The organism is Bacillus sp. FJAT-25509 (genome assembly GCF_001420605.1).
Lineage (GTDB): Bacteria > Bacillota > Bacilli > Bacillales > Bacillaceae_G > Gottfriedia.
Genome location: NZ_LJIZ01000018.1, coordinates 57672 through 115342, shown reverse-complemented (window position 1 = coordinate 115342; position 57671 = coordinate 57672). Strand labels below are relative to the sequence as shown.

Below are 57671 nucleotides of genomic sequence, written 5' to 3'. Positions count from 1 at the left end.
GAATATTTGTTTAATCATCTAAATTTGTGGTAGTGTAAAATTTAGTAAAGGTTTATTTGGAGGCAGAAATTAAATGTTATTTTTACTAATTTTAGTCATATTAGTTATCGTTATTTTAACGTTTTTAAATACATATCCTCATTTTGGGAAGAAATATTCAAAGGATCAAATGGAGTCATTTTATGCTTTAGAGCATTATAAAAATGGTAAGTTTATAAACCAAGTCCCTACTAGTATGAGTATGGATTTTAAAACAAACATTTCTATGATTAGAGACTTTGTTAAGAAAAATCCGAATCGTGTTCCTAGAGATGGGATTCCAATGGAGAAAATTGATGTTTCCAGGTTTCATTCAGAAAGTAAAGATTCGAAAATTACTTGGTTTGGACATTCAGCACTATTAATTGAAATAGAAGGCAAAAACATTTTAGTTGATCCAATGTTTGGGAACGCACCAACCCCGTTTCCGCAATTTGGTGGTAAAAGATATAGCGGAGGTTTGCCAATTGAGATCAGTGAATTACCAAAAATAGATGCTGTCATACTATCGCATGATCATTATGACCATTTAGATTACGGTACAATAAAAAAAATCAAACAGAAAGTAGATCGATTTATTGTTCCGCTTGGTGTAGGAAGTCACTTAGTGAGTTGGGGGGTACCGAAAGAGAGTATTTCTGAGCATAACTGGTGGGATGAATTTAAATTTGATCAATTAACATTAGCTTGTACGCCAGCAAGACATTTTTCGGGAAGAAGTTTAACTGATCGTAACAGTACTTTGTGGTGCTCGTGGGTCATCATTGGTGGGAAAACGAAAATTTATTTTAGTGGAGATAGCGGATATGCACCTCATTTTAAGGAAATAGGGGAAAAATATGGACCGTTTAATCTAGCGTTAATGGAATGTGGTCAATATGATAAACGATGGTCTGCAATTCATATGCTGCCAGAAGAAACTGTTAAAGCTTTTATTGATGTAAAAGGTGAAGTTCTTGTACCAATTCACTTTGGTGCCTTTACATTAGCATTTCATGACTGGAATGACCCAATTGAACGTGCCGTGAAGGCTGCTAAAGAAAATGAAGTAAAGTATTCTACACCTAAAATTGGTGAAACAATTAATATAAGTACAGGTGAATATCCTAATTCAATTTGGTGGAAGTAGTTTATTTATTTGAAAAAAAGCAGGATTGTACCTTTTAGTATGGAATAATTTAAAAATCAATTTTTTAGGGAAGTGATGTTTGTGGAAGCATTAAAAGAAAGTGCACAAATCGTACAAGATTTAATTTTTGAGTTAGGTTATTCAAATAAAGTGATTGAATTACCAAATAGTGCAAGAACTGCTAAGGAAGCAGCGGAAGCATTAAGTTGTGAAGTGGCTCAAATTGCAAAGTCTATTATATTCAAATTAGAAAGCTCAAATAGCGCTGTACTAGTAGTCGCAAGTGGAATAAACCGTGTAAATGAGAAACAAATTGAGAAAATACTAAATGAAAAACTAGGTAAAGCAGATGCTGACTTTGTACGTGAACAAACAGGATTCGTAATTGGAGGAGTTTCACCAATTGGTCATAAAAACCAAGTAATTACATTTATTGATGAGGATCTATTACAGTATAGAGAAGTATGGGCTGCTGCTGGCCATCCGAAAGCAATTTTTCAATTAACACCAAATGAATTGGTTGAAATGACAAAAGGTAAAGTTGTGAAAATTAAATAATAGAATGCACTGACTATCATTTATTTAGGCACATTCAAGTGTAATAAATCAGTTTTTGATTTACTATACTTAAATGTGTCTGTTTTTATTGGAAATTTTTACCTTTTAATAAAGTACCATTTGTCAGATTAATTTCAAAGGAAAGTGAGATGTATGAGCAAATGTTCAACTTTATTTGTACGACATGTGGCGTTCAATATAACAAGTCTATCGATCCTCCTAAGTACTGCACAATTTGTTCTGAAGAAAGACAATACATCAACCCGCATGGCCAAGGATGGACAACATTACAATCAATGAAAGACCAGAACTATCAAAATATTATCCGTTTTGAAGAAGACAATTTGAATAGTATCGTTACTAGTCCTAAGTTTGGAATTGGTCAAACTGCCTATCTTATTAAGAATGAAGGGTTTAATGTATTATGGGATTGTGTCTCTTATTTAGATGAGAAGACAATTGAAGAAATTAAGCAGCTAGGAGGAATCAATGCGATTGCTCTATCACATCCACACTATTACTCTAGTCAAATTGAATGGGCTAAAAAATTTGATGTACCTGTATACATACATGAAGATGATCAAGAGTGGGTTATGAGAAAAAGTGATAAGATTATTTTTTGGTCCGGCGAAATGTTAGAGCTTAACAAAGGAATTAAAATTCATCGATTAGGCGGGCACTTTAAAGGTGGGGCAGTATTAGAATGGAAAGCTGGAAATGAGCATAAGGGAATACTGTTAACGGGGGATATTATTCAAGTAGTTGCAGATCCGGAATGGGTAAGTTTTATGTATAGTTATCCTAATTTAATTCCATTACCAGCAAAAAAAGTAAAAGAGATATCGTTAGCTGTTGAGAAGTTAACATTTGATAGAATTTATAATGCATTTCATGGGATTGTAAAAGGGAATGCAAAACAAGTAGTTTATAAATCTGCTAAAAGATATATTGAAGCACTGGATGGAAAGTTGTTTGATACTTAATTGACAATTGATATATGAAAAAAGAATCAACGTAGCTTGGTTCTTTTTTTGTTTTAGAGACCTTACTTGGGAATATTCTATCTTTTTAACTTTGTATCTAACATATATAGAAATCTAAATAACGATTAATATTTTAATTAAAAAGTTTTAATAGGTTAATTAAATGATAAAATGAATCCCTAAAATTGTTAAAAATCATGTTAATTTTATTGAGAAAAATGTAGAGTTTTGTCGCATTTTTTAATTAATGGAATAAATACTGATAAATCAAGGCCTGCAATAACCCATTTGATTAAAAACAGAATATTCACGATAATTTAATTAAGATAAATGAACGAAAATTGTTCATTTTAAATGATTAATTACAATGGATTTTGTCAGAATAAGATATTTTTTGTAATTATTTGGATTAGCTAAATTGTTGAAAACGAACTGGAGGAAGAAAGATGGGGGAAAAGAGAGAGAAGGGGAAAGTTCTTAAAGGTTTTACAGTAGTAGCTTTAACATCTAGTTTTATTTTAGGTTCTCTTGGACAAGCATCAAATGTATCAAATGCAGAAAGTCCAAGTAAAGCAGAAGACATTCTTGCTAACCTAACTGCACAGCAAAGAGCGGCTCTTAAAGAGCTTTCAACGAATGAAGAATCAGGGCTTCAAATTTCTTCTGATATTAATTTGGACTCTTCGGAGCAAACAAGTGTCATTGTTGAATTTGTAAATCAACCTGTTAAAGTAGCACAAATTGAAGCGAGTGTAGAAGGTAAAAGCTTAACAAAATCAGATGCTGAAGCGCTAATCAATCAAGACCATGATACTTTTACTCAGGATGTTGGCCAAGTTTTAACAAGTGGTAAAAGTAAAAAGGTAGATTATAAAATTAATCGTTCTTATAAACATGCATTTAATGGTGTTTCCATGACACTACCAGCAAATCAAATTATGAATCTATTAAAATCAAAAGCTGTTAGTAAGATTTGGAGTGACCAAACGTTTTCAATTGATCCACCAAAAGAAAATGATCAACTAAAAGCAGACGAAGCAAATGTTGGAAACTATACACCTTATGATGCTTTAGATCGTTTACATAATGAAGGATTTACAGGTAAAGGAATTAAAGTCGGAATCTTAGATACGGGGATGGATTATAACCATCCAGATTTAAAGGATGCTTATAAAGGTGGATATGATTTCGTTGACAACGATAATGATCCAATGGAAACAACTTACGCAGATTGGAAAAAGTCTGGTAAACCTGAAGTTAGTAATTCAGAAGCATATTACACTGAACATGGTACACATGTTGCAGGTATTATTGGTGGTCGTGGCAATGCAAATAGTGAGTATAAAACAGTAGGAGCAGCACCAGAGTCGGACCTATATGCTTACCGTGTACTTGGACCATATGGAAGTGGAACAGCGGATGACATTCTTGCAGGAATCGATCGTGCAGTTCAAGACGGTATGGACGTCATTAATATGTCACTTGGAGCAACAATTAATGATCCAATGTATGTTACTTCAATCGCAGTTAACAATGCAGTTTTAAGTGGTGTGACAACAGTAGTTGCAGCTGGGAATACTGGTAATCAAATGTATACGCTTGGTTCACCTGGAGCTGCAGCATTAGCATTAACAGTAGGTGCCTCATCTATTGCTTTAGATGTTTACCAATACGCAGGGGTAAATAATGGCAAGAATTATTCAGTAAGACAATTAGCACAAAATTACTCAGACGATATGACATCTTTAAAAGGAAAAACATATCAGTTAGTTGATGTTGGTTTAGGAAATCCTGCAGATTTTACTGGTAAAGATGTAAAAGGAAAAATCGCATTTATTAAACGTGGAACGATTGCATTAATAGATAAAATTAAAAATGCAAAAGCAAACGGTGCAATTGGCGTGTTAATGTATAACGATGAAGCAAATAAAGCTGAAGGTGCAATCCAATCATATCTTGGTGAATCAATGGATGCAGTTCCGGCATTCTCTGTTTCAAATGAAGATGGTTTAGCTATTTCAGCAGCAATCAAAGCTGGAGCTTCTGATTTCACATTTGGAGATTTTAGTAAAGTTCAAACTGATTCAGATGAATTAGCGACATTTAGTTCAAGAGGTCCATCTCGCAGGAATTATGATATTAAACCAGAAGTAACTGCTCCAGGTGTTTCGATTCTTTCAACTGTACCATTTTATGAAAATAATAAAACAGCTGATGGATCAAAACCTGAAGATTATAAATATGCTTACTCACGTCTTTCTGGAACTTCAATGGCAACACCTTATGTAGCGGGGGTATCAGCATTATTACTTCAATCAAATAAAGATTTACAACCAGAGGATATTAAATCAATCTTAATGAATACGGCTGATCCACTATCAAAAGCGTATAGCGTTTTTGAAGTAGGTAGTGGGCGAGTAGATGCATATGAAGCAATTCATTCGAATGTAGAGTTAGAAGTGGTTGATCAAACATCTACAATTATTGGTGGAAAAGAAAATTCAATTAAAGAACTAACTGGTGGCATTAGTTTTGGATCCTATGGATTCGATGATCAAGATGTTACTGATTCTCGTAAGATTACATTAAAAAATCGTAGTGAAAAAGTGAAAACATTTAAGGTAGATGTAAATTTCCAAACAGGAGTAAGAGGATCTAAAGATGCAACTAAAAATAATGTAACATTAACGGGTCCGACTTCTGTAAAATTAGATGGAATTAGCAAAGAAAATATTAAGTTTAACTTAAACATTCCAAAAACTGCAGAAAAAGGAACATACGAAGGGTATATTACATTTACAAATGCAGAAGACCCAACGGAAACGTATCAAATTCCATTTGGTGGACGTTTTGTTGATGAAGGAATTGATACTTTTAAGATCAACAATCCAATGTTTGGCAATAATATAGATTGGCCTGAAAATGCATATCCTTATATAAGTTATAGTTACTCATTAAAGTCATATATGAAAACATTAGATATTGTGTTACAGGATGCAGAAACTGGTGAGGATTTAGGTTTAGTAGGTTCATATTTACCAATCACATTGAACGAAAATCAAAATTATACGAATTCAAGAGGATTTAATTCGCTCTACTTTCCATTTACTGGAGATGCGAAAAATCCGATAAGTAGCGAAGCGATTAATGCAAAATCAGGAAAATATCGATTAAAAATAATTGGAACAAATGAAAAAGGTAAAGTATTTACGAAAACAGCTGATTTCTTTTTTGACTCTGGCACACCAAATATGACAACTACCTTTGACAATTTAGATCAAAAAGTAATTGAATATAAAGATAGTCAATTTGATTCGAATGGCCAATTTTTATATGACTTTAACATTAATTTAAACGATCCTGAAACGGATGAAGCAAATCGCTTAGGTATACCGGTTGATCAAACAAGCAATGCGGTTGTATCGTTTTACGATAGTCCATTCCCAGCAAAGCCAAAGTATACAGATAAAGATGGAAACTATACAGATCAGATTAAAGTTAAAAAACGTTCTACACCATTGCAGGTTGCATTTTATGGATTTGATGCAGCACGAAACTTTACTGGAAATGCATCAAATGATTTAAGAATCATATTTGTCGATGAACATTTTCCATACTATTACTTAAAATCAAGTAAACAAACTGTCACAACAGGTGATACTGTTAATTACAGTGTTCGTTCAAATAATGTGAAAAACTTAAAAACAACAAAAATCAATTTAAAAGTTGATCCAAATCTTGCAACAATTCAAAATGTCGTTGTAAGTGATGAAGTAAAACAATATGGAGATGCGCAAGTTTCAGTGTCATCAGTACCTACTACAACTGGTACACTTCTTTATATATTTACCTTTACTTACAATGGAACGAAAGCTTTACCAGAAGATTTAAAATTATTTAATTTCGACATAAAAACAGCTGAGAAATGGACTAAAGGTATGCCATTTGATTGGTATACAATGACGTCATCAACGATTGATCAATCAAATGTAGAAACAAGTAACGTCTATACTTATATGGAAACTTATAAAATTAAGGAAGCTCAATCAAGGGTAGATGGAGCCATATTATCTGAAGGATCAATTGATCCGTCTACAGGTCAAACGAATTATGCAATTGATCAAAGTAAAATTGCTGCAAAAGTAACAGTTACTTCTTATGATGGAAATACGACTGTAGAAGCACCAATTTCTAACAAAAATGGTCAATACATTGCTGAAGGCATAAAAGCTGATAATAAACCTTATACTGTCAAAGTCGATATCCCTGGTCATTTTACAATGTATCGAAAAATGAATTTATCAGATAACGTACGTGGTGAATTAGTAGGAAAGAGAATTAATTGGAATTTAACAAGGGCAGCAGCTGGTGATGTGAATAAAGATAACGTTATTGACATTTTAGATGCAATAGCTGTCGAAACATATTGGGGTACAGATAATAATACAGCGGACTTTAATTTTGATAAAGTAGTAGATGGGAAGGATATGGCCTTTATCATGAAAAATTTTGGATTACAAAATTCGACAGTTGATAATGCGCCAAAACCAAAAACTACTAATAAAGGAAAGACTTTAGAAGACATCTTAAAAAATTTAGGATTAGATCAATAATAAGAAAGGGGAAACCGATTAGTCCGGTTTCCTTTTTTATGTTATTTCATAGCTACTGCTTGGTTTACTACTTCTTTTTTCGGCTTAAAGGCAGATAAAGATAAGGCAAGTAGAGAAATTATACCAATCCATAAAATAATACTCATTGGATGACTCATTGATAATCCATTATCGAAATAGAAGATTTCTCTTAATCCGTCAGCACCAAATCGCATTGGAACCCAAGAGTAAATCCAGTCTTTTGAAAAAGCTGGTAAAAGCTCTTTTGGCATTCCAATTAAAGAACCTGAGAAGAAAAAGATTAGGGCAAAGATCCCAACTCCACCAAAACCAACCCATGACATAACAGCAGAAATAAGGATATGGAAACAGAAATAAGCAATTGTTAAATATAACGCAACATCTAAGAAGTTAGGAAGAGTGAATCCAATCCATTTTGCCATTAATGTTATGCCAAAACCGATTATGAATGATAGGATAACTCCTAGAATTAATTGTTCAAAAATAACTTTTAATTTACTTGTTGAATTTGATGTTTGTGTTTTCTTTTTCGCTAAAAAGACGATAACTGCTCCTATTAAGCTAGACATCCAAAGTGGTGTAATTAGGATGACAGGAGCATTTCCATTTGCTGTATGTGTCCCAATTGCATTTACATTTTCAATATTTGCCACAATCGGATTTGATAAAACTTCAGCTTGTTTTACTGAAATTGAGCTCACGTTTTTCTTTAATTCGTTAAAAATTTGAGTATGAGTAGTTAGGTTAAGATTTTCTACAATATGAGTTAGCATTTGACTAGCCATCGTTGAGCCAGTTGTATTTTTACCTTGGTTTACTAAAATTTTAATCGCTATCGGTGAAGGATTTGCTGTTTTTAGTGAAGCTTGATTTTTACTTAAATCACTTGGAAGAATAAGAGCACCGTAATATTTTTGATCATCTAGACCTTTACGTACTTTTTCCTCACTTGATACTTGTATCCACTTAATCGCTGGTTTTTCACCATTATTCGTTTTAGATAGTTTGTTTATTTTTGAAACCATCATATCACCTATATTAACATTCCCTTTTGAAGGAACTTGGATTCCTTGATCTCCGTTTACAATCGCAATTGGAAGATTTTTAGGTGTAGGGTTAACGGATGATGCCAATGTTAGACTGAAAATAATCGCAACAACTAAAACTAGTAGAGGAGCTAAAATAGCTTGTTTTTGTTTAAATAAGTTCATTTCAATAACCTCCTAATTCCTTTATATAAAATTACTGAACAACGTGTTGACTATTGTTATGTGAAGATATTACAATGAGTTTTAATAAATCACAATAAGCAAATCATACAAATGTGTTCATTGCTAAACACATTTATGAAATTTGTTTAGTAAGAACTTATATTTCAAAAGGATGATCTAAAATGAGTCAATCATTGAGAGAAATAAAAGTTGCAAAAACGAAGAAATTAATAAAAGAGACGTTGTTAGATTTAATAGAGGAAAAAGGATTCGAAGCTATTTCAGTTAGAGATATTACATTAAAAGCAGGTTTAAATCGCGGTACATTTTATCTACATTACAGAGATAAATATGATTTAATGGAAAAAAGTCAAAATGAAATCTTAGAAGGATTACAGGATCGACTAATATTTATAAGACCAAAAGAAATGAATGAGTTTTATTCAAATGATATGGTCTATCCACCTATTCTAAATGTATATCATTATTTAAAAGAAAATCAACGATTTATAAAAATTTTGATCAGTACAAAAGGGGACCCAGCTTTTCCGAAGAAAATGAAGGAACATATTAAAGAAACGATTTATGAAAAACTAGTGGATTTATTAGAAGAAGTGTACATGATTGATATTCCACATGAATACACAACTGCATTCATTTCATCGGCCTTCTTTGGACTGTTGGAGCAATGGCTAGAAAAAGAAGAACCAATTACCCCTGAAGAAATGGCAATCATGCATATGAAGCTATTGAAACTTATGAAGACATTTGTTAGTCAAATCGCTAAATAAATGTAGGTTAGAGTAAAGCCTTCTCAATACCACTAAAAAAGATGTCTCAAGATTTTTATTTGAGACATCTTTTTTCCTAATAGTATTAAGATCTTGTTTCTGATATTGCAGTTCTTACCTTTTCGAATGATGTTTTAGCTTTATGAGAGTTTAAGATCATTAAGTTTACGTATAATGCATCAATAATACTTAATTGTGCAATTCTAGATGCCAGTGCTTCTGGTCGATATTCTGTTTCCTCGGAAGAGGTGTAAAGCGAGACATCAACATTTTGACTTAAAGTAGATTTTGGGAAACCTGTAATTCCAATCGTTTTGGTACCGTTTTCATTTAATACTTGCAAAATACGAAGGATGTCTTTATTTGAGCCCGAATGCGAGATGACGATTGCTACATCTTCCTTGGTTAGTTGAGAAGCTGACATCAATTGAAAGTGTGAGTCAGTGTATGAATTTGCTTTTATTCCTGTGCGAATAAATTTGTGAAAGGCATCCATCGCAATAACAGATGAGCCACCTACACCATATAATTCAACTTTATTAGCTTTTAATATAAGATTTACTGCTTTTTTAAACGATGCACTATCTAAGATTTGGGCAGTATTTTCAAGTGTTCGAATATTAGATTGAAATATTTTATTCGCAATCGTTATCTCATCGTCTTTTTCATTAATTTCTTCATGGATTTGCTGGATTGGTGTCATAATTTCAGATGCTAATGCAATTTTGAGCGCTTGGTAACCTTTAAATCCAATCCGTTTACAAAATCTAAAAACAGTTGCATCAGCAACGTTTAAGTCTTCAGCTACTTCTGTAATTGTACTGTGAATTATATGCTTTGGGTTTTGTAATATATAATCAGCAATCTTTTTTTCTTTATCACTTAATCGCGCATAGTAAGAACGAATTTTACCTAAGCTGTTCGTTTGTTCCATATTGTTTACACCTTTCGAGTAAATTGAGTTTTAGTTATAAATAAATTTTTAATATAGTATTAAATTGAAAAAATGTATTTTAAAAATTTAGAAAAGAAATATAATTTGCTTAATTATTATTATATAGGAAAAAAGTGTTTTTTTTAATAATAATATGAAAACCCTTTCATGTGAAAATTATTTCGTATATATTCATTTTTGTCAAAAAAATTTTTTTCACACATGTTTAGTATAGCAAATTTTCAAAATAAGTGGGTTAAGAGGAATTTTTTTCTTTGGTTTAATGACGAAAGTTGAAAATTAACATAGTTTCTGGGTAGGTCTTTAGAAATAAATAAAAAAAATAAATTAGTCTTTAAGATAGGATTTCATTTTCGAATCCTATCTTTTATTTAGTAATAATGTATTGGGTTTGGATTGAAATTTACTAGTACTAGGTATAAATCATTAATTGTTTTTTCCTTAAAAGGATATTAAAATTTAGTAAAGAATAATTAGTTAAATATGGTTATAGAGATAGAGGAGGGTGCATATGATTGAGGGGGAAATCATAAAGTTTTATCGTGAAAAAATGGGATTAACTCAAGCGATGCTTGGAGAAGGTATATGTACAACTACTCATGTTAGTAAAATAGAAAGAGGAAAGACGGCGTACTCACCTGATATTATCGCTTTATTTTCAGATCGTTTAGGAATCAATATTAATCATGAAGTCCAATCGTTTTATAATTTAGAGAAAAAATTACATCTTTGGCACGACGCATTAGTCATGAAAAAAGAAACTCAAATTGTAGAAATTAAAGCAGAACTTGAACAAATGCCCTTTATTGATTATTCACAATATGCAGCCCATTATAATTTACTAAGAGCAAGATATTATTTTCATTATCAAAATTTAGATATGGTTAAGCAAATACTTACATATGTGAAAAAAGAATTTGATGATTTATCACCTTTCGAGAAAAATTTATTCTATCATCTTCAAGGTATGTACTATATATCGAACTATACTAGCCTAAGTAATGAAGACCATCAAAAGGCAATAAAAGTATTAAAGATGATTAATATTGATGAGTATCGAAATGAAGAATACTATCACCATTTAGCAATTGCCTATCATTTCGGAAGCTCAAAAATCTTAGCGTATAAATATGCCGAAATGGCACTTAAGTTTTTTCAAAGAACGAATAATTATTTATTCGCAATTAGTTCTGAATCACTTATGTTATTGCAGTACGGTAGTGAATTAGAAATGAATTTTAGTGAAGTTGTAGAACGCTATAAAGATTTAATTCATAACTGTGAAGTATTAGGCGATCGAGAACGCAAGGCTATTTTATTGAATAATCTTGGAGTGAAATACTTTAAGCGAGAAGAATATGAAAATGCATTGTATTATTTTGAGGAAAGTATTAATGAAACCGAAAATAAAAAATCAATAAATTACTTAAGAAGATTATGCAATTATTTAGAGACATGTACTGAAGGGACACTATTAGAAAAAGAGATACTTCTTAGTGTGATGAAAAGAGCACTAGCATTAGCAAAAATGTTAAAAAGCCCAGTACATATTACATTGATTAAACTATTTAAGCTTAAAGCTGAGGGAGCCCGTGAAAAATTTTATCAATATCTATCGGATGAGGCACTCCCATTCTTTTATTCTACTAATAATAAATTTTATATCGAACAGTTTGGTAAGAAATTATATAAATACTATATAGAGATTAAAGAGTTTCAAAAAGCCGCAGAGTTGTATGAGTCAATTGAACATACATTTGTGAGCATGTAAAAAAGAAATATATAGACAACGTTAAGTAACGTGTCTATGTATTTTTTTTTTTTGCTAGAAAAAGTGCATTTATTATTTAGTGAATTTAAAATACCTAAAATTGGTTTATTCCGAAGGGGAATTATGTTGTTATTTGTCGATTTTATTAAGGTGAATTGGATAAACATTGATAAAACAGGGTTTCTTATAACCCAATTGCGTAAAAATGGAAAATTCCCAATAATATAATTAATAGAAAAAAACGACAAACGTCATTCTATTTTGTTGATTACTAGAAGAAGTTGTCAAAAAAATTTAATTCTAGTAATTAACGTTAAAGGCAAACTAAGAAGAAAAATGAACTGGAGGAAGAAAAATGGGGGAAAAGAGAGAAAGAAGTAAAGTTCTAAAAAGTTTTACTGTTTTAGCTTTAACATCTAGTTTTATTTTAGGTTCTCTTGGACAAGTAACAAATGTATCAAATGCAGCAAGTCCGAGTAAAGCAGAAGATATTTTGGCAAGTTTAAGTTCAGAGCAAAGAGCAGCTCTAAAGCAGCTTTCAACTAGTGAAGACTCTGGGCTGCAAATTTCCTCTAATATTAATTTGGACTCTACTGATCAAACAAAAGTCATTGTAGAGTTTGCTAGTAAGCCAGTTAAAGTCGCTCAAATTGAAGCGAGTGTAGAAGGTAAAACTTTAACAAAATCAGATGCAGAAAAGCAAATCGATCAAGACCATGATACTTTTACGAAAGATATTAACCAAGTTTTAACAACTGGTAAAAGTAAAAAAGTAGATTACAAAATTAATCATTCATATAAACATGCATTCAATGGTGTCTCCATGACATTACCAGCAAATCAAATTAAGAATCTACTAAAATCTAAAGCTGTAAAAAAGGTATGGAGTAACCAAACTTTTACAATTGACCCACCTAAAGAAAATGATCAACTAAAAGCAGATGAAGCAAATGTTGCAAACTATACACCATATGATGCTCTAGATCGCTTACATGCTGAAGGATTTACAGGTAAAGGAATTAAAGTAGGGATTCTAGATACAGGGATGGATTATCATCACCCAGACTTGAAGGATGCTTATAAAGGTGGATATGATTTCGTTGATAACGATAATGATCCAATGGAAACAACATATGCAGATTGGAAAAAATCAGGACAACCTGAGATTAGTGGTTCATCAACTTATTATACTGAGCATGGTACACATGTAGCTGGTATTATTGGTGGACGTGGTGTTGCGAATAGTGAATATAAAACAGTTGGAGCGGCACCTGATGCTGACCTTTATTCTTATCGAGTTTTAGGACCTTATGGATCTGGAACTGAGGAAGCTATAATTGCAGGGATCGATCGTGCCGTTCAAGACGGTATGGATGTTATTAATATGTCATTAGGTGCAACGTTAAATGATCCATTGTATGCGACTTCAATTGCTGTAAATAATGCTGTATTAAGTGGTGTAACTACAGTTGTTGCAGCAGGAAATAGCGGCGATCAAATGTATACGCTTGGTTCACCTGGTGCTGCAGCTTTAGCATTAACAGTTGGTGCATCATCAATCGCATTAGATGTTTATCAATATGCTGGAGTAAATAATGGCAAAAACTATTCAGTTAGACAATTAGCTCGTAATTATTCAGATGACTTAACAACATTAAAAGGAAAAACATATCAGTTAGTTGATGTTGGTTTAGGTAATCCAGCAGACTTCAATGGAAAAGATGTAAATGGAAAAATTGCTTTCATTAAACGTGGAACGATTGCATTAATCGATAAAATTAAAAATGCAAAAGCAAAAGGTGCTGTTGGTGTTTTAATGTACAACGACGAAACAAATCAAGCTGAAGGTGCAATTCAATCTTTCCTAGGCGAATCAGTTGATGCAATTCCAGCATTCTCTGTTTCTAATCAAGAGGGTACAGAAATTGCAGCCGCTATCAAAGCTGGTAAATCAGAATTCTCATTTGGTGACTTTAAAAAGGTGCAAACAGCATCAGATGAATTAGCAGGATTTAGTTCAAGAGGTCCATCTCGCGTAAACTATGATATTAAACCTGAAGTAACAGCTCCTGGTGTGGCGATCCTTTCAACGGTACCATACTATGTAAATAATAAAACTGGTGATGGATCAAAGCCTGAAGATTACAAATATGCATATGAGCGCTTATCAGGTACATCGATGGCGACACCTTATGTAGCAGGTGTATCAGCATTATTACTTCAATCAAATAAAGACCTACAACCTGAAGATATTAAATCGATTTTAATGAACACGGCTGATCCGTTATCAAAAGCTTATAGTGTATTTGAAGCAGGTAGTGGACGTGTTGATGCATACGAAGCAATTCATTCGAATGTAGAATTGGAAGTAGTAGACCAAACGCCGACATATATTAATGGCAAACAAAAGTCTATTCAAGAACTAACTGGTGGCATTAGCTTCGGATCATATGGTTCCGATGATAAAGATATTTCAGATTCTCGCAATATTACATTAAAAAATCGTAGCGAAAAAGCGAAAACATTTAATGTAAATGTGAAATTCCAAACTGGATTAAGAGGATCTAAAGATGCAGCTGGGAACAATGTAACGTTAACTGGACCTACTTCTGTAAAATTAAATGGAATTAGCCAAAAGAATATCAAATTTAACTTAAACATTCCAAAAACAGCAGAAAAAGGAACATATGAAGGCTTTATTACATTTACAAATACCGGGGATCCAACTGAGCAATATCAAATTCCATTTGGTGGTCGTGTAGTCGATGAAGGAATTGATTATTTTAAAATTGACAACCCAATGTTTGGTAATGATACGAGCTGGCCAGCAAATGCATTTCCGTTCTTATCATTCGATCTTTCATTAAAGTCACACATGAAAACATTAGATGTATTACTACAAGATGCTACAACAGGTGAAGATCTTGGTTTAGTTGGTTCATTTACACCAATCACAATGAATGAAAATCAAGAGTACTTTATTGGAAGAGGATTTAGTTCAGTTTATTATCCATTCACTGGTGATGCAAAAAATCCGATTAGTAATGATCCAGTAGTAGCAAAAGCAGGAAACTATAAATTAAAATTAGTTGGTACAAATGAAAAAGGTAAGTCATTTGTAAGAACTGCTGGTTTCGTTTATGATGTTGCAGCACCTACTATGACTTCTAGTTTTGACTCTTTAGATCAAAAAGTAATTGAATACAAAGATAGTCAATTTGATTCAAAAGGACAATTCTTATATGACTTTAACATTAATCTAAATGATCCCGAAACTGCTGAAGCAAATCGCTTAGGTTTCCCAGTAGATCAGTCAAATAATGCAGTCGTATCATTTTACGATAGTCCGTTCCCAGCTAATCCAATTAAAACGGATAAGAACGGAAACTATACTGACCAGATTTTAGTTAATAAGCGTGATACACCTTTACAAGTTTCTTTCTATGGTATGGATGCAGCAAGAAACTTTACTGGAAATGCTGCAAATATGTTAAGACTAGTATTCGTGGACCAAAATTTCCCATACTACTACTTAAAAGCAAATAAACAAACAGTAACAACAGGCGATACGGTAAATTATAGTGTTCGTTCAAATAATATTAAAAACTTAAAAACAACTAAAATTAAATTTACAGTTGATCCAAATCTTGCAACAATTCAAAATGTCGTTGTAAATGATGCAGTAAAACAATATGGTGATGCACAAGTTTCTGTAACTTCAGTACCTTCTGGAATAAGTCAGCTTTATACATTTACATTTACTTATAATGGAACAAAAGCTTTACCAGAAGACTTACAATTATTTAATTTTGATATGAAAACAGCAGAGAAATATACAAATTTTATCCCAAATGACTGGTATGGAATGACAGCATCAACAACTGACCAATCAAATGTTCAGACTAATGATGTGTATGCGTACATGGAATCTTATAAAATTAAGAATACTTATTCTAAAATTGATGGAGCATTACGTTTAGAAGGAACAATTGATCCAGCAACAGGTCAGCAAAATTATGCGCTTGATCAAAGTGCAATTGGTGCAAAAGTTACAGTTACGTCTTATGATGGAAAAACAACTGTTCAACCTACAATTAACAAAAGTGGAACATATAGTGCAGAGGGACTGAAAGCAGATCCAAAACCTTATACTTATAAAGTTGAAGTACCAGGACATTTTACTATGAACAGACAAGTACTTTTATCAAATGAAGTACGTGGTGAAACTCTTGGTAAGAGATATAATCTAGGTTTATTAACAGCTGCAGCTGGAGACGTTAATAAAGATGATGTAATTGATGTGTTAGATGCATTAGCTGTACAAACTTACTGGGGGACAAATAAAGCTTCAGCAGACTTTAACTTTGATAAAGTAGTAGATAAAAAGGATATGGACTTTGTTGTTCAAAACTTTGGATTACAAAATCCTACTGTTGATCAAGCTCCAAAACCAAAAACTACTTATAAGGGTGCAACTTTAGATAGTATTTTAAAAGATTTAGGTTTAGACAAATAATAAAAGATTTAAATTAGGGAAGCCAGTTAATTTGGCTTCCCTTTTAAGTTTGTAGAAGGATGTGGTGAAGTGCAAATATAATTGGCAAAACCGCAATTAAAAAAGCTAAATCTGCAATTAATTAGGGGGACGTGCAAATAAATATACGAAAACTGCAAATAAAGTTGGAAAATCCTCAATTGAAAAAGTCAAATCTGCAAATAAAATCGGTGGAACTGCAAATAAAGCTATTCATTTTAAATAAATTGAGTGAAAAAGCATAGTTCAGTAAAATGATAAATTGAAAATGACCATAAACAGAAGCAAAGTTCAAAGAAACAATCGAAAAACACAAACTCAGAAGTCAAAATACCCTCTCGTAGACTGCCCAAAAAAGTGCACTTTCTTCGTTGCTCATTACCTTTTAAAGGTAACTACCCCTTCACTCTGTAGTTGCTTTTCATAAAAAAGGTGTTAATTATTGACCATTTCAAATGAAAAATAGACCTAATAAATGATGAATTAAAATATTCTAAAATAGTTTTATCTTGTTCAATTAGTAAGAAAAAGCTATCAATTCGGGGTTTATTTAGAAATATTAAAGTTTAATTAAAAATAGTAGGCGTTTTCAAATAGCAGACTCTTTCTTTTTAAATGATAGAAAAATTGGGTTATTTCGATTGTTTTTCACGGGAGAATTTAGAAGAATCCTGTCGAAAGTAGAGAGGGAAAATTTAAAACTTTGATAAATTAGGCGAGGGATAACCCAATTGACCGAAAATTGGAATAAATTGATAATAAATGTAGAAAGTAAATTTGATGTAAAGAGTTAAATATGAAGATAAAAAGTAGCTTACTATTTTATAAATCATAGATCTTTATTGAATTTTACTTTAGATAAATAAAGCCAGGAGGAAGAAGAATGGGGAAAAGAGTAAAGAAAAGTAAGTTTGTATCAGGCTTTACCGTATTAGCTCTATCATCTAGTGTTGTTGTTGCACCGATTGCACATGTAACAAATGTTTCAAAGGCAGCAGGGAATACGAAGACAGAAACAATACTTGCAAATTTAACTTCCCAGCAACGAGCTGCTTTAAAACAAATTACAACGAATGAAGCGACAGGGCTTCAAATCTCATCAGACATTGACCAAACGACTCCAAAACAAACTTCAGTCATTGTTGAGTTTGCAAATAAACCGGCGAAAGTGGCTCAAATTGAGGCGCAAGTAGATGGCAAATCATTAACCGAGGCACAAGCGGGGAAATTAGTTGATCAAGATCATTCTACTTTTAGTGCAGAAGTGGGACAAGTTCTTAAAGATGAAAATAATAAAAAGGTAGATTTTAAAATTAAGCATTCATATAAATCTGCATTTAACGGTGTTTCAATGAGTCTACCAGCAAACCAAATTAAGAATCTATTAAAATCAAAAGCAGTTAAAACTGTATGGAGTAATGAGAAGTTCTCAATTGACCCTCCAAAAGAATCGGATAAGAATAGCGAGTTAAAAGCAGACGAGTCTAAAGTAGCAAACTATACGCCATATGATGGCTTGGATAAGCTACATGCTGAAGGCTATACAGGAAAAGGTATTAAAGTTGGTATCCTTGATACAGGTATCGATTACAACCATCCAGATTTAAAAGGCGCTTTCAAAGGTGGATATGATTTTGTAGATAATGATAATGATCCAATGGAGACTACATATGCTGACTGGGTTAAAGCTGGTAAACCAGGATCTGCAAATGGAGCTGACTATTATACTGAGCATGGTACACACGTAGCTGGTATTATTGGTGGACGTGGTGCATCAGATAGTGAATACAAGCAGGTTGGTGCAGCACCAGAATCCGATATTTATTCTTACCGTGTACTTGGACCTGGTGGAGTTGGAACAAGTGAAGCAATCATCGCCGGTCTTGATAAAGCAGTAAAAGATGGTATGGATGTTATTAATATGTCATTAGGTGCATCGATAAATGATCCACTTTATGCAACTTCGATCGCGGTTAACAATGCTGTATTAAGTGGCGTAACGACTGTCGTAGCTGCAGGGAATGACGGAGACCAAATGGACACATTAGGTTCACCGGGAGCGGCTGCATTAGCATTAACTGTTGGAGCTTCATCAGTTGCAATTGATCTTTATCAATTTAACGGAACACAGGATGGAAACAAGTACAACTTTAGACAATTAGCTCAAAATTATTCAGATGATGTAACGACATTAAAAGGCAAAACTTATCAACTTGTTGACGTAGGTTTAGCAAATCCATCTAATTTCACGGGAAAAGATTTAAAAGGAAAGATTGCTTACATTCAACGTGGAACGATTGCATTGATTGATAAAATCAAAAATGCAAAAGCAGCAGGTGCTGTAGGTGTATTAATGGCAAATAACATTGATAACCAAAGTGAAGGTGCAATCCAAGCATACTTAGGTGAGTCGATAGACGCGATTCCTTCATTCTCAGTTTCATATGAAGAGGGATTAAAAATTACCGAAGCAGTTAAAGCTGGAAAAAATGAAGTTACTTTCGGTGATTATTCTAAGCTACAAACAGCTTCAGATGAATTAGCAACGTTTAGTTCAAGAGGACCATCACGTGTAAACTATGATATTAAGCCAGAAGTAACTGCTCCAGGTGTTTCGATTCTTTCATCTGTACCATTTTATGTAAATAACAAAACAGGTGATGGATCAAAACCTGAGGATTATAAGTATGCATATGAGCGTATGTCTGGAACATCAATGGCAACACCATATGTAGCTGGTGTATCCGCGTTATTACTACAATCAAATAAAGATTTACAACCAGAAGATATTAAATCCATCCTAATGAATACAGCTGATCCATTATCAAAAGCTTATAGCGTATTTGAAGTAGGTAGTGGACGTGTAGATGCATATGAAGCAATTCATTCAAATGTAGAATTAGAAGTGGTTGATAAAACACCAACGATTGTAAACGGCAAAGAAAAATTAATTAATGAGTTAACCGGTGGGATGAGCTTTGGTTCATTTGGATTTGATGGTAATGATATTGCTGATTCTCGTAACGTTACATTAAAGAATCGAAGTGAAAAAGCAAAAACATTTAGTGTTGACGTGAAATATCAAACTGGATTAAGAGGATCGAAGGATGCAGCTTCAAATAAGGTTACACTTTCAGGCCCTACATCAGTTAAGTTAAATGGTATTAGTTCGAAATCAATTAAGTTTAATTTAAACATTCCAAAAACTGCTGAAAAAGGAACATATGAAGGTTATGTTACATTCACGAATACTCAAGATCCAACTGAACAATATCAAATTCCGTTTGGTGTTCGTGTAGTTGAAGAGGGTATCCAATCATTTAATTTAATCAACCCACTTTATTCAAATAAAATTACGAATCCAACTTATGCGTACCCATTTATTGATGGAAGTGTTTCTATAAAAACACATATGAAATCATTAGATGTGATCGTTCAGGACCCTACAACTGGTCAAGACTTAGGTATTATTGGTTCATTTAATACATCGGTATTGAAAGAAGATGTCGTTTACAATATCGGTCGCCTTGTCGGTGGATATTACTTCCCATTCACTGGAGATGCGAAAAACCCGATTAGTAGTAAATATGAATTAATTAAACCAGGTCACTACAAATTAAGACTTGTTGGTGTGAGTGAAAGTGGAAAAACATTTGCTGAAGCTAGAGACTTTATGCTGGAATATGCTGTTCCTAATATGACTTCAAGCTTTGACAAGTTAGATCAAAAGGTTATCGAGTATAGTGATAGTCAACTAGATAAAAATGGACAAATGTTATATGACTTCAATATCAATGTAAATGACCCAGAAATCGATGAAGCGAAAAAATACGGTATTAAAGCGGATCAATCAGATAACACAATTGTTTACACGTATAATTCCTTCTTCCCATCATTGCCTATAAACGTAGATAAAAATGGTGATTATACTGATCAAATTTTAGTTGATAGTAAATATTCAGTATTGCCTTTAACATTCTATGGTATGGATGCAGCGTTAAATCCAACTGCTCAAATTAGAGTTGCTTTTGTAAAAAATACAACTCCGTATTATTACTTAAAAGCGAATAAGCAAAATATTGTACCTGGTGATACAGTAAATTACGCTGTTAAAGCAAATAATATTAGTAACTTAAAAACTACTAAATTAACGCTTCAATTGAATAATAATCAAGGAAGCATTGACAATATTCTAGTAAATGATGAAGTTAAAAAATATGGTGACGCACAAGTGACAGTAAAAACATCACCTACTACTTGGGACTATATTACACAATATGACTTTACTTTTACTTACTCAGGTTCAGCTAAGTTACCAGAGGACACTCAATTATTTAATTTCGATATTAAAACATTAGATAAATCATTTACAACAGGTTCAGCCATTAACTTCTCAGGTAATGGTGCGTCTACAATTGATACATCAAATGTTGAAACGAAAAATGTTTACACTTATATCGATGGTTATAATGTAAAACCAACAGTTTCAAAACTTACAGGTACACTTCAAGTAGAAGGAGCAAAAAACCCTGCAACAGGTGAAACAAACTATGCGATCGATCAAAGTAAAGTAGGTGCGAAAATTACATTAACATCTTATGATGGTAAAACTGTTTTACAAACACCAATCACATCAAAACAAGGTGATTATGCATTCGATGGTGTGAAATTAGACAGTAAACCTTACACTTTATCTGTTGATGTACCAGGACACTTTACAATGAATCAAAAAATGAATAATTTATTTGATAATATCCGAGGTGATTTAATTGGTAGGCAATTACGCTACTTATTAGATGTTGCACCTGCTGGTGATGCAAATAAAGACAATGTAATCGATGTATTAGATGCATTAGCTGTACAAACTTACTGGGGCACAAACAAAGCATCTGCTGACTTCAACTTTGATAAAGTAGTTGATGCGAAAGATATGGATTATGTAGTTAATAATTTTGGATTACAAAATTCAACTGTTTCAAATCCTCCTAAAGCAAAAAGTTCATATAAAGGTGCTACATTAGATAGTATCTTAGCAGATTTAGGCTTAAACAAATAATAAAAGCAGCCTTCTCCCGATTGTTTTTTGGGAGAAGGCTTTTTATTTTTAAATTACTTTTTTCAATCGTTTTCTTCCCCCTAAACCCTGCATTTAAAACACAATGGTAAATTTATACATAAAGAAATTCATTTCAGGTTAACTTAAAGGAATAAAGGATTTGTAGGGAGACTCTTTATGAATAAAAAGTTTATTTATTCAACGCATATTTATATATTGATGATTATGTCAACCGGATTTATGTTACATGTGTTTATCGTACCTAGTGTTTTGACATCAACTCATCGAGATTCTTGGATTACGGTTATTGCTAGCATTCTCCCTTTCATGATCTGGGCTGCTTTAGTTTTTTATTTGTATAAAAAGCTTAATAATGAAGATATTTTATCTCTAATATTTAAAGTTCTATACAAGCCAATAGCTTACATATTATTAGCTATTTTTGTAGTTTACTTTTTATTATCAGCCTTTGTTACTTTTCGATTTACACTAGTTTGGGCAAATACAAATTATACACAAGATATACCTAATATTGCCGTAGTACTATTAATTTCGCTAGTTTGCTTTTATGCTGTATTTAAAGGTATACGTTCAATTAGTACGATTGCATTTTTAGTTTTACCTCCAGTTGCTTTTTTTGGTTTTTTAGTTGGAATAGGGAATGGAAAGAACAAAAATTATGGATTATTATTTCCTATTTTTGAAAATGGATATCATGACATTTTTCATGGCTTTATTTATACATGCTCAGGTTTTTTTGAAATGATATTCATTTTATTTTTAAACTCCTTTTTAAAAGACAAACTAAAAGTAAAATGGTTAATGATCGTTAGTTTTATATTGTTAATATTAATTTTAGGGCCACTGACGGGAGCGATTACGGAATTTGGACCTATTGAAGCAGAAAAAATGAGAAATCCTGTTTATGAACAATGGAAACTTCTAACGATAGGAGTGAATATAACGAGGTTGGATTTTTTATCTATTTTTCAGTGGTTGTCAGGTGCATTTATTCGGATTAGTTTAAACTTATATATTGCAAATTACATCATCAATTATAGCGGAAGAAAAAAATGGATTTTACCAGTATTGTCACTTATTTTATTAGTAGCGGTAATGATTCCATGGAATGCAACATCATTTATTAACTTTTTACAATACTATTATTTTCCAATAAATTTAATCTTCTTATTATGCATGATGCTTATATTTTTAGTTATTTCAAAATTAAAAGGTGATTCAGCATGACAATAGATTCGACTACTTTAGAAAACCTCAATTTACTAGAATTTATGGAGTCTTTTAATCACTCGTCGGATATTGATTTCAGAACTAAATTATATAAAGAAGGGGCAAAATCTTATTATGTAATTATAATGTTTTGTCCAAATTTGATTGACATTCAATTTAGTAATCAAATTATTAATGACATTTTTAATGTTGTCCAAAAAGAAGAAAAATTCAATTTTGAGTTAATAAGTAATATAGTTGAGACTAAAAGGTTGAAAGAAGTATCTAATATTAAAAAAGAAGTCGAAGAAAATTTGTTTTCTGGGGATTTAGTAATATTTAGTTCTTATTTAAATGATGTTTTCTTTATTCAAGTAGCGAATCCTCCAAAACGGAACCCGGAGGAATCAAATTTAGAAACTTCAATTCGTGGGCCAAGAGATGGGTTTGTTGAAAATATTTCGGATAATATGGCTTTAATCCGACAAAGACTTAAGACTTCAACACTTAAAAGTGTTGAATATACAATTGGTGAACGAAGTCGTACAAAAGTTTTACTAGTCTATATGGAAGATATCATTAATCCTTCAATTCTTTCAGAGGTTAAACAACGTCTAAGTTCTATTAAAAAAGATGTAATCGTTAGTAGCTATGAAGTTGAAGAGGAATTATATGACCTACCATACTCGATTTTTCCACTTTTAGATAACATAGGTCGACCAGATTTCGTTGCACAATCATTAAATCAAGGTAGGTTTGCAGTTATTGTTGATGGCAATCCAAGTTGTTTAATAGGTCCAACCACCTTAAGTCAACTTGTTTATTCACCAGAAGATATACATGCAAGTTTATATTATATTAACATAGTAAGGTATCTTAGAATTTCTGCGATTATAACGACCATTTTCCTACCGGGATTATATATTGCAATGGTTACTTATCATATAGATCAATTACCATACCCATTTCTTGCAACGATTGCTATGTCTAGAAACGGTTTGCCATTTTCAGCTCCATTAGAAGCCTGCTTAATGTTAGTTTTTTTTGAATTATTTAAAGAAGCGGGAATTCGTTTACCGAAAGCAGTAGGACAAACTGTAGCTGTTTTAGGGGGGTTATTTATTGGTGATGCTGCGATCCGTGCAGGACTAACTTCGCCTTCTATGCTTGTTATAGTAGCTTTAACTGTTATTTCAGGTTATACATTAGTTAATCAAAATATTGCAGGAAATATTGTAATCCTACGATTTTTTATTTTATTTTTATCGTCTATTTTAGGTTTAATTGGCTTTTTTACTGGAATGTTTCTTTTAGCGACATTGATAGTTTCTTTAGAAAGCTTTGGACAGCCTTATATTACAATACTGTCTGTCCCAAGTATATCTGACTTTTTAAACGTAGTTATAAAAGTGCCTCAAAAGTTTAAACAGAAAAGAAATGAATCACTCCATCCAGTTGATAAAGACCGTCGCAGGAAGTGGAAAAAAAGATGAAAAAATTACTGATTTTTATGCTAATAGTTTTTCATTTATTCATTTTAACAGGATGTTGGGGAGATCGAACGATTATCGATCAAACATTAGTTACAAGTATGGGTATTGACTTTAAGGACGATCAGTACATTGTTACGATTCAAGCACTCAATTTTTCAAATATTGCTAAGCAAGAAAGTGCGGCATTACAAATACCTGCACCTCCATTAATCGGCCAAGCTACAGGTAAATCTATACAGGAAGCACTTACTAAAATCGATGTAAAATCACCAATTCCTTTATATTATGGTCATGTTAACAGTGTCGTCTTAAGTAAATCGGTTATTGAAAAAAAAATGAAAGAAGTTAATTCTTTCATCAGTGGAAGACCACTATTAAGATACACATTGTGGATTTATGGGACTGAACGAGATATAAAAGATATATTAATGAGTCAAAGCTTTTTTAATTTACCTTTTTTATATACTGTAGTGACTAGTCCAGCTGAAAGGAGTAGAGGAAGTTTTATTGTTTTAAGCATGCAATTTAATCAGTTTATTTCGAGATACACTCAACCTGTTGGAACATTATTGATACCTATATTAGATATGGAAGAAAAATATTTTACAGAAAAAGAAGCAGACAAGGTAGCTTATATAAAAGGTGCCTACATTTTATCGAAACAAAAATTTAAAGGACAAGTAACATTAAAAGATATAAAATCACTGAATTATATGCACCAGAAAAATTATAGTTTACCACTTATGCTTGAAAAAGATGATGTAAATTTGGAAGTTAGAAGTTCTAATAGTTCAGTTAAAGTTATAAAAGGTGGTAAGAAGCCAAAGTATATTATTAATGTAAAAACTAATGTAGCCATTGTACAGAATGAGAATGGTTTAAGTAGGAAGAAAATAGCTTCTGATATAGGAAAAAAAATGAAAAGTGATATTTTAAAAACGATAAAAAAAGGAGAAGAGCTTCATGTAGATCTCCTCAATATTTCAGAAAAGCCTTATCGATTTAATCGAAAAGAATGGGATATAAAAACGCTGAATGCACTTGATGTTAATTCGATAAAAGACATAAAAGTGAAAGTGCATATTATAGGTAGTAAAACGTATAAAAGATGAAAAGTGATAGTAAAAGAGAAAGAGCATAAAAAGAAGTTTATTTTTTATTAAAGAGACTTTTTTTATGCTCATTTTTACTAAAAATGAATTATGATAGAAATGGACTGAATAAAAGGAGAAAAGTTATGACTGAAGGAGTAAAAGATAATTGGTTTCCAGGGCGATGGTTAGGTGGGATCTCCTTAATTTTAGGTCCAATTTTTATGCTTACAGGTGTCATTTTAAGAAGTAGATTTCATTTCTTCTTCCCAGATCAGCTTGAAGCATATAAGACTTACCCAACTTTACTATTTTTATCTTATAGTTTTTTTATTGCGGGGAATGTCTTATTGTGGCCAGCAGTTATATCACTTTGTAAATTAATCAGTATAAAGAAGCCAAATTGGGCATTATGGGGTGGAAGTTTTGCGATATTTGGTCTTTTTGCTCGTACTTTTCATGCAGGAGTCGATCATCTAGCTTTTCAGTTGGTTCGAATTCTAGGTGTGGAGACCGCAACAAAAGTTATGGCGCAATCTTATGGAGCGTTTCATATATTCCATAGCCTATCCCCATTAATTATGTTTGGTTGGATTATTTTAGCCATCGGTTCATATCGAGCTAGAGTACTAGGGTTAATTCGCTCTATAATGTTAGGACTTATGAGTTCGCTGCCACTTGGTGTCTTAAAAGGTACAACCTCATTTTCAATTGTGGCTACATCGGCTCTTTGTATAGCACTTTTACCGATGGGTATAAGCGTATTAAAGGACGGACCAAGACCTAATTTAAAGAAAATACTTGGGTCAGTTTTATTAACGATTGTATTGTTAGTAGGTTTATTTGTAATCGGCGAGTTAGGTTAAAAGAATTAAAATAATCCCTATTTTTTTGGGAAGAGGTGAAGAAGTTGATTCTTGTAATTGGTGGAGCGCGTAGTGGAAAGAGTTCTTACGCAGAAAAAAGAATAAAAGAATTACAAACAAATTCAAATGATGTAGTCTATATTGCTACTGCCATACCATTTGACGGAGATATGAATGAAAGAATTAAAAGACATCAAGATGATCGTCGGATTGATTGGCATACTGTTGAGCGATATAAACAATTTAATCAATTAAAAATGGAAGAAGAATTTATACAATCCAAGTTTGTCATTTTAGATTGCATAACAGTTATGATTACAAATTTAATGTTTGATTCTTATACTGATGTTGATTTTGAGACGATGAATAATGAACAAATAAATAAACTAGAAGTAGATATAGAACATGAAGTGAACGAGTTGATAGACGTATGTGATCAGCATGGTAAAACATTGATAATTGTATCGAATGAGGTAGGTTATGGACTTGTTCCATCTTATCGACTAGGAAGGATTTTTAGAGATATTGCTGGGCGTATAAATCAAAAAATTGCTTTAAGAGCAGAAGAAGTTATACTCGTTACAGCTGGTTTACCATTAAGAATAAAGTAGGAGTACCGATATGAATCGATTTAAAATGATCCTCAGTTTTTTTTCAACCATCCCGGTTAAAAACTACGAGTTTATTGAAGCCGAACTAGGAAAAGGAATTAGAGTGGTTCCATTAGTAGGTGTGTTATTTGGTTTAATACTTGTTAGTTTGAATAGTGGAATTTCATTTGTTTTGGACAAAGAAACTAATGCATTTCTTATTCTACTAGTCTATTTATTCTTAACGGGTGGATTACATTTTGATGGAGTAGCTGACACATCAGATGGAATTTTTAGTCATCGTTCAAAAGAAAGAATACTAGAAATTATGAAAGATAGTCGGATTGGTGCATTTGGGGTAATTTCCTTAATTGTTTTATTTTTAGGAGATTGGTTATTTTTATCAAAGAGTACAACATTTGCTATTTTTTTATTTCCGATTATTGGAAGATGCATTGCCCTATTTACATGCAGAATAAGTACATATGCTAGAAATGAAGGATTTGGAAGTCAATTTATAATTGAAGCTAAAAAATCTAATTCATTATTTGTTCTAATTGTATATGTGTTACTCATTTGTGTAAGCAGTATTTTAATGAATGAAATAGCAATTATTCTTGCGGTATGTGTTACGTTTATTTTTATTACGGTCATTACGAAAAGAATCAATCAAAAACTAGATGGTATTACAGGAGATGTAATTGGATTTACGATTGAAGTTTCCCAATTATGCTTTTTAATTTTTGCTGTGATAGGTGAGAGATTGGTATGAGAATATTTTTAATTAGACATACAGAAAGCATTGGAAATAGACAAAAGGTTTATGCAGGAATGACTGATTTTGATTTAACAGAAAAAGGCTTAAGTCAAATACGTGGTGTGATTACCAAGTTTACAAAAATGATTGAGCCTACTTCACACTATTTTTTGTATTCTAGTCCACTTCGTAGATGTACTTTATTAAGTGATGCGATTGGAGAATTAATAGGAGAATCAAAAATAGTTGATCGTAGGTTACAGGAGACAAATTTTGGGCTGTTTGAAGGGAAAACATATACTGATCTTTTAAATGAAGTGCCTGAAGTTATAGAAAAGTGGAATGAAGATTTGATTCATTTTCAAATTCCAAATGGGGAAAGCTTAAAGCAGTGTGCAGAAAGAGTTAATACATTTTGTCATGACATTAGATTGAAAAACGAAGATGTAATAGTAGTATCACATGGGGGAATTATGAAGCTACTACTCCTAAATTTACTTAATTTAGATTTAAGTCATTTCTGGAAATTTTATACGAGCAACGGATGTATTATTGAAATTGAGTATAACGATGGTTTTGGATTTTTGAAAAATATCAATCAACTAAATAAAGAGGATGGGGAAACTTGAACACGAAAAAAATTGTTTTACTTTCATTATTTATTGCATTAAGTGCAGTACTGTCTAATATAAAAATATTCTATTCTATTGCATTTGATTCATTGCCGGCTTTTCTGGCAGCTATGTTGATTTCTCCAATTGCAGGAGGAATTGTAGGGGCACTAGGTCATCTTCTTACAGCAATTACTTCAGGTTTTCCATTTACAGTACCAGTGCATCTATTTATTGCTGTTCAAATGCTTGTGATTGTTTGGATTTTTGGCGTATTATTTAAAAAAATGAATCAATACATAGCCATGATAGTGGCAATTATTTTAAATGGTCCAGTGGCAACTTTATTAAGTGGTCTATTAATTGCTTATTTGAATCACTCCTTTACAGTTAAGACTGTTAGTAGTTTTTTTATCTTAATGGTTGTACCATTGACATTGGCTTCAGCGGCAAATATTGTTTTAGCATTTATACTTCAAAAGGTGATGAGACGTGCAAATTTCAAATTATAGGGACTTAACTTTAATGCATATAGATAAGGATCGTTATTTTACAATTGCTTGTGATAGCTGCGGTGGAATTGGGATGAGTGAGCTTGATTTAATAAAGGTTGATGAAGAAATTGTAGGATATTTAACGGCGAAATTATGTTTAGTTGAAACATTGGCATTTCGCGCTAAGCCAACTGTATTAATTAATACTTTATGTGTAGAAATGAACGGTAGAGGGAAGAGAATAATAAACGGGATTGAAAAAGCGATTAAAGAATATAATGAAGCTAATTTTTATGAAGACAACTTAGAAATAAATATTACTGGAAGTACAGAAGAAAATATCCCAACAAAACAAACAGGTTTAGGAATTACTTTAATGGGAGAAATTTATAATCCGCATAATAGGAAAGAAATCATTTCAGGGGATCTTGTAATATTAATTGGTTATCCAAAAGTAGGAAATGAAGTATTAGAGGATTTAAATGAAAATAAAAACGAGATCATTAATTTTAACTCATTAAAGCAATTAACAAAAAGCGAAGATGTCTCAGATCTATTACCAATCGGTTCAAAAGGAGTTCAATATGAATTGAATCAGTTGATGGAGACGAATCATATCGATATAAAATTATTGAATCAATCTAGTATTCCATTACATAAATCGGCAGGACCAGCGACATGTGCTTTAGCAATTATTAAAAAGGATGCGATTGACGGATTAAATAGGCAAATCTCGCAGCCAATCACTTTACTAGGTGAGATTTTTTAATAGTTTGAAATAAAATGATTGGAGATTTACAATGGCAGATGCTTTGAAAAATGTATATAACCACGATTTAATTTCAAAAATAGCAAACGAAATCCATATCGTTTATACAGATTTTAATAATGAAAATTTTATAGATAAAGTATTCAATGAAAGCTGGGAAGAAAAAACATTAAAGGAAAGAATGAGACATATTACGATTTGTTTAGGAGAGACACTTCCAAACAAATATGAAAAATCAATAGAGATTTTAAGTAGTATATTAGATAAATTTCCAAAGGGCCAATTAAGTAGTATTATTTTTCCTGATTTTGTTGAAGTGTATGGTCTAGTTCATTGGGAAAAATCAATAGAATCCCTAGAACTATTCACACAGCACTCAACATCAGAATTTGCTGTTAGACCGTTCATTGTACAAGACCAAGAACGAATGATGGCGCAAATGCTAAAATGGTCTACTCATCCAAATGAACATGTAAGAAGACTAGCAAGTGAAGGGTGCCGCCCAAAGTTACCTTGGGGAATGGTTCTAAAAAGTCTAAAAAAAGATCCAACTCCAATTCTTCCTATTCTAGAAAACTTAAAGGAAGACGAGTCATTGTATGTACGCAAAAGTGTAGCAAATAATTTAAACGATATTTCAAAAGATCACCCAACTTTAGTATTAAAGATTGCGAAAGAATGGTACGGTAAAAATCCCCATACCAATTGGATTATAAAGCACGCATGTAGAACGCTATTAAAAAAAGGTAATATAGAAGCTTTAACGATTTTTGGATTCGAAACGACAAAAGCAATTCATATAGACCAATTCCAATTACAATCAGACAAAATTGAAATTGGAGGAGACTTAAACTTTTCATTTGCGATTCATAGTAACGAACCGACTACCACCAAACTTAGAATCGAATTCGCAATTGATTACGTAAAGTCAAAAGGGAACCGTACAAGAAAAATCTTTAAAATATCCGAAAACACAATTGAAAATGACAAAACATTATCTTACAACAAAACACACTCATTCAAAAACTTATCAACAAGAAAACACTATCCAGGTCAGCATAGCATCACACTACTAATAAATGGAGTCGAAAGTGGAACTTATGACTTTACGGTAAAATAAAAAAGAGATTCCAATTTTTTTGGAATCTCTTTATATTTTCTAAAATCCAGCTTTCCAATCTTTTCTTCCACTTATCCCTGTCTCTTGTGCATCATCACATCTTCTGTTAAAGGAGTAAAGCCAAGTTTTTCTTGTAAAACACTTTTAGGAATTTGTGACTTAGTGATTGTAACTGCTGTAACTTTTCGATTGATGTTTTCATTATGGATGATCGACATTATATCATAAAAATAAGGTATAGCTGCTTCAGTATAAGCAACAGCTAAAATTTCTGAATACCCAGTATCTGGTCGTATTGTCATACCAAAATAGGCAATGACTTGATTTTCTAGTTTACATTCAACTGCATAGTCGAATTCAATTGATCCGTAGTATTCATTCATCATGACAATTTGCTCGTTTGTGAGAATTTGTTGCTTCATTTTTAAATCTTTCCAAACATTAAATTGAAATTGATCTTTTATTTCATACGAAAATCCAGGAATACTTTGGAGTGTTTTCATAAGTAGTGGATAATGCGCACCAACTAATTGAGAACGACTAGTAATGTTGAACCCTTTCAATAAGAAATAGTCTATTTGTTTTGCCCACTGTCCTCTAAATCGCTGTGCAAGTAATTTCCCACCATATTCCTTACTAACAGCAAATTGATAAACTCTTTCAAACAATTCATCTCGTACAGTATCCTCATATTCAGGCAATACCCATGGATAACCTAATGAAACAAATTCTCCTTTACCAGAGAAACTCATATAACCAACAAGCTGATCTCCGTCAAAAGCAAAGCATCTAGATTTTTCATTAAATTCAGATTGGTGTTCAAATAATTTTGGAGATAAAGTTGGTTTCCAAGCATATGGTAGAGATTCTGTCATCTTATTCCAAAAATCATACTGCAAATCAAGATCTGTTGGACTCTCATAAAAACGATAATCGATAGTCATATCAGTATCCTTTCCTAAATCGTACTAATTTTAATAGTATCAAATTAATTTGGATTTGAATGTTCAAGAATAGTTAATTTTACTAAAAAACAACAGTAACATTTAATAGGGTCAATTAAATAAATATCACATTAATTAAAGTATGATTTTATAGTCAGTCTGTTGCCTATAAAAAGAGCATTGAGTAAAATCAATGCTTCAGACTGTCTGGTAAATTGACTAAATCAATAAAAAACGAGCCTTTTAAAGATTCTAATTAAAGTTCATTATTCATACGTAATTTATTAATAATTACATATTTATAGTCCTTAAGGTAACGATATGAAAATGACCTACATTAGGAGGAGTAATAATGAGAGCTGTTACATATCAAGGGCATTATAATGTAAAAACGATTAAAGTAGATGCTCCAAAAATTCAGCATAGAGATGATGTTATAATTAAAATTACTTCAACAGCAATTTGTGGTTCTGACCTACATCTATATCAAGGAAATTTTCCAATAAAAGAAGGCTATATTATTGGACATGAGCCAATGGGAATAGTCGAAGAAATTGGCCCAGGTGTTACTAATCTAAAAAAAGGGGATCGAGTCGTTATTCCTTTTACAGTTGCATGCGGAACATGCCCATATTGTAATCATGGAATGCAAAGCCAGTGTGATAATTCGAATCCACATTATGATTCAGGTGGTTATTTAGGCTATACAGCAAAGTTCGGAGATTATCCAGGTGGACAAGCAGAGTATTTAAGGGTACCATTTGGCAACTATACACCGTTTAAAATACCAGAAAGCTGTGAGTTGGGTGATGATCATCTACTTTTTATGTCAGATGTTTTACCAACTGCATATTGGAGTGTTGAAAATGCAGGGGTCAAAGAAGGAGATACAGTCATTGTATTAGGATGTGGTCCAATTGGATTAATGGCTCAGCAGTTTGCTTGGAAAAAAGGCGCGAAAAGAGTTATTGCAGTAGATTATATCGATTATCGATTAGAGCATTCAAAAAAGATGAATAAAACTGAAATCTATAATTTTTCGAAAGATCCAGATATGGGTGAAACCTTAAAGGAAATAACAAAAGGTGGAGCGGATGTTGTAATTGATTGTGTTGGTATGGATGGGAAGAAATCACCGCTAGAATTCATTGAACAGAAATTAAAATTACAGGGTGGAACACTAGGACCAATTCAAATTGCTACAAAAGCAGTTAAAAAATGTGGAACTGTTCAAATCACAGGTGTTTATGGTGGGAATTATAATGCCTTTCCTTTAGGCGCATTTTTTAGTAGAAATATTAATATAAAAATGGGTCAAGCTCCGGCAAGACAATATATGCCATTCCTTTATGACCAAATAGTAAGTGAAAAGATTGACCCAACAAAAATTATTACACATAAATTGTCATTAGATGAAGCAGATCATGCTTATCATATTTTTAATAATAAAGAAGATAATTGTATTAAAGTGGTTTTGAAACCATAAAAAAAATGAGTTCAATAATTTGAACTCATTTTAGATTTATCTAGAGAGATATATTATTTTGCTTATAATCTAATTGTTTTGAATGAGACATTTTATAGGCCATCACGCCAAATAATACGCCCGCCAATCCTCTGAATATCGTTGAGAAAATCATCGCAATATTCATACTGAATGATTCAAGTAAAAAAACACCAAATTGTGGAGCGATGAAGGCAACAATTGAAAGTAAGAAATTATAATTAGCAATATAGGATGTGCGATGTTCTTCTTCAGTAGCCTCTAGTAAGCTATTAAATAATATTAAAACAGTACCAGATACAAAAAATCCTGATGTAAAGTTTACGATAAATAAGTATACATAATTTGTTGATAAAATATTTAAAATAGGTGCAGAGGCCATTCCGATCGAAATCCAAATTAGTAATTGAGTATTACTATAACGATTTGCCATTTTTGCCCACCAACGAAAGCTAACGATTTGTGAAAGTTGGTTGCTTACAGTAAATAAACTAATCCAAAAAGCAGTTGCATGAGCAAATCTTATTTGATAAATCGAAAATAAAGACCATGCCATTTGCCACGCGAAATTAAAAAACAGTGCACAAACTAAAAATGTGATATAGGGTTTATACTGAAAAAGATGTTTTGAAAAAGGAGAATAGTGATTAGAAATCTCAATTTTTTGTTTTTCCTCTTTATGTTTCAATATATAAAAAAACTCAATCATTCCAAATATAAATGCAAATAAAAAAAGTATTTGATAGGGAAGCGCACTTTTTGAGCTAATGGATTTCATACATATTCCTGCTACAAGCGTTACAATCATTCCCGTAAAGGTTAGTATTCTATTTCGGTTTCCAAAAAATGTATTTCGACGGTCTGCTGGGATTAAATCACCAATGAATGCTTGCCAGCTTAAATTTAGAAATGTACCTGGAAAATTCATTAATGCAATTAAAATAACAAAAAACCATGCGATATGCTCTGATTTAATAAATGGAAGAAAAACCATTATTAATAGAAAGAAACGCGTAAAGAAAATGGAGTAAGCAGTGAATTTTCTTTTTTCTTCTAACTTATTAACCATAAAAGCAGCTGGGAGCATTGCGGCCATTCCGACAATTGAAGGTAAGGAAGAAATTAAACCAACTTGATAATTGGTAGCACCTAAAATTGCAATAGCAAACAATATAAAATAGTTATTTGATAAACTGATTGCGATTGTAGATGCAGCTCCATTTTTAATGCTCTGGGATTCATTGTGTAGCACATCTTGTTTACTGTAAATCAACTGACGTTCCTTCTTCCTTTTTTAATCTCATAATTTTGATTAAATATTCGATTTTAAATTTTTAAATAATTCATTAGAACAATAGCATATTTATTCATTAAATTCTATGTTTTAGAACTAAGTTTTAATGTAAAATAATGGCTTTATTAAGAGTGGGAATTTCCAAAAATTAGTTATTTATTTCAGAGTTTAAAAATTGCATTTTACATTAATTTTTAATAAACTAAAATAATCTGTCTGATGTAATAAGAATCATATTTTAAACATATTAAATATTGGAAAGAACATTTTTTAATAGTTAAGCCATACTAATATTAGAATTGACGTAAAAATAATTTATTTATTTCATCGTCAATTTTTTATTGCACTTTAAGAAAGTATAAGTTGGCAGCGATGATGAGTAGTCGACGTAGTAGCCAATTCTAGGAATAAAGTATAAGTGCACCGTTTCTGACTTCCCTTTAAAGGCTGGCCAGTCGACAAGTTTTCTTTATTTACATATGAACAATATACGGCAAGGAGAAGAGACATATGTTTTCACCAGTTTACAAAGTAAATGATGATGGAGAAATTTACTTAAGTACGAAAGGCTTTTCAGTAACCTACGATCAATTTAAAGAGGATGAACAAGGAAACGCATATGTAATCGTAAAAAGCGATGAAGAACCTCTAATTAGAGTAAAACTACTTCTACATAATATCGGTAATGCAAAAACACCAGAATTAGAAGTAAAAAACAAATCTGGATTAGGTCAGGTGGAAATAAGATTACTTCGAGTAAAAATTAAAAAATTTAAAAATGGATGGGGAGCAAAAATTGCTCTATCAAATGGAGAAGTGACGATTAAAGGTGATATACCTAAACACGTCAAGATACAAGTAGTTCGAAAAGTTAAATTATCGTAACCTTTTTATTTAATAATAATTAATGAATTAGAGTTCCACTATTTTTGTACTTATTATGTTTATACGTTTATTTTTTTAAAAAACTAATTTATCGACTAATAGCCTGAGTTCTATATAAGAACTTGGGTTTTCTTTTAATCATCTTGAATAGTTATATATAATTTTGTACAATAACCTTTTATTTTAGAAAAATGAATAATCAACTTAAAATATTCAGAATGTAGTATATAAAAAAGGTTTTTATGAAGCTTCAAAGTATATGTAAAGATTAAAATAAAAAAAATATTTTCTAATAGACTTTCTTAATGATAATATTTTAAAAAATGAGTAGTAAGATAGAATCCCAAATTGAATAAAAATGAATATTTATTGTATATAACTAAACTGTTATTTAAGGATGTGAAAGAAATTAATATTGAAAATATAGAAGCGTTTATCCATGTAATTCATTTTGGTAGCTTTAACAAAGCTGCAGAATCACTTTTTCTGTCACAACCAACTGTTACAGCTAGAATTCAATCGTTAGAAAGAGAATTAAATTGTCAGCTTTTTCACCGTTCCGGTAAACAAGTTAATATCACAGAAGAGGGTAAGCGCTTCTTACCGTATGCTCAACAATTAGTTCATATATACGAAAAAGGGAAGATGCACATTAATCAAAAAAAATCCCACAATAATGAATTGAAAATTGGGTGCACTGTTTCGGTTTCAAACTATGTTATTTCAGAAATTCTGCCAAAACTTTCGGTAAGTAATGAAGATTTACATTATAAAGTTATTACAGGTAAGAGTGATGAATTAATTAATAAAGTATTAAATAATGAAATTGATATAGGTTTTGTTCGGAAAACTAGTCACCCTAGCCTACAATCAATTAAATTATTCGAAGATCCAATTACGCTTTATGTTTATAAAGATCATCCGTTTATTTCAAAAAAATCGATCACAATTCAAGATATCGCTCAGGAAAATCTTATTTTCTTTGAATGCGGTTCATTAGACTGGCTTAGAATTCATCGTTTATTTGAAAATCTAGAAGCCCCTCCAAATATAAGGATTCATACTGATAGTTCGGAGATGGCAAAAAAACTTATTATAGAACAATTTGGAATTGCTTTCTTGCCTAGTATTAGTGTGAAAAAAGAAGTTAAAGAAGGAATATTATTTCCAATACATATTGAAGAAACAAAGGGAATTTTTCTTCAAACAAATATTTTCTGTAATCGTGGAGAATATACAGAATTAATGAATGAAATAGTTGAATTAAGCAAAGAGTTGGTGAAATAGCCAACTCTTTTTTCTTTTATTTCAAGCAAAAAAATATAAAGAAATATAAGAATTGGGGGTATCCTCAATTGACAATCAACTAGATCGTGCTTAAGGGAACAATAAAGCTAATTCAAATATTTAATAAAACGATAGAAAAGTTCTATTGGAAATTACGTTGACTAAATATTCTGTCAGTGATAAAGTTTATAACAATTAATTCCTAGTTAACCTATAAGGAATATTGGTTTTTAAAAAGGAGGGTAACACGTTGAAGGATATTGTCATTATCTCTGCTAGCTCATCACCAAACTCAAGATTGAATGGCATACTCCAATTTGTAAAAGAAAAGTGGACTAATGAAGGTATTAAAGTATGCCAAGTAAATATTGGGGATTTGCCAACGGAAGCTTTAATTAAGAGCGATTTTAATAATGAAGAAATTAAAGAAGCCCTTAATAAAATTGAGAATTCGATCGGTGTTGTTATTGCAGGACCAGTCTATAAGGCCTCCTATTCAGGTTTATTAAAAATATTTTTAGACTTAATTCCTCAGAATGGCTTGAAAAATAAAGTTGTCCTTCCTATCTTCATCGGTGGAACAATTGTCCATTTACTCAGTTTAGAATATGCATTAAAACCAGTTCTCTCTGTTCTTGGGGGAAATCATTTTGTTACTGGTGTTTATGCAATTGATGATTGGGTAATAAGAGATTATCAAAATCATTTTTCATTATCTAATGAATTAACAGAGAGATTAAATAAAGCAACTGAAGAATTATCAGAAGAGTTAATTTGGCTAGCAGTAAGACCCTAAAAAAATTATTCAGAAATGAGGAATTGAGAATGAAAAAGTTTGTGATTACACTTGTATCCTTGGCAGTCGTAGTTTTAATTATTACATTTGCTTTAAAAAATAAAGATAAAGAGGCAGCAACAGCTACTAGTTCAAAAGTTCAAAGAATTGTTGTAGGTACTGGTACACAATTTCCAAATGTGTGCTTTATCGATAAGGATGGAAATCTAACTGGCTTTGATGTTGAACTTGTAAAAGAAATTGATAAAAGATTGCCAGAATACAAGTTTGATTTAAAAACATATGAATTTTCGAGCTTATTGTTAAGTCTAGAAACTAAGAAAATAGATTTTGTTGCTCATGAAATTGAAAAAAATCCAGAGAGGGAAGAGAAGTATTTATTTAACAAAGAAGCTTATGCGCATTGGAAAAATAAAATCGTTGTTGCAAAAGGTAATAATTCAATTCAATCAATTGACGACTTAAAAGGCAAAAAGGTATTAACATCCGCTACAAGTGCAGAAGCACAAATTCTTGAAAATTATAATAAAGAGCATAATAACGCAATTAAAATTGTTTATCAGAATGGTGGAGCAAATGATACTGTACAACAAATTACTTCAGGCCGTGTAGATGCTACAGTTGCTGCAGATTTTACCTTATCTTTGATTGACCCAAAAGGTGAGTTGAAAACAGTAGGGCCAGCATTGACTGAGGCTGATGTATTATTTGCCTTTAGAAAAAATGATGCAAAAGATCAAAAATTAGCAGGCGCAATTGACGAAGCACTATTAAAAATAAAAGCTGACGGAACACTTGCTAACTTAAGCAAAAAGTGGTTAGGTGCTGATTTTACAGAAAATTAAAGCTAAAACCAAAGGGTGAGAAGGAATGGGTGCTGATTTTAAAGCTGGATTAATCTTCGAATATTTTATTAAATTACTACCTTTTATAAAGATTTCGTTAATCATTGTAGGGAGTTCTATTTTAGTAGGGTTAGGTGTTGGCTTACTTATAGCCTTACCTAGAATGTATAAGGTACCAATTTTTCAAAGAATCTCGCAAATATATGTTTCGTTTTTTAGAGGAACTCCAATTTTAATTCAATTATTTTTAATTTATTATGGCGTACCTGAGTTATTAAAGCTAGTAGAAGTAGATGTTAGTAGAATTGATGTTTTATATTTTGTCATTTTAACATACGGATTACACAGTGCAGCCTTTATTTCAGAAGGTATTCGTGCATCAGTTAGTGCTGTAGATAGAGGGCAAATTGAAGCGGCTTATTCTGTTGGAATGGATGGATATCAGGCCTTTAAGAGAATCATAGCACCACAAGCATTCGCTATATGGATCCCGATTTTAGGAAACTTATTAATAGGAACACTAAAAGATACATCATTAGCATTTACTCTAGGGGTAATGGAGTTAACAGGGCAATCACAAACATTAGGTTTACTAAATCGTCATTTTATTGAATCCTATCTTGCACTTGCTCTCGTTTATTTTATTTTAAGTGTCTTTCTTGAAAAAGGATTTATCTTATTAGAAAACCGGTTTGGAAAATATGAAAGAACAAGTGTTGAAAAGAAAGAAAAAACTTTTAAAATCCGTAACTTATTTGGAAAAATGAATCGCGATGTCGTTGTTGTGAAAGAAGGTACGAGATTATGAAACTAGATTTCTCATTTATTTGGGAGGCATTTATACAAATACTACCTGCAATTCCAACTACACTTTTTATAACTATTTTGTCAGTACTTATTGGGTTTGTGATAGGAACTTTTACGGCTATTGTTCGTATTTATAAGGTTCCAATATTGAGTCAGGCAGCATCTAGTTACGTTACGATTATTCGAGGAACGCCGATGATTACACACTTGTTAATTATTTATTATTCAATCTCAATGCTATTAGATTCACTTGCTAAACATTATCATTTTGCTTTTAATTCATCATCAATTCCTATGACAGCTTTTGCAATTATTTCCTTTTCTATTACAGCAGGTGCGTATTTATCTGAAGTGGTTAGAGCTGGAATTACCAATATCAATCGAGGACAAATTGAAGCTGCTTATTCAGTTGGTATGACAACAACACAAGCACTAAAAAGAATTGTATTTCCACAAGCCTTCGCTGTAAGTTTACCAAATTTATCAAATACATTTATTGGAATGCTGCATGGATCAACTTTGGCCTTTATTGTTTCTGTTGTAGATATAAACGCAAAGGCACAAATTGTAGCTTCTACAAATTGGAAGTTTTTTGAGGCATATATTGCAGCTGCACTAATTTTCTGGGGAATTACATTAGTCATTGAAAGAATGACAAGTTTATTAGAGAAGAGATTTAGCGTCTTTAGTCGAGGGGGAGTGAAATGATTACTTTAACGAATGTAACAAAGTCCTTTGGAAAAAATCATGTGTTAAAAGGTATAGATTTAACAGTTAATAAAGGAGAAGTCGTCGCAATTCTAGGTCCTAGTGGATCAGGAAAAACAACTTTACTTCGTTGTATAAATTATTTAGAGAAACCAAATAAAGGAAAAATTACAATAGACGATTTTAAAGTAGATTTTAGTCAAGCTTCAAAGACCGAAATTCTTTCATTGCGCCAGAAAACAGCTATGGTATTTCAACAATTTAATTTATTTAAAAATAAAACAGTTGTTGAAAATGTAATGGAAGGATTAATAGTAGCTAAAAAATGGTCTAAGGAAGCAGCATACAAAAAAAGCGCTGAATTACTTGAGAAAGTAGGCTTAGGAAACAAGTTAGATTCTTACCCTCTACAGTTATCCGGCGGACAGCAGCAAAGAGTAGGAATTGCTCGGGCGCTTGCTTTAAATCCAGAGGTCATTTTATTCGACGAACCAACCTCTGCTTTAGACCCTGAATTAGTAGGTGAAGTACTAGCAATTATACGAAAAATAGCAAAAGAAGGAATTACAATGATTATCGTCACACATGAAATGGCATTTGCTAGGGATGTTGCTAATCATGTTGTGTTTATGGACGGCGGCATAATTGTTGAAGAAGGGAATCCCAAGGCTATCTTTCAATCACCTAAAGAAGAAAGAACAATTCAGTTTTTAAAACGATTTTCAGAGGAAGACATGTACTATATTTAAAAAAATGGAGGAAAGAATATGGGACTTAAATATGGATTCTTAGATCAAAGTATTATTTTTCCTGGTCAAACTGCAAATGAAGTACTTATAAACACTATAAATCTAGCAAAAGAAGCTGAAAGATTAGGATTTAATCGATTTTGGGTATCAGAGCACCACAATTCACAAGGAATTGCTGGGTCATCTCCAGAAGTGCTTGTTTCACATATTCTTGCTAAAACTGAACGGATTTCTGTTGGTTCAGGTGGGGTAATGTTACAGCATTATAGTCCGTATAAAGTAGCAGAAAACTTCAATGTATTAGCTAATTTGTCACCAAATAGAGTAGAGCTTGGCATAGGAAGAGCACCGGGCGGATTTCCAAAATCTAGCCAAGAGCTCCAAAAAAACTTGAAAGAACCTCAATCTCTTGAAGAGAAAATTGATGAACTAGAAAATTTTTTATATCAGGATGCATCAGAAGTAAGTTCGTTTGACTCTTTACAAGCTTCACCATTACCACAGATTAGAGTTCCGCTATTTTTATTAGGAACGAGTGTATCAAGTGCAAAATTTGCAGCTAAAAAGGGCTATCCATATGCATTTGCATTATTCATAAATAATGACCCAGTGGCAGCAAAAGAAGCGATCGTTGCTTATAATAATTCCTTTAATCATCAAAGTGGTCGAAAACCAAAGTTTATTTTAGCCTTGTCTACGATTGTGACTGAAACCGAAGAGGAAGCACTAAAATTATCCGATCAATTACAAACTGTGCGAGTTACATTAGGGAATGGGCAAATTGTAAATGTCGGCACGCTTGAGCAAGCAGAAATTTACGCAAAACAAGCTGGCCAAACCTATACTACAGAAGTTAAAGAGGCAGACGTTCTTAAGGGAACAAAAGAAACTTTTCAAAAAAGAGTTTTTGAATATCAAAAAGAATACGGTATTGATGAATTTATTTTCACATCATTAATTCCAAATTTTGAACGGAGAGTTCGTTCGCTGCAATTAATTAAAGAGGCTTTTACAGAAATAACGGTTTGACTTAACAGTTTAGGAGTTGAAAACCATGAAATTTGAACTATCTGAAGCGCTACTTGAAAAGCTAATTCAAATAAGAAGGAGTTTACATTCAATTCCAGAGTTAGCGTTTGAAGAATATGAAACAACAGCCACACTTGTTCAACTTTTAACAGAGTATAACATACGAATCCTGTCTTTACCTTTAAAAACAGGTCTTGTTGCAGAAATCGGTGATGATCGAAAAGGTCCTACCATCGCAATTAGGGCAGACATTGATGCACTTCCAATTCAGGAGGAAACAGGATTACCTTTTTCATCAAAAAATCCAAATAAGATGCACGCTTGTGGACATGATTTTCATACAGTTGCAATTTTAGGTACAGCTATTTTATTAAAGCAAATAGAAAATGAGTTACCCGGGAAAATACAAATCATTTTTCAACCCGCAGAAGAAATTGGTAAAGGTGCATTAGAAATTATTAAAACAAATGTACTAAAAGATACAAAAGTGATTGTTGGTATGCATAATAAACCTGATTTAACAGTTGGAACCATTGGGATAAAATCAGGTCCTTTAATGGCAGCTGCTGACGGATTTACTGTTGAAATAAATGGGAAATCGAGCCATGCAGCGGTACCGGAAGCAGGGCTTGATTCAATCCTTACTGCATCACATATTGTTACGTCACTTCAATCGATTGTGAGCCGTAATATTAGTCCACTTGAAAATGGAGTTGTAAGTGTAACAAAATTCAATAGTGGGAAAGCATCGAATGTGATCGCTGACAAAGCGGTTTTTAGTGGAACGGTTCGTACTTTTAAGAAGGAAGTCAGAGAGACCATTCAAAATCGATTAAATGAAATAAGTAAGTCTGTTGGTGATGCTTTTAGAACGGATGTTCATACAATTTGGAATCCTGGTCCACCTCCTGTTGTTAATGATGAAAAATTTGCCGGAATTGCAAGAGATGTAGCAACTAAACAATACTTACGTGTAATTGAACCGTCTGTATCTGCAGCAAGTGAAGATTTTTCCTTTTATTTAGAAGAGATTCCAGGTTTATTCGTATTTTTTGGAACTTCAGGAAAATATGAGTGGCATCATCCTAAATTTGATCTAGATGAGAAAGCAATCCCGCTAAGTATTCGATTTTTTACAGATTTTTCTATCACGATACTGAATGAACTTTCAAAAAGTGTAGTCAAAATATAGGAGGAAATAGATGAGTACTTTATCAATTGAATTAAGTGAATTTAATCAACTTTATGATTTACTGTCGCAAAAAACTTTCAATCTTCCAAAAGAGAAACTGCATTGGAAGAAAAATGAAAGATCGTGGAGTATTGTAGAAGTGTTAACTCATTTATTAGATCATGCATTTGTAGTGAACTTTCGACTAAGGGAAGTTTTAGCTGGATCAAGTGTTCAATTACCTGCTTTTAATCAAGATAAATGGATTGCAGGGCAATATGCAAACGATGGAAATATTGCAGACGTACTAGAAACATATCGCATTATTTTATATTACAATAGTCAATTGCTTAAAAGACTAACAAGTGATGATTGGAAGAAAAGCGGAATAAACCCTCAAAATGCAATCGTTACAGTTGAAGACATAATTAAATCTTTTATTTCACATGTTCATCTTCATTTAAAACAAATACAACGTATTTTGTATGAATACAGCTTAGTTTAATTTAGGAGGTAGACTATGTCTTCAAACCGCTTAATTATTAGAGAGTCTAAACCAGATGAGATCGATAAAATAAAAAAAGTGTTAATCGATGCGTATGAACAATATGCTGCTATTCTTTCAAAAGAACAATGGGAAAACTATAAAAATAGTATTATTGATGCAACTGAGAACAGCAACACTAAGACAAAGCTTGTTGCGATTGTCGATAATGTTCTATTAGGCGCATGTTTTATCTATGACTCTGCCGAAAAAGCATATGGATTAACTGAGTTAGAGATTAATTATCCTATTATTCGATTAATAGGTGTTTCCCCTAAAGCAAGAGGATTAGGGATTGCGACAGAATTAATAAAAGCAAGCTGCAATCTTTCAATAGAGTGGGGATCGGACCGAGTTGTTCTTCACACTTCAGATATGATGAAATCTGCTATTAGTTTATATGAAAAAATAGGGTTTCAACGGGCTAAACAATATGAGTTTATGAATGGAAATATACTTGTTAAAAGCTATGAACTAAATATTAGAGATACTGCGATTTTATTAAATTAATGGAGGGGAAAAAAATGACAGAAAGAAAAAAACTAAAGCTTGGGGCACTAGTGCATGGAGTAGGAGGCAGTATGTCTGGCTGGCGTCATCCAGAGGTTCAAACAGACGCAAGTGTTAATTTTTCCTATTACCAAGAGCAAGTGAAAATTGCTGAGAATGGAAAATTTGATTTAGTTTTTATTGCAGATGGATTATATATAACAGAAAAGTCAATTCCACATTTTTTAAATCGCTTTGAACCAATTACCATCTTATCGGCATTAGCAGGAGTAACAAAGAATATAGGCCTAGTTGGTACTCTTTCAACTACCTATAGTGAACCATTTACTGTAGCAAGACAATTCATGTCAATAGATCATATAAGTAATGGGCGCGCAGGATGGAATTTAGTTACTTCTCCACTTGAAGGTTCTGCTAAAAACTATAGTAGAAATGGTCACCCATCACATGATGATCGATATAAAATTGCAGAAGAGCATTTAGAAATAACTAGAGGTCTATGGGATTCTTGGGAAGATGATGCATTTATTCGAGATAAAGCTTCAGGTGTGTTTTTTGATCCGAAAAAGTTACACAGATTAAATTATGAAGGGAAGTATTTCCAAGTAGAAGGTCCTCTTAATATCGGGCGATCTAAACAAGGTCAACCAGTTGTTTTTCAAGCTGGATCTTCAGAAAGCGGTAAGGAATTAGCTGCAAAAGCAGCTGACGCAGTGTTTACTGGTCATGATAATATAGAAGAAGCTAAGCAATTTTATAAAGATGTAAAGGATCGTGCAGTAGCATACGGCAGATCAAAAGATGATATTGTTATATTCCCTGGCATTGCTCCAATAGTTGGTCAAACCGAAGAGGAAGCAGAGCAAAAATATTTAGATCTTGTTAATTTAACAAGTATTGAAAATGCATTGGATTATTTAGGTCGTTTCTTTGAGCATCATGACTTTTCTCAATATCCTTTAGATGAACCTTTCCCTGATCTTGGTGATTTAGGGAAAAATAGTTTTAGAAGTAATACAGATAAAATAAAGAAAGAAGCGAAAGAAAAAGGTTTAACACTTAGACAGGTAGCATTACAAGCTGCTACTCCTAGAAGTGCATTTATTGGCACGCCAGAAAAAATTGCTAATCTTATTCAAGAGTGGTATGAACAGGAAGCAGCTGACGGTTTAATGATTTATTCTGCAATTCCAAGTGCATTAAAAGATTTTACGGAGCAAGTCATTCCATTATTACAAGAAAGAGAAATCTATCGTACAGAATATGAATCGTCTACTTTGAGAGGAAACTTAGGATTACCAATTCCTGAAAATCGTTATATTACTAATCTAGTTAAAAACTAATCTTTAAATTTATTGAAAACCATCCTAGACAGGTGGTTTTTTTTTGATATTCATTTCATATTGCTAACAGATTTTTACTCTAAAAAAGTCAAAATTAATTAGTTGTTAAGTAAAAATTAAGGATTCTATTACATAATGCAATTAATCAGTATGAAGGGGTGGGATTAATGATGGAAGATTTAGAATCAAATTTAATAGAAAAAACCCAAAAAACGAATTTGAAGAATTGTTCAACTACGGGTGCGTTTTCGCCTAAAGTAATTTCTATTTTATTAGTTATCAATTTAGTAATTGGCATTTTTACATTAATTGGAGTTGGCTATTTGAGTTATAAAAATAATAATCGAACGGAAATGATGAGAAACTTCCAAAATGGAGGAGGCTTCCCACAAAATGGTGGCGGCGGTTATTTCAATCAACAGCCAGGTTCATCAGGTAGCAGCAATTAAGGAAAACGGTTGAACTGTTACTGATTTGGAGGCGACGTAATTCTCCAGGCGGTGGTGAAAGAGGATTCTTAATGAAAATTGTAACAGCAATGGTGGTGGCGATCAGTGACGACGACAGAAGATTTGATCCAAATATCAAATATGAACCATTTTTATGAATTTGGTGGGGAAACATTGCATGTGCTAAATAATGTTTCAATCAATATTAAAAAAGGTGATTTTGTAGCAATTGTTGGCCCATCTGGTTCAGGTAAATCAACATTTATGAATATGATTGGGTGCTTGGATCAACCAGACTCTGGAAGCTATTTATTTGATGGCCAGGCGATTGAAGATATGAATAATCGAGAACTAGCGTTAATTAGAAATCGGAAAATAGGGTTTATTTTTCAAAACTTTAATCTATTGTCAAAATTAAGTGCATTGGAGAATGTCGAGTTACCTCTTAGTTATCGAGGCCTCCCGCAAAATGAAAGAAGAAACATGGCAATGGAAGTATTAAAAGAAGTAGGTTTAGACGAACGTATTCATCATCTTCCAAGTCAACTATCGGGAGGTCAGCAACAAAGGGTTGCGATTGCGAGAGCTTTAGCCAGAAGACCAGATCTACTATTAGCCGATGAACCGACTGGTGCATTAGATCAAAAAACAGGACGAGAAATTTTAGATTTATTGAAAAGACTTCATAAAGAAGGTCATACTATTATTTTGATTACTCACGACAATAACATCGCGAAAGAAGCATCAAGGGTCATTAGAATAGGTGACGGTTGCCTGAGTGAGGAAAGTTTTTGTAAGCTTAGAATGGCTTAATTAATTAAAATGTTAATAAAGAGTATAGTTAGAAGCAAATGTAGTTATTATTTGAAATAGATATAAAATGCAATTTTTTAATCAGTCGTACTTAGTTCATTTGGTGGTATGATAGGTGTGGGATTAGGTGAGAGTGTAGCAAAACTGTATTTAATGAATTTAAGTACAACTATTGCATTCTTTTTACCTGGATCAGCTTCAAATATGAGACCAATTCAAGCATGACGATTTGAATAAATAAAGGGGAGCGTTGCTATAAAAGGAACGCTTCTTTTTTAGTCTATGGAGGCATAAAAAGTGAGATTATTAGTTGTAGAAGATCATATAGAAGTTTTAAATTCAATTGTTGAATTATTATCAAATGATTTTACAGTAGATAAAGCGTTAGAAGGAGAAGAAGGTTTTTTCTTAGCGATGCAAAACATATATGATGTGATTGTACTAGATGTGATGCTGCCTGAGAAAAATGGTTTTGAAATTATTAAAGACTTGAGAAAAGAAGGGGTACATACTCCAGTTCTATTTCTAACTGCTAAAGATTCACTAGAAGATCGTGTTGAAGGATTAAACTTAGGGGCAGATGATTATTTAGTAAAACCATTTCAAGGACCGGAGTTACTAGCAAGAATTTATGCATTACTTAGAAGAAGTGGTAAATTAACAATTGATAGTTCATTGAAGTATCAAGGAATCACTTTAAAAGGCAAAGAGCATCCTGTTGAAATAAATAATGAATCGATTCATTTAACAATCAAACAATATGAACTACTAGAATACTTCATACAAAATCAAGGGAAGATTTTAATGAAAGAACAAATTTTTGATAGAATATGGGGATTTGATTCTGATACTACTGTTGCAATCGTAGAAGTATACGTACATCAACTCCGAAAAAAGCTAGAACCATTTAATTATGGTAGTATGATAAAGACCGTCAGAGGTATCGGATATATTATGAAAGATGACTAGGTGAAGAGATGTTTAAGAAAACAAAAATTCGATTAACGATCATAAATTCAGTAGTATTTATCTTAATAATTGGAATCTTTTCTTTAATTATCTATTCATATACAAATAATCGTTTATATAAAGAAGTTGATCAATCACTTTTATGGAATATTAATCGTATACAAAATAGTGATAATCCAAATCGTTTACCAATTTCCAATCGAGATCCACGTGTTTTAATGATCATGTGGGATGAAAATAAAAAATTAGTAAATCCCATGCCAGGTATGAATGCAATCATTTTACAAGATGAACTTAAATATCCTACAAAAATAAACGAAATATATAATGATAAAATCGGTGATATGAATTATCGAACGATCTCAATTCAAGGTGAGACAAATCGAGGGAAAATTACACTACAAATATTACGTAATATCGACTCAGAAAAGGATGTAGTTGATACATTATTAATCATACTAATTGTTGGTTGGGTTTTGGGAAGTGCATTATCAGTTGTAGCAGGTTATATTTTGGCTGGACGTGCACTCGTACCAATTACAAACGCTTGGCAAAAACAACAAGAGTTCGTATCAGATGCTTCTCATGAAATTCGAACGCCTTTAACTGTCATTCAATCACGTTTAGAATTATTGCTTAGAGAGCCAGGCGCAACAATCGAAGAAAAGGCGCAGGACTTTTCAATTATGTTAAAAGAGAATAGGCGCCTTTCCAAACTAGTAGCAAGCTTATTAACCTTAGCTAGATCGGATTCAGGACAAATACAATTAAATAAAAAAATATTCTCTTTAAATGAATTGATAGAAGAAGTTGTTTCACACTTCACTGAAATCATTTCATTTCAAAGTAAAGAAATATTTTTGTCTATTAAAGATACGTATTTTTATTTTGGTGATCAAGAAAGAATTCATCAATTACTTGTGATTTTAATCGATAATGCAATGAAATTTACAAACGAAAATGATACGATTCAAATTAGTTGTGAACAAGTAAAAAATAATTTTCTTATCAAGGTGATTGATAGTGGAGTGGGTATAAAAGAAGAGAACCTTCCTCGAATATTTGACCGTTTCTTCCAGGAAGATGTTTCGCGTACATCCAAAAATGGAATTGGACTGGGATTATCAATTGCAAAATGGATTGTTGAAGAACACGGCGGGAAAATTAAAGTACAAAGTATAAAAGGAGAAGGTACAAGTTTTGAAGTATCTTTACCAATTATGTCCTCTTTAAAACACAGCTAAATTCCAAGACATCGTAGCTAGTAATTTGGTGATTTCCCTAAGAAAATAAAGTATATTTCCGACATTATTTCCTAAGAAATAACGATAAACTACAATAAATTAGAAATTAATGAAGAATTTTAATTAAGTGAGAAAATCTACTGAACTAAGTAGATTTTTTTTATGGAAGAATAAATGAAGGTTTTCCAGTTAAGTACTTTTGGTATGAAAGGAATCATTGATTATTGAATAGAATATGTATTTAAAAGATTAAATGTAGTATTCTAGAGTTTTTTATATAATTAGTTGTGTCTTATATGGGTAAAACCATGTTTTAACAAATTGTGTTTGCAAAAAGCACATATATTAATTCTTTGATTTAGTTCCTGTTTTTCTGACATTAGAGAGTGGAAATCAACATTCATCTTTAAATAGATACTAAGTCGCATTTTTAAATTACACCTACATAAAATGATAGTAAGGAGGTCATTTGGGATGGAAAAATATATTTTATCACTTGACCAAGGGACGACTAGTTCAAGAGCAATTTTGTTTGATATAAAAGGTAAGATTGTACATACAGCTCAAAAAGAGTTTACTCAATATTTTCCAAAGCCAGGTTGGGTCGAGCATAATGCAAATGAGATTTGGGGTTCGGTGCTTGCGGTGATTGCAACATGCCTTGCGGAATCAAATATTCGTCATGATCAAATTAGTGGAATTGGTATTACTAACCAACGTGAAACGACTGTCGTTTGGGATAAACATACAGGGGCTCCAATCTATAATGCAATTGTTTGGCAATCAAGACAAACAGCTGAAATTTGTGAGGAACTGAAAAACAAAGGTTATGATTCAATAGTTCGCGAAAAAACAGGTCTATTAATTGATGCTTACTTTTCTGGTACGAAAGTAAAATGGATTCTTGATCATATTGATGGTGCTAGAGAAAAGGCTGAGGCAGGAGATTTATTATTTGGAACGATTGATACGTGGTTAGTGTGGAAGCTTTCTGGTGGCAGAGCACATGTTACGGATTATTCAAATGCATCTAGAACGATGATGTATAATATTCATGATTTAAAATGGGATAAAGATTTATTGAAAATGTTAGATGTTCCAGAGTGTATGCTTCCAAGTGTCCGCCCTTCTTCAGAAGTATATGCTAATACTGTAAGTTATCATTTTTTTGGAAGTGAGATTCCGATTGCTGGCATAGCTGGTGACCAGCAAGCAGCTTTATTTGGTCAGGCTTGTTTTGAAAAGGGAATGGCGAAAAATACATATGGAACTGGTTGTTTTATGCTTATGAATACAGGAAATCATGCTGTTAAGTCAAATCATGGATTATTAACTACAATTGCATGGGGAATAGACGGAAAAGTTGAATATGCACTTGAAGGGAGTATATTTGTAGCGGGTTCTGCTATTCAATGGTTACGTGATGGTTTAAGAATGATTAAAAATGCAGCAGATAGTGAGATATATGCCACTAGGGTAACCTCATCTGAGGGAGTTTATGTTGTACCTGCTTTTGTAGGATTAGGTACACCTTACTGGGATAGTGAAGTCCGTGGCGCAGTATTTGGTTTAACGAGAGGTACATCTAAAGAACATTTTATCCGTGCTACATTAGAAGCTCTTGCATATCAAACAAAAGATGTGCTTACAGCAATGGAGGCGGATTCAACTATTTCTTTAAAAACGTTACGAGTAGACGGGGGAGCAGTTAGGAATAATTTCTTAATGCAATTTCAAAGTGATATTTTGAATGTACCTGTCGAGCGACCTGTTATAAATGAAACAACAGCTTTAGGTGCGGCTTATTTGGCTGGCTTAGCAGTTGGATTTTGGAAAAACCAAGAAGAAATAGCTGGGCAATGGCATATGGATCGATGCTTTGAGCAGCAAATGACAACTGAATTAAGTAATGAACTATATTCAGGTTGGAAAAAAGCAGTTAATGCAGCTTTAGCATTTAAATAAGTTACACACTTAATTTCAAAATTCTAGGACCTTTCTACGTACATCTGTAATTGTAGCGGTCCTTTTTTAATTTTAGATTGATTTCTTTTATGGCAGCTTTTTAAAACAACTAGAAAATTTGTTGAAGTGAGGTTTTACAATGGAAGAACAATTTTCGAGTTTAAATAGAAAAAAGATTAAGAAAGCATTAGCTGAAAAAGAGTTCGATTTATTGGTAATTGGTGGAGGAATAACAGGTTGTGGTATTGCACTTGATGCAACGACTAGAGGGATGAGTACCGCCCTAGTTGAGATGCAGGATTTTGCTTCAGGTACGTCTAGTCGTTCAACTAAGCTAGTTCATGGTGGTTTGCGATATTTAAAACAGTATGAATTTAAAATGGTAGCAGAGGTTGGTAAAGAGCGAGCAATTGTTTATGAAAATGGACCACATGTAACTACACCTGAATGGATGTTACTGCCTATTTATAAAGGTGGAACTTTTGGTAAATTTACTACTTCTCTCGGCCTTAGATTATATGATTACTTAGCTGGTGTGAAAAAAGATGAACGAAGGAAGATTTTAAATCGAAAAGAAACGATCGAAAAGGAGCCGCTAGTTAAAAAGGAGGGACTTAAAGCTGGAGGATATTACGTTGAATATCGAACGGATGATGCGCGTCTTACAATCGAAGTCATAAAAAAAGCAGTTGAATATGGAGCACAGGCAATTAATTATGTAGAAGTGACTGATTTCATCTATGAAAATAATAGAATAGTAGGCGCTAAAGCAATCGATTTAATAACGAAAGTACCTTTTACAATTCGCGCAAAGAGGATTGTTAATGCAACCGGACCATGGGTTGATCAGCTTAGGGAAATGGAACGATTAAAAAGTGATAAAAATCTTAGACTAACGAAAGGGGTTCATTTAGTTATAGATCATAAAAAGTTTCCATTAAATCAGTCTGTTTATTTTGATACGATAGACGGTCGAATGGTCTTTGCAATTCCAAGAGATGGAAAGACATATGTTGGTACAACGGATACATTTTTTGATCGGGATACCTCTAATCCTAAAGTAAGTAATGAAGATAGGGAATATATTTTAAATTGCGTTAAGTATATGTTTCCAACGATAAAACTAGAAGATACTGACGTTGAATCAAGCTGGGCTGGCATTCGTCCTTTAATTTTTGAAGAAGGTAAAGATCCTTCTGAAATATCTAGAAAAGATGAGATTTGGGAATCATCCTCTGGGTTAATTTCAATAGCCGGGGGAAAGTTAACAGGATATCGTAAAATGGCGGAGACAATTGTAGACCTAATTTTAAAAGACAATGACAATAGATTTAGAGAATGTCTGACTAAAAATTTACCAATTTCAGGTGGAGATGTTGGGGGATCAAAAGGATTTAATTATTTTAAAAAACGATTTTCTTCTGCTGGTATCGCAATTGGATTAAGTGAATCGGAATATAAAAGATTAAGTAGAGTATATGGATCGAATATAGAGCATTTAATGAATATATCATTTAGTGATTTGAAAAATGATACTAATCTACCACTATCATTATTTTTACAACTAGAATATGGAATTCAAAACGAAATGATTGTTAAACCAGTCGATTTTTTTATTAGGAGAACTGGATTTTTATATTTTCATATTGATCTTGTTAATGAGTATAAAGACGAAGTGATTCGTTATATGGCGAATAGATTAAGTTGGAGCAAATACCAAATCGTAGAATACAGTTTGGAATTGGAAGAGCAAATAAAAAATGCAATTACTGCTTCTAATGAATGATTTTAAAAGCGATTAATAAAAGTAGAAACTGCATAAATAAGAAAACCCAGACTGACCAAGAGCGAACGTTGATCAACAGTCTGGGTATTCTTATTTTTTAGATATGAATTTATTATCCGTAATCCAAAACCTCCAAGGATAGTCCCGTGCCTCTCCGGTGTTTTCTATTCCAATCCTAGGACCACTACTAATCTGTTCTGGTTTAATTCCTTCCTTGATGTAAACAGGTGGCAGCCAAATTGGTTTTCCATAAGACTCCATCGTAATATTCAATGCTTTTGTAAGTTTACCTGGTCCATTCGTTAAATTAGAGATAGGCTGATTTTTTCGAAATTCGATCATTTTTTCAATCCCGTTCACAGGTTCTAATGCTCTAATTAATACTACCTGTGGTAGGCCGATTTCCTCACAAACTATATTAATTAAAGTATGGGTATGCATTTGATAAGTGTAGATATAACCTGCTTCATGAAACATGATTTCTGTTCGTTTCGTACGTCGATTTTGATAACTATGTGCAGCACGATCTTCTGGACCCATATATGCTTCGGTCTCTACAATTATTCCGGAAAGTTCCATTTCATCAGTATTATGAACTAATATATGACCTAAAAGGTCCTTTGCTACTTGTATAGATGGTTTAAAAAAGAAATCTTGTTTTAATGTCGAATTCATAAGTAACTCCTCGAAAATTGTTTTATAAATAGAGAAAATGTATTAATTTGTCATGTTAATAAGACTATTTACCTATTTCTATTATTAGAAATACATTAAAATTAGATTAAATATATTAAACTGATTATTAGAAAATATTCATAATTACTCATTGTACAACCCCCTTCAAACTTGTACTATTTACTTATTGTTAGAAGATTCTGAAAAGGGGTGTAGATTTATGGCAAGACCATCTTACTGGAAGGTATTATCGAGTGTCTCACTAGCTACAGCATTAAGTATGTCCATTTTTTCAACTGGAGTTACTTCAAAAGCAGCAATTCCTACTGAAAGTGAAAGTAAGCAATTAGTAGAAAGTCCTTATTTAGATTTAAACGTAGTGGATGAAGAAAGATTAGAAAAAGCTTTAAGAGACAGAGGCGAGATCAAAGAATCTGATAGTGCTGAAGTAGCTAAAGAAAAAGTACAAGCATACATAAAAGAAAAACAAGGTGAATATAAAGAGAAAGTTCAAGCACAATCACAGTCGGAAATTGCTGATAAACAAAGAGCAACACTAGAAAAACGTAAAGCTCAACTTTTATCACAATTAAATAAAGGCCACGAAAACTATAAAAAAGGCAAACCAAATGGTGTAGTAAAAGTTGATTCTGCAAAACAAGCTGGCTATAACGGCGGAGTACGTGAAGATAAAGTATTAGTAATCTTAACTGAATTTGCTGATTTCAAACATAACAATATTGATAAACAAGAAGGGTATATGTACACTGACGATTTTAGCAAAAAGCATTATGAAGATATGCTTTTCGGAGATAAAGAATTTACTTTAAACGATGGTTCAAAAGTAAAAACTTTTAAACAATTTTATGAAGAACAATCTGGTGGAAGCTATACTGTAAAAGGTACAGTTACAGACTGGTTAACGGTTAGTGGAAAAGCAGCTGAATATGGTGATGATAGTCCTTCTGGTGGACATGATAATTTAAACCCAAAAGGTCCTCGTGATTTAGTTAAAGAATCATTACGTGCTGCAATTGATTCAGGCATAAACTTAGCTGATTTTGATAATTTAGATATTTATGATCTTGATGGTGATGGCAACATTAATGAGCCTGATGGATTAGTAGACCATTTAATGGTACTTCACGCTGGAACTGGACAAGAAGCTGGCGGAGGTAAGTTAGGTGATAATGCAATCTGGTCACATCGTTGGACACTGAATGGAGTAACTTCTTTCCCAGGAACACAATCAAAGGTTCCATATTGGGGCGGATTGATGGCTGCATATGATTACACAATTGAGCCAGAAGATGGAGCAGTTGGTGTATTCGCTCACGAATTTGGTCATGATCTAGGATTACCAGATGAGTACGATACTCAGTATTCAGGTAATGGTGAGCCAATTGCTTCTTGGTCAGTTATGAGTGGCGGTAGTTGGAACGGAGCAATCGCAGGAACGACGCCTACAAGTTTTTCACCGCAAAATAAAGAGTATTTCCAAAAAACAATTGGTGGAAACTGGGCTAATGTGACAGAAGTAGATTATAAGGATATTGACGAAAAAGGTATTGCTACTTTTATTGACCAAAGTGTTACTAAATCTAATAACCCAGGTGTAGTAAAAGTTAACTTACCAAAGAAAGAAGTAAAAAGTAAAATTCAACCACAATTTGGTGCTAAGTATTACTATAGTGCAAAAGGAGATAACCTCCATACTACGATGACTTCACCAGTATTTAATTTAACAGCAGCTACAAATGCAAGCTTCGCTGTAAAAGCAAACTATGAAGTTGAATACAATTATGACTATCTGTATGTAAATGTATTAGATGCAGCAACAGGTACTAAACTTGCGACAATCGATACAATTGGTACTAAAAATATTGCAGGTGGACTTGATACATCGAAAGGACTTTGGGTAGATAAAGTTTATGACTTGTCTGCTTACAAAGGCAAAAATGTAAAAGTTCAATTTGAATATGTTACTGATGGTGGACTATCTCCGGCAGGATTTGCTTTCGACGAAGCAAAATTAACTGTTGATGGCACAGTTAAATTTACTGATGGTGCGGAAACGACGCCAGCATTTACATTAGACAAAGCATCTGTATCTAATGGAACTGATTTTAAAAATCACTACTACTACCTAGAGTGGAGAAACTATGTTGGCTCTGATAAAGCATTAGAATATGCTCGCGGAGTTAAGTATAATACTGGTTTAGTAGTTTGGTATGGTGATGATAGCTACACAGATAACTGGACAGGTGTTCACCCAGGTGAAGGTTTCTTAGGTGTTGTAGATGCTCACCCAGAAGCTATGGTTGGTACATTAAATGGTAAACCATCAGTATCACAAAGTACTCGTTACCAAGTAGCTGACGCAGCTTTCAGTTACGACAAATCTCCTGAATTCTACTTTAACTCACCATCTCGTGGGATCTTTGATTATGCTGGATTACCTGGTGTAACAGAGTTTGATGATTCGCATAGTTACCAAAATACTTTAATTCCAGATGCAGGAAGAAAAGTACCTAACTACGGATTAAAATTCCAAGTTATTGGGGAAGCAAAAGATAATTCAGCTGGTGCTGTTTGGATTCATAAATAAGTAAGTATAAAGAATAAGAGTCTGATATATTATCAGGCTCTTATTCTTTTTTTTTGTGTTTAGACTGGCCGGAAAATGAGTTTGTCAATGAAGATCTTAGTTAATTTCAATTATAGCTTGTTATGAGGAAGTAATTTTCAATATTTAGTGATTATAGTTCCTCATGAACCTGTTATGAGGAAGTACTTTTCAATATTTAGCGATTATAGTTCCTCATGAACCCGTTATGAGGAAGTAATTTTCAAAATCGAGCGTATCAAGTCCCTCATGAAAGTGTTATGAGGAAGCAATTTTCAAAATCCAACGTATCAAGTTCCTCATGAAAGTGTTATGAGGAAGCAATTTTCAAAATCCAGCGTATCAAGTTCCTCATGAACCTGTTATGAGTAAGTACTTTTCAATATTTAGTGATTATAGTTCCTCATGAACCTGTTATGAGTAAGTACTTTTCAATATTTAGCGATTATAGTTCCTCATGAACCTGTTATGAGTAAGTTATTTCCGTCTTCTAGTGTTTATAGCTACTCATGATCCAGTTATGAGTAGGGGACTCAATGTAGTTTCAAATTTTAGGAATTAAGTTTAATTCCAACTGCGCCCTTGTCTTCTCCTAAATGCTCCCAAATCAGCGAGTTTTTTTATCGTGGTTTTTATGAACAAAATGGTTTTAATGGACTTTACGTCTTTAACGTTCATAAAAACTTTTTTCAGAATTATTAAATTATAATACTTGTATTAGAAAGCGTTTCCAAAAGAGGAGGAACTATAGGTGAAATTTAAAAAGACTAGTTTGTTCGTAATGACTTCTTTAATCGCGGTAAGTCTTGCGGCTTGTAAAAGTAGTAGTGTTTCGACGGGAGGTAATAGCTCAAATTATCCTAATAAGGCAATTTCGGTTGTAGCACCATCTGGAGCAGGTGGCGGATGGGATTTAACGGCAAGATCGTTCACTAAAGTATTAAGTGAAACAAAACTTGTTAAAGAACCTATGACGGTAGAAAATAAACCAGGCGGTGGCGGTACGGTATTCATGGCTGAATATGCTACACAAGATAAAGCCAATAATGAAAAATTATTCGTAAACTCACCACCTATTATTATTAACAATTTGAAAAAAGAGGGAAATAGTCCATATGGCTATAAAAATAGCACACCTTTAGCTCAGCTAACAAAGGATTATGGTGCAATCGTTGTAAAAGCTGATTCTAAGTATAAAGATTTAAAATCACTTTTAAATGATATGAAAAAGAATCCAAAAAATATTACTTTAGCTGGTGGATCTGCACCTGGTTCTATGGATCATTTAATCGGAATTTTACCGGCTTATAAATATGGTATTGATCCTACGAAAATTAAGTATGTTTCCTATGATGGTGGTTCAGAGGCAATAACAGCATTATTAGGGAATAACGCGGATGTCATTTCTACCGATGTCTCTAGTACGCTTGAGTTTGTTAAATCAGGTAAAGTTAAAGTTTTAGCAGTAACATCACCTGAACGTTTACAAGGAGATGTATTGTCTAAGTTTCCAACAGCTAAAGAACAAGGAATAGATGCCGAGTTTATCATTTGGCGTGGGGTTTTTGGACCAGAGAAAATGTCTAAGGACGCATACTCATATTGGGAAAAAACAATTTCAAAATTAGTTGAGACAGCTGAATGGAAAGAAGAAGTAGAAAAGCAAGGCTGGCAGCCGGAATATAAAAATGGTAAAGAATTTAATTCATTCTTATCAGATCAAGAAACACAAGTTCAAGATTTATTAAAAGCATTAGGAATGAATAAATAGTTGAAATAAAGAAGGGGAAAAACACTCCTTCTTTTCCATTACTGAACATAAAGAGGTGAGATACATGAATAAAAAATTTGATCGATTAGCAGCTATCATCTTTCTTATTACAGGTATAACTTTTATTATCGAAAGTCGAAATATAGCAGCTACTGCATATGGAAGTGTAGTTGGCCCAAATGTTTTTCCATTTATACTTGGCTGTGCATTGTCCCTATTAAGCTTTAGGTTATTTTACGAAACATTTTCTTATAAGGAAAAAGAAAAGGAAGCAG

Annotated in this window: 45 protein-coding genes (1 of these 45 only partly in view); 40 read left to right on the top strand and 5 right to left on the bottom strand. The window is 32.6% G+C overall.

Going from position 1 to position 57671, the window contains the following annotated elements:
- Positions 1 to 169: 169 nt before the first annotated feature.
- The 4 genes from AN960_RS11925 (at position 170) to AN960_RS11910 (ending at position 7322) form a co-directional block, all read left to right on the top strand.
- A complete protein-coding gene (locus AN960_RS11925) occupies positions 170 to 1168 on the top strand; it encodes an MBL fold metallo-hydrolase (protein WP_502692546.1) in 999 nt (332 codons plus the stop codon).
- An 81-nt stretch (positions 1169 to 1249) separates the two neighbouring features.
- Positions 1250 to 1726 (top strand): YbaK/EbsC family protein, encoded by a 477-nt coding sequence (locus AN960_RS11920; protein ID WP_216600077.1) that lies wholly within the window; start codon positions 1250 to 1252, stop codon positions 1724 to 1726.
- A gap of 161 nt (positions 1727 to 1887) precedes the next feature.
- Positions 1888 to 2709 carry an MBL fold metallo-hydrolase gene (locus AN960_RS11915; protein WP_056471530.1) on the top strand — a complete coding sequence of 274 codons (822 nt, stop codon included), beginning with the start codon at positions 1888 to 1890 and terminating at the stop codon, positions 2707 to 2709.
- Between the two features lie 446 nt (positions 2710 to 3155).
- Positions 3156 to 7322 (top strand): S8 family serine peptidase, encoded by a 4167-nt coding sequence (locus AN960_RS11910; RefSeq protein ID WP_056471478.1) that lies wholly within the window; start codon positions 3156 to 3158, stop codon positions 7320 to 7322.
- 41 nt (positions 7323 to 7363) lie between these two features.
- Here AN960_RS11910 and AN960_RS11905 read toward each other — a convergent pair whose 3' ends face one another.
- Positions 7364 to 8554, bottom strand: coding sequence for a YhgE/Pip domain-containing protein (locus tag AN960_RS11905; protein ID WP_056471475.1), 1191 nt, complete (start codon positions 8552 to 8554; stop codon positions 7364 to 7366).
- A gap of 182 nt (positions 8555 to 8736) precedes the next feature.
- On the opposite strand from AN960_RS11905, the gene AN960_RS11900 reads away from it, so the two are divergent.
- Positions 8737 to 9345 (top strand): TetR/AcrR family transcriptional regulator, encoded by a 609-nt coding sequence (locus AN960_RS11900; RefSeq protein ID WP_056471472.1) that lies wholly within the window; start codon positions 8737 to 8739, stop codon positions 9343 to 9345.
- Between the two features lie 85 nt (positions 9346 to 9430).
- Here the strand turns inward: AN960_RS11900 and AN960_RS11895 are convergent, their stop codons facing one another.
- Positions 9431 to 10279 carry a MurR/RpiR family transcriptional regulator gene (locus AN960_RS11895; RefSeq protein WP_056471469.1) on the bottom strand — a complete coding sequence of 283 codons (849 nt, stop codon included), beginning with the start codon at positions 10277 to 10279 and terminating at the stop codon, positions 9431 to 9433.
- 532 nt (positions 10280 to 10811) lie between these two features.
- On the opposite strand from AN960_RS11895, the gene AN960_RS11890 reads away from it, so the two are divergent.
- The 13 genes from AN960_RS11890 to AN960_RS11830 all read left to right on the top strand — a co-directional run bounded on the left by AN960_RS11890 (position 10812) and on the right by AN960_RS11830 (position 30682).
- Entirely contained in the window at positions 10812 to 12071 is a 1260-nt protein-coding gene (locus AN960_RS11890; RefSeq protein WP_056471467.1) for a helix-turn-helix domain-containing protein, read from the top strand.
- 355 nt (positions 12072 to 12426) lie between these two features.
- Entirely contained in the window at positions 12427 to 16587 is a 4161-nt protein-coding gene (locus AN960_RS11885; RefSeq protein ID WP_056471465.1) for a S8 family serine peptidase, read from the top strand.
- 901 nt (positions 16588 to 17488) lie between these two features.
- Entirely contained in the window at positions 17489 to 21661 is a 4173-nt protein-coding gene (locus AN960_RS11880; RefSeq protein ID WP_056471462.1) for a S8 family serine peptidase, read from the top strand.
- Positions 21662 to 21838: 177 nt separating this feature from the next.
- Positions 21839 to 22909: a GerAB/ArcD/ProY family transporter gene (locus AN960_RS11875; RefSeq protein WP_056471459.1), complete on the top strand. Its 1071-nt coding sequence runs from the start codon at positions 21839 to 21841 to the stop codon at positions 22907 to 22909.
- Positions 22906 to 24384 (top strand): spore germination protein, encoded by a 1479-nt coding sequence (locus AN960_RS11870; RefSeq protein WP_056471455.1) that lies wholly within the window; start codon positions 22906 to 22908, stop codon positions 24382 to 24384. The genes AN960_RS11875 and AN960_RS11870 overlap by 4 nt, the downstream gene beginning before the upstream one ends.
- Positions 24381 to 25496: a Ger(x)C family spore germination protein gene (locus AN960_RS11865; protein ID WP_056471452.1), complete on the top strand. Its 1116-nt coding sequence runs from the start codon at positions 24381 to 24383 to the stop codon at positions 25494 to 25496. Before AN960_RS11870 ends, AN960_RS11865 begins: the two co-directional genes overlap by 4 nt.
- Before the next feature lie 125 nt (positions 25497 to 25621).
- Entirely contained in the window at positions 25622 to 26341 is a 720-nt protein-coding gene (locus AN960_RS11860) for a hypothetical protein (protein ID WP_056471449.1), read from the top strand.
- Positions 26342 to 26385: 44 nt separating this feature from the next.
- Complete coding sequence (gene cobU, locus AN960_RS11855) at positions 26386 to 26952, top strand: bifunctional adenosylcobinamide kinase/adenosylcobinamide-phosphate guanylyltransferase (RefSeq protein ID WP_216600076.1); 567 nt, start codon at positions 26386 to 26388, stop codon at positions 26950 to 26952.
- 10 nt (positions 26953 to 26962) lie between these two features.
- Complete coding sequence (gene cobS / locus AN960_RS11850; protein WP_056471443.1) at positions 26963 to 27703, top strand: adenosylcobinamide-GDP ribazoletransferase; 741 nt, start codon at positions 26963 to 26965, stop codon at positions 27701 to 27703.
- Positions 27700 to 28317: a histidine phosphatase family protein gene (locus AN960_RS11845; RefSeq protein ID WP_056471441.1), complete on the top strand. Its 618-nt coding sequence runs from the start codon at positions 27700 to 27702 to the stop codon at positions 28315 to 28317. Before cobS ends, AN960_RS11845 begins: the two co-directional genes overlap by 4 nt.
- Entirely contained in the window at positions 28314 to 28811 is a 498-nt protein-coding gene (locus AN960_RS11840) for an ECF transporter S component (RefSeq protein ID WP_056471438.1), read from the top strand. Before AN960_RS11845 ends, AN960_RS11840 begins: the two co-directional genes overlap by 4 nt.
- On the top strand, positions 28792 to 29562 hold the full coding sequence (locus AN960_RS11835; protein ID WP_056471435.1) for a hypothetical protein: 771 nt from the start codon (positions 28792 to 28794) through the stop codon (positions 29560 to 29562). Before AN960_RS11840 ends, AN960_RS11835 begins: the two co-directional genes overlap by 20 nt.
- Before the next feature lie 31 nt (positions 29563 to 29593).
- Positions 29594 to 30682, top strand: a complete 1089-nt coding sequence (locus tag AN960_RS11830; protein WP_056471432.1) for a DNA alkylation repair protein — start codon at positions 29594 to 29596, stop codon at positions 30680 to 30682.
- 71 nt (positions 30683 to 30753) lie between these two features.
- On the opposite strand, the gene AN960_RS11825 is transcribed toward AN960_RS11830, so the two are convergent.
- Positions 30754 to 31626, bottom strand: coding sequence for a hypothetical protein (locus tag AN960_RS11825; RefSeq protein ID WP_056471429.1), 873 nt, complete (start codon positions 31624 to 31626; stop codon positions 30754 to 30756).
- 352 nt (positions 31627 to 31978) lie between these two features.
- Here AN960_RS11825 and AN960_RS11820 point away from each other — a divergent pair, with 352 nt between their 5' ends.
- Positions 31979 to 33112, top strand: a complete 1134-nt coding sequence (locus AN960_RS11820; protein ID WP_056471426.1) for a zinc-dependent alcohol dehydrogenase — start codon at positions 31979 to 31981, stop codon at positions 33110 to 33112.
- A gap of 40 nt (positions 33113 to 33152) precedes the next feature.
- Here AN960_RS11820 and AN960_RS11815 read toward each other — a convergent pair whose 3' ends face one another.
- Positions 33153 to 34403 (bottom strand): MFS transporter, encoded by a 1251-nt coding sequence (locus AN960_RS11815; protein ID WP_286131706.1) that lies wholly within the window; start codon positions 34401 to 34403, stop codon positions 33153 to 33155.
- A 531-nt stretch (positions 34404 to 34934) separates the two neighbouring features.
- On the opposite strand from AN960_RS11815, the gene AN960_RS11810 reads away from it, so the two are divergent.
- From AN960_RS11810 to AN960_RS11725, 18 genes are all read left to right on the top strand, one after another.
- On the top strand, positions 34935 to 35309 hold the full coding sequence (locus AN960_RS11810; protein ID WP_056471423.1) for a hypothetical protein: 375 nt from the start codon (positions 34935 to 34937) through the stop codon (positions 35307 to 35309).
- Between the two features lie 348 nt (positions 35310 to 35657).
- Positions 35658 to 36596, top strand: coding sequence for a LysR family transcriptional regulator (locus AN960_RS11805; protein WP_286131705.1), 939 nt, complete (start codon positions 35658 to 35660; stop codon positions 36594 to 36596).
- Between the two features lie 250 nt (positions 36597 to 36846).
- Entirely contained in the window at positions 36847 to 37392 is a 546-nt protein-coding gene (ssuE, locus tag AN960_RS11800; protein ID WP_056471420.1) for an NADPH-dependent FMN reductase, read from the top strand.
- A gap of 29 nt (positions 37393 to 37421) precedes the next feature.
- Positions 37422 to 38237 (top strand): transporter substrate-binding domain-containing protein, encoded by an 816-nt coding sequence (locus AN960_RS11795; protein WP_056471417.1) that lies wholly within the window; start codon positions 37422 to 37424, stop codon positions 38235 to 38237.
- Positions 38238 to 38262: 25 nt separating this feature from the next.
- The gene (locus tag AN960_RS11790) at positions 38263 to 39045 is read left to right on the top strand and encodes an amino acid ABC transporter permease (protein ID WP_056471415.1); all 783 of its coding nucleotides are present in this window, start codon (positions 38263 to 38265) and stop codon (positions 39043 to 39045) included.
- Positions 39042 to 39752, top strand: a complete 711-nt coding sequence (locus AN960_RS11785; protein ID WP_056471412.1) for an amino acid ABC transporter permease — start codon at positions 39042 to 39044, stop codon at positions 39750 to 39752. Before AN960_RS11790 ends, AN960_RS11785 begins: the two co-directional genes overlap by 4 nt.
- Positions 39749 to 40501 carry an amino acid ABC transporter ATP-binding protein gene (locus tag AN960_RS11780; RefSeq protein ID WP_056471409.1) on the top strand — a complete coding sequence of 251 codons (753 nt, stop codon included), beginning with the start codon at positions 39749 to 39751 and terminating at the stop codon, positions 40499 to 40501. Before AN960_RS11785 ends, AN960_RS11780 begins: the two co-directional genes overlap by 4 nt.
- 18 nt (positions 40502 to 40519) lie before the next feature.
- Entirely contained in the window at positions 40520 to 41530 is a 1011-nt protein-coding gene (locus tag AN960_RS11775) for an LLM class flavin-dependent oxidoreductase (protein ID WP_056471406.1), read from the top strand.
- A gap of 25 nt (positions 41531 to 41555) precedes the next feature.
- The gene (locus tag AN960_RS11770; RefSeq protein WP_056471403.1) at positions 41556 to 42722 is read left to right on the top strand and encodes an amidohydrolase; all 1167 of its coding nucleotides are present in this window, start codon (positions 41556 to 41558) and stop codon (positions 42720 to 42722) included.
- 10 nt (positions 42723 to 42732) lie between these two features.
- Complete coding sequence (locus AN960_RS11765; protein WP_056471400.1) at positions 42733 to 43206, top strand: DinB family protein; 474 nt, start codon at positions 42733 to 42735, stop codon at positions 43204 to 43206.
- 15 nt (positions 43207 to 43221) lie between these two features.
- The gene (locus tag AN960_RS11760; RefSeq protein WP_056471397.1) at positions 43222 to 43755 is read left to right on the top strand and encodes a GNAT family N-acetyltransferase; all 534 of its coding nucleotides are present in this window, start codon (positions 43222 to 43224) and stop codon (positions 43753 to 43755) included.
- A 14-nt stretch (positions 43756 to 43769) separates the two neighbouring features.
- Positions 43770 to 45098 carry an LLM class flavin-dependent oxidoreductase gene (locus tag AN960_RS11755; RefSeq protein ID WP_056471394.1) on the top strand — a complete coding sequence of 443 codons (1329 nt, stop codon included), beginning with the start codon at positions 43770 to 43772 and terminating at the stop codon, positions 45096 to 45098.
- A 170-nt stretch (positions 45099 to 45268) separates the two neighbouring features.
- A complete protein-coding gene (locus AN960_RS11750; RefSeq protein ID WP_156339673.1) occupies positions 45269 to 45547 on the top strand; it encodes a hypothetical protein in 279 nt (92 codons plus the stop codon).
- A 141-nt stretch (positions 45548 to 45688) separates the two neighbouring features.
- Positions 45689 to 46360, top strand: coding sequence for an ABC transporter ATP-binding protein (locus tag AN960_RS11745; RefSeq protein WP_056471521.1), 672 nt, complete (start codon positions 45689 to 45691; stop codon positions 46358 to 46360).
- Positions 46361 to 46657: 297 nt separating this feature from the next.
- A complete protein-coding gene (locus tag AN960_RS11740; RefSeq protein ID WP_056471388.1) occupies positions 46658 to 47329 on the top strand; it encodes a response regulator transcription factor in 672 nt (223 codons plus the stop codon).
- An 8-nt stretch (positions 47330 to 47337) separates the two neighbouring features.
- Positions 47338 to 48573 carry a sensor histidine kinase gene (locus tag AN960_RS11735; protein WP_056471386.1) on the top strand — a complete coding sequence of 412 codons (1236 nt, stop codon included), beginning with the start codon at positions 47338 to 47340 and terminating at the stop codon, positions 48571 to 48573.
- Between the two features lie 474 nt (positions 48574 to 49047).
- Positions 49048 to 50538, top strand: a complete 1491-nt coding sequence (gene glpK, locus AN960_RS11730; protein WP_056471384.1) for a glycerol kinase GlpK — start codon at positions 49048 to 49050, stop codon at positions 50536 to 50538.
- Positions 50539 to 50677: 139 nt separating this feature from the next.
- The gene (locus AN960_RS11725; RefSeq protein WP_056471381.1) at positions 50678 to 52324 is read left to right on the top strand and encodes a glycerol-3-phosphate dehydrogenase/oxidase; all 1647 of its coding nucleotides are present in this window, start codon (positions 50678 to 50680) and stop codon (positions 52322 to 52324) included.
- Positions 52325 to 52414: 90 nt separating this feature from the next.
- Here the strand turns inward: AN960_RS11725 and AN960_RS11720 are convergent, their stop codons facing one another.
- Positions 52415 to 52999: a DNA-3-methyladenine glycosylase gene (locus AN960_RS11720; RefSeq protein ID WP_056471378.1), complete on the bottom strand. Its 585-nt coding sequence runs from the start codon at positions 52997 to 52999 to the stop codon at positions 52415 to 52417.
- Between the two features lie 220 nt (positions 53000 to 53219).
- Here AN960_RS11720 and AN960_RS11715 point away from each other — a divergent pair, with 220 nt between their 5' ends.
- From AN960_RS11715 to AN960_RS11705, 3 genes are all read left to right on the top strand, one after another.
- Complete coding sequence (locus AN960_RS11715) at positions 53220 to 55607, top strand: immune inhibitor A domain-containing protein (RefSeq protein ID WP_056471376.1); 2388 nt, start codon at positions 53220 to 53222, stop codon at positions 55605 to 55607.
- Between the two features lie 769 nt (positions 55608 to 56376).
- Complete coding sequence (locus AN960_RS11710; RefSeq protein WP_390312094.1) at positions 56377 to 57396, top strand: Bug family tripartite tricarboxylate transporter substrate binding protein; 1020 nt, start codon at positions 56377 to 56379, stop codon at positions 57394 to 57396.
- 64 nt (positions 57397 to 57460) lie between these two features.
- Positions 57461 to 57671, top strand: the 5' end (the start) of a protein-coding gene (locus AN960_RS11705) for a tripartite tricarboxylate transporter TctB family protein (RefSeq protein WP_056471373.1). Its footprint extends 242 nt past the window's final position; only the first 211 of its 453 coding nucleotides appear in the window; the start codon lies at positions 57461 to 57463; its stop codon lies beyond the right edge, outside the window.

Coding starts and splice junctions, on each gene's coding strand:
- AN960_RS11865 (WP_056471452.1), top strand. CDS start 24,381: ATGAAAAAATTACTGATTTTTATGCTAATAGTTTTTCATTTATTCATT.
- AN960_RS11895 (WP_056471469.1), bottom strand. CDS start 10,279: ATGGAACAAACGAACAGCTTAGGTAAAATTCGTTCTTACTATGCGCGA.
- AN960_RS11795 (WP_056471417.1), top strand. CDS start 37,422: ATGAAAAAGTTTGTGATTACACTTGTATCCTTGGCAGTCGTAGTTTTA.
- AN960_RS11875 (WP_056471459.1), top strand. CDS start 21,839: ATGAATAAAAAGTTTATTTATTCAACGCATATTTATATATTGATGATT.
- AN960_RS11780 (WP_056471409.1), top strand. CDS start 39,749: ATGATTACTTTAACGAATGTAACAAAGTCCTTTGGAAAAAATCATGTG.
- AN960_RS11910 (WP_056471478.1), top strand. CDS start 3,156: ATGGGGGAAAAGAGAGAGAAGGGGAAAGTTCTTAAAGGTTTTACAGTA.
- AN960_RS11860 (WP_056471449.1), top strand. CDS start 25,622: ATGACTGAAGGAGTAAAAGATAATTGGTTTCCAGGGCGATGGTTAGGT.
- AN960_RS11720 (WP_056471378.1), bottom strand. CDS start 52,999: ATGAATTCGACATTAAAACAAGATTTCTTTTTTAAACCATCTATACAA.
- AN960_RS11770 (WP_056471403.1), top strand. CDS start 41,556: ATGAAATTTGAACTATCTGAAGCGCTACTTGAAAAGCTAATTCAAATA.
- AN960_RS11885 (WP_056471465.1), top strand. CDS start 12,427: ATGGGGGAAAAGAGAGAAAGAAGTAAAGTTCTAAAAAGTTTTACTGTT.
- AN960_RS11825 (WP_056471429.1), bottom strand. CDS start 31,626: ATGACTATCGATTATCGTTTTTATGAGAGTCCAACAGATCTTGATTTG.
- AN960_RS11810 (WP_056471423.1), top strand. CDS start 34,935: ATGTTTTCACCAGTTTACAAAGTAAATGATGATGGAGAAATTTACTTA.
- AN960_RS11820 (WP_056471426.1), top strand. CDS start 31,979: ATGAGAGCTGTTACATATCAAGGGCATTATAATGTAAAAACGATTAAA.
- AN960_RS11890 (WP_056471467.1), top strand. CDS start 10,812: ATGATTGAGGGGGAAATCATAAAGTTTTATCGTGAAAAAATGGGATTA.
- AN960_RS11760 (WP_056471397.1), top strand. CDS start 43,222: ATGTCTTCAAACCGCTTAATTATTAGAGAGTCTAAACCAGATGAGATC.
- AN960_RS11905 (WP_056471475.1), bottom strand. CDS start 8,554: ATGAACTTATTTAAACAAAAACAAGCTATTTTAGCTCCTCTACTAGTT.
- glpK (WP_056471384.1), top strand. CDS start 49,048: ATGGAAAAATATATTTTATCACTTGACCAAGGGACGACTAGTTCAAGA.
- cobS (WP_056471443.1), top strand. CDS start 26,963: ATGAATCGATTTAAAATGATCCTCAGTTTTTTTTCAACCATCCCGGTT.
- AN960_RS11845 (WP_056471441.1), top strand. CDS start 27,700: ATGAGAATATTTTTAATTAGACATACAGAAAGCATTGGAAATAGACAA.
- AN960_RS11915 (WP_056471530.1), top strand. CDS start 1,888: ATGTTCAACTTTATTTGTACGACATGTGGCGTTCAATATAACAAGTCT.
- AN960_RS11900 (WP_056471472.1), top strand. CDS start 8,737: ATGAGTCAATCATTGAGAGAAATAAAAGTTGCAAAAACGAAGAAATTA.
- AN960_RS11755 (WP_056471394.1), top strand. CDS start 43,770: ATGACAGAAAGAAAAAAACTAAAGCTTGGGGCACTAGTGCATGGAGTA.
- AN960_RS11750 (WP_156339673.1), top strand. CDS start 45,269: ATGGAAGATTTAGAATCAAATTTAATAGAAAAAACCCAAAAAACGAAT.
- AN960_RS11880 (WP_056471462.1), top strand. CDS start 17,489: ATGGGGAAAAGAGTAAAGAAAAGTAAGTTTGTATCAGGCTTTACCGTA.
- AN960_RS11715 (WP_056471376.1), top strand. CDS start 53,220: ATGGCAAGACCATCTTACTGGAAGGTATTATCGAGTGTCTCACTAGCT.
- AN960_RS11790 (WP_056471415.1), top strand. CDS start 38,263: ATGGGTGCTGATTTTAAAGCTGGATTAATCTTCGAATATTTTATTAAA.
- AN960_RS11745 (WP_056471521.1), top strand. CDS start 45,689: ATGAACCATTTTTATGAATTTGGTGGGGAAACATTGCATGTGCTAAAT.
- AN960_RS11830 (WP_056471432.1), top strand. CDS start 29,594: ATGGCAGATGCTTTGAAAAATGTATATAACCACGATTTAATTTCAAAA.
- AN960_RS11785 (WP_056471412.1), top strand. CDS start 39,042: ATGAAACTAGATTTCTCATTTATTTGGGAGGCATTTATACAAATACTA.
- AN960_RS11735 (WP_056471386.1), top strand. CDS start 47,338: ATGTTTAAGAAAACAAAAATTCGATTAACGATCATAAATTCAGTAGTA.
- AN960_RS11870 (WP_056471455.1), top strand. CDS start 22,906: ATGACAATAGATTCGACTACTTTAGAAAACCTCAATTTACTAGAATTT.
- AN960_RS11775 (WP_056471406.1), top strand. CDS start 40,520: ATGGGACTTAAATATGGATTCTTAGATCAAAGTATTATTTTTCCTGGT.
- AN960_RS11925 (WP_502692546.1), top strand. CDS start 170: ATGGAGTCATTTTATGCTTTAGAGCATTATAAAAATGGTAAGTTTATA.
- AN960_RS11765 (WP_056471400.1), top strand. CDS start 42,733: ATGAGTACTTTATCAATTGAATTAAGTGAATTTAATCAACTTTATGAT.
- AN960_RS11725 (WP_056471381.1), top strand. CDS start 50,678: ATGGAAGAACAATTTTCGAGTTTAAATAGAAAAAAGATTAAGAAAGCA.